51 protein-coding genes, 1 tRNA gene and 1 pseudogene (1 of these 53 running past the window's edge) are annotated in these 56744 nt (G+C 65.6%); 19 read left to right on the plus strand and 34 right to left on the minus strand.

Annotated elements, in window-relative coordinates; translation table 11 throughout:
* Positions 1 to 123: 123 nt before the first annotated feature.
* The 5 genes from AC3WOS_RS16510 to AC3WOS_RS16530 all read right to left on the minus strand — a co-directional run bounded on the left by AC3WOS_RS16510 (position 124) and on the right by AC3WOS_RS16530 (position 4603).
* Positions 124 to 1221 (minus strand): TIGR03118 family protein, encoded by a 1098-nt coding sequence (locus tag AC3WOS_RS16510; protein ID WP_492717109.1) that lies wholly within the window; start codon positions 1219 to 1221, stop codon positions 124 to 126.
* Between the two features lie 112 nt (positions 1222 to 1333).
* On the minus strand, positions 1334 to 2065 hold the full coding sequence (locus AC3WOS_RS16515) for a TorF family putative porin (RefSeq protein ID WP_492717110.1): 732 nt from the start codon (positions 2063 to 2065) through the stop codon (positions 1334 to 1336).
* The gene (locus tag AC3WOS_RS16520; RefSeq protein ID WP_492717111.1) at positions 2023 to 3357 is read right to left on the minus strand and encodes a S8 family peptidase; all 1335 of its coding nucleotides are present in this window, start codon (positions 3355 to 3357) and stop codon (positions 2023 to 2025) included. The genes AC3WOS_RS16515 and AC3WOS_RS16520 overlap by 43 nt, the downstream gene beginning before the upstream one ends.
* Positions 3354 to 4019 (minus strand): zf-HC2 domain-containing protein, encoded by a 666-nt coding sequence (locus AC3WOS_RS16525; protein WP_492717112.1) that lies wholly within the window; start codon positions 4017 to 4019, stop codon positions 3354 to 3356. The genes AC3WOS_RS16520 and AC3WOS_RS16525 overlap by 4 nt, the downstream gene beginning before the upstream one ends.
* Complete coding sequence (locus AC3WOS_RS16530; protein ID WP_492717113.1) at positions 4016 to 4603, minus strand: RNA polymerase sigma factor; 588 nt, start codon at positions 4601 to 4603, stop codon at positions 4016 to 4018. Before AC3WOS_RS16530 ends, AC3WOS_RS16525 begins: the two co-directional genes overlap by 4 nt.
* Before the next feature lie 236 nt (positions 4604 to 4839).
* Between AC3WOS_RS16530 and AC3WOS_RS16535 the strand changes: the two genes are divergently transcribed.
* Positions 4840 to 6789 (plus strand): sensor domain-containing diguanylate cyclase, encoded by a 1950-nt coding sequence (locus AC3WOS_RS16535; RefSeq protein WP_492717114.1) that lies wholly within the window; start codon positions 4840 to 4842, stop codon positions 6787 to 6789.
* Positions 6790 to 6882: 93 nt separating this feature from the next.
* Positions 6883 to 7728, plus strand: coding sequence for a hypothetical protein (locus tag AC3WOS_RS16540; protein ID WP_492717115.1), 846 nt, complete (start codon positions 6883 to 6885; stop codon positions 7726 to 7728).
* 29 nt (positions 7729 to 7757) lie between these two features.
* On the opposite strand, the gene AC3WOS_RS16545 is transcribed toward AC3WOS_RS16540, so the two are convergent.
* On the minus strand, positions 7758 to 8732 hold the full coding sequence (locus AC3WOS_RS16545) for a hypothetical protein (protein ID WP_492717116.1): 975 nt from the start codon (positions 8730 to 8732) through the stop codon (positions 7758 to 7760).
* A 578-nt stretch (positions 8733 to 9310) separates the two neighbouring features.
* Here AC3WOS_RS16545 and AC3WOS_RS16550 point away from each other — a divergent pair.
* Positions 9311 to 10360, plus strand: coding sequence for a LacI family DNA-binding transcriptional regulator (locus AC3WOS_RS16550; RefSeq protein WP_492717117.1), 1050 nt, complete (start codon positions 9311 to 9313; stop codon positions 10358 to 10360).
* A gap of 168 nt (positions 10361 to 10528) precedes the next feature.
* Positions 10529 to 11782, plus strand: coding sequence for a maltoporin (locus AC3WOS_RS16555; RefSeq protein ID WP_492717118.1), 1254 nt, complete (start codon positions 10529 to 10531; stop codon positions 11780 to 11782).
* Between the two features lie 190 nt (positions 11783 to 11972).
* On the opposite strand, the gene AC3WOS_RS16560 is transcribed toward AC3WOS_RS16555, so the two are convergent.
* The 17 genes from AC3WOS_RS16560 to pepN all read right to left on the minus strand — a co-directional run bounded on the left by AC3WOS_RS16560 (position 11973) and on the right by pepN (position 33270).
* Positions 11973 to 13223 carry a glycerate kinase type-2 family protein gene (locus AC3WOS_RS16560; protein ID WP_492717119.1) on the minus strand — a complete coding sequence of 417 codons (1251 nt, stop codon included), beginning with the start codon at positions 13221 to 13223 and terminating at the stop codon, positions 11973 to 11975.
* A gap of 48 nt (positions 13224 to 13271) precedes the next feature.
* Positions 13272 to 14570 (minus strand): ABC transporter substrate-binding protein, encoded by a 1299-nt coding sequence (locus AC3WOS_RS16565; RefSeq protein ID WP_492717120.1) that lies wholly within the window; start codon positions 14568 to 14570, stop codon positions 13272 to 13274.
* 10 nt (positions 14571 to 14580) lie between these two features.
* Positions 14581 to 15756 (minus strand): dihydrodipicolinate synthase family protein, encoded by a 1176-nt coding sequence (locus tag AC3WOS_RS16570; RefSeq protein WP_492717121.1) that lies wholly within the window; start codon positions 15754 to 15756, stop codon positions 14581 to 14583.
* A 13-nt stretch (positions 15757 to 15769) separates the two neighbouring features.
* The gene (locus tag AC3WOS_RS16575) at positions 15770 to 17359 is read right to left on the minus strand and encodes a GMC family oxidoreductase (RefSeq protein ID WP_492717122.1); all 1590 of its coding nucleotides are present in this window, start codon (positions 17357 to 17359) and stop codon (positions 15770 to 15772) included.
* Between the two features lie 11 nt (positions 17360 to 17370).
* A complete protein-coding gene (locus AC3WOS_RS16580; RefSeq protein WP_492717123.1) occupies positions 17371 to 18165 on the minus strand; it encodes a 3-ketoacyl-ACP reductase in 795 nt (264 codons plus the stop codon).
* 2 nt (positions 18166 to 18167) lie between these two features.
* Positions 18168 to 19676 carry a GMC oxidoreductase gene (locus AC3WOS_RS16585; RefSeq protein WP_492717124.1) on the minus strand — a complete coding sequence of 503 codons (1509 nt, stop codon included), beginning with the start codon at positions 19674 to 19676 and terminating at the stop codon, positions 18168 to 18170.
* Positions 19676 to 20788: an ABC transporter ATP-binding protein gene (locus tag AC3WOS_RS16590; protein ID WP_492717125.1), complete on the minus strand. Its 1113-nt coding sequence runs from the start codon at positions 20786 to 20788 to the stop codon at positions 19676 to 19678. The genes AC3WOS_RS16585 and AC3WOS_RS16590 overlap by 1 nt, the downstream gene beginning before the upstream one ends.
* 3 nt (positions 20789 to 20791) lie before the next feature.
* The gene (locus tag AC3WOS_RS16595) at positions 20792 to 21655 is read right to left on the minus strand and encodes a carbohydrate ABC transporter permease (protein WP_492717187.1); all 864 of its coding nucleotides are present in this window, start codon (positions 21653 to 21655) and stop codon (positions 20792 to 20794) included.
* 47 nt (positions 21656 to 21702) lie between these two features.
* Positions 21703 to 22623: a carbohydrate ABC transporter permease gene (locus AC3WOS_RS16600; protein ID WP_492717126.1), complete on the minus strand. Its 921-nt coding sequence runs from the start codon at positions 22621 to 22623 to the stop codon at positions 21703 to 21705.
* Positions 22624 to 22701: 78 nt separating this feature from the next.
* A complete protein-coding gene (locus tag AC3WOS_RS16605) occupies positions 22702 to 23958 on the minus strand; it encodes an ABC transporter substrate-binding protein (RefSeq protein ID WP_492717127.1) in 1257 nt (418 codons plus the stop codon).
* 129 nt (positions 23959 to 24087) lie between these two features.
* Positions 24088 to 25617, minus strand: a complete 1530-nt coding sequence (locus tag AC3WOS_RS16610) for an aldehyde dehydrogenase family protein (protein ID WP_492717128.1) — start codon at positions 25615 to 25617, stop codon at positions 24088 to 24090.
* Position 25618: 1 nt separating this feature from the next.
* Positions 25619 to 26401: an enoyl-CoA hydratase/isomerase family protein gene (locus AC3WOS_RS16615; protein ID WP_492717129.1), complete on the minus strand. Its 783-nt coding sequence runs from the start codon at positions 26399 to 26401 to the stop codon at positions 25619 to 25621.
* A complete protein-coding gene (locus AC3WOS_RS16620) occupies positions 26394 to 27983 on the minus strand; it encodes an acyl CoA:acetate/3-ketoacid CoA transferase (RefSeq protein ID WP_492717130.1) in 1590 nt (529 codons plus the stop codon). The genes AC3WOS_RS16615 and AC3WOS_RS16620 overlap by 8 nt, the downstream gene beginning before the upstream one ends.
* Before the next feature lie 8 nt (positions 27984 to 27991).
* Positions 27992 to 29008: a Gfo/Idh/MocA family protein gene (locus AC3WOS_RS16625; RefSeq protein ID WP_492717131.1), complete on the minus strand. Its 1017-nt coding sequence runs from the start codon at positions 29006 to 29008 to the stop codon at positions 27992 to 27994.
* A gap of 388 nt (positions 29009 to 29396) precedes the next feature.
* A tRNA-Thr gene (locus AC3WOS_RS16630) sits at positions 29397 to 29472 on the minus strand.
* A 113-nt stretch (positions 29473 to 29585) separates the two neighbouring features.
* The gene (locus AC3WOS_RS16635; protein WP_492717132.1) at positions 29586 to 30587 is read right to left on the minus strand and encodes a class 1 fructose-bisphosphatase; all 1002 of its coding nucleotides are present in this window, start codon (positions 30585 to 30587) and stop codon (positions 29586 to 29588) included.
* 25 nt (positions 30588 to 30612) lie between these two features.
* Complete coding sequence (pepN, locus tag AC3WOS_RS16640; protein ID WP_492717133.1) at positions 30613 to 33270, minus strand: aminopeptidase N; 2658 nt, start codon at positions 33268 to 33270, stop codon at positions 30613 to 30615.
* Between the two features lie 192 nt (positions 33271 to 33462).
* Here pepN and AC3WOS_RS16645 point away from each other — a divergent pair, with 192 nt between their 5' ends.
* Positions 33463 to 34164: a DUF4136 domain-containing protein gene (locus AC3WOS_RS16645; RefSeq protein ID WP_492717134.1), complete on the plus strand. Its 702-nt coding sequence runs from the start codon at positions 33463 to 33465 to the stop codon at positions 34162 to 34164.
* A gap of 110 nt (positions 34165 to 34274) precedes the next feature.
* Here AC3WOS_RS16645 and AC3WOS_RS16650 read toward each other — a convergent pair whose 3' ends face one another.
* From AC3WOS_RS16650 to AC3WOS_RS16670, 5 genes are all read right to left on the minus strand, one after another.
* Complete coding sequence (locus tag AC3WOS_RS16650; RefSeq protein WP_492717135.1) at positions 34275 to 34418, minus strand: hypothetical protein; 144 nt, start codon at positions 34416 to 34418, stop codon at positions 34275 to 34277.
* 5 nt (positions 34419 to 34423) lie between these two features.
* A complete protein-coding gene (locus tag AC3WOS_RS16655; protein WP_492717136.1) occupies positions 34424 to 35398 on the minus strand; it encodes a quinone oxidoreductase family protein in 975 nt (324 codons plus the stop codon).
* A 25-nt stretch (positions 35399 to 35423) separates the two neighbouring features.
* Positions 35424 to 35807 (minus strand): methylglyoxal synthase, encoded by a 384-nt coding sequence (locus AC3WOS_RS16660; protein WP_492717137.1) that lies wholly within the window; start codon positions 35805 to 35807, stop codon positions 35424 to 35426.
* Between the two features lie 37 nt (positions 35808 to 35844).
* Positions 35845 to 36759 (minus strand): DMT family transporter, encoded by a 915-nt coding sequence (locus AC3WOS_RS16665; RefSeq protein ID WP_492717138.1) that lies wholly within the window; start codon positions 36757 to 36759, stop codon positions 35845 to 35847.
* A gap of 301 nt (positions 36760 to 37060) precedes the next feature.
* Entirely contained in the window at positions 37061 to 39559 is a 2499-nt protein-coding gene (locus tag AC3WOS_RS16670) for an alkaline phosphatase D family protein (protein ID WP_492717139.1), read from the minus strand.
* 203 nt (positions 39560 to 39762) lie between these two features.
* Here AC3WOS_RS16670 and AC3WOS_RS16675 point away from each other — a divergent pair, with 203 nt between their 5' ends.
* The 8 genes from AC3WOS_RS16675 to rng all read left to right on the plus strand — a co-directional run bounded on the left by AC3WOS_RS16675 (position 39763) and on the right by rng (position 47385).
* Positions 39763 to 40488 (plus strand): YebC/PmpR family DNA-binding transcriptional regulator, encoded by a 726-nt coding sequence (locus AC3WOS_RS16675; protein WP_492717140.1) that lies wholly within the window; start codon positions 39763 to 39765, stop codon positions 40486 to 40488.
* 348 nt (positions 40489 to 40836) lie between these two features.
* On the plus strand, positions 40837 to 42105 hold the full coding sequence (gene purD / locus AC3WOS_RS16680) for a phosphoribosylamine--glycine ligase (protein WP_492717141.1): 1269 nt from the start codon (positions 40837 to 40839) through the stop codon (positions 42103 to 42105).
* A gap of 271 nt (positions 42106 to 42376) precedes the next feature.
* Positions 42377 to 43294 (plus strand): oxygen-dependent coproporphyrinogen oxidase, encoded by a 918-nt coding sequence (hemF, locus tag AC3WOS_RS16685; protein ID WP_492717142.1) that lies wholly within the window; start codon positions 42377 to 42379, stop codon positions 43292 to 43294.
* Complete coding sequence (locus tag AC3WOS_RS16690) at positions 43291 to 43944, plus strand: nicotinate-nucleotide adenylyltransferase (RefSeq protein ID WP_492717143.1); 654 nt, start codon at positions 43291 to 43293, stop codon at positions 43942 to 43944. Before hemF ends, AC3WOS_RS16690 begins: the two co-directional genes overlap by 4 nt.
* Complete coding sequence (gene rsfS / locus AC3WOS_RS16695) at positions 43945 to 44628, plus strand: ribosome silencing factor (RefSeq protein WP_492717144.1); 684 nt, start codon at positions 43945 to 43947, stop codon at positions 44626 to 44628.
* Between the two features lie 6 nt (positions 44629 to 44634).
* Positions 44635 to 45105 (plus strand): 23S rRNA (pseudouridine(1915)-N(3))-methyltransferase RlmH, encoded by a 471-nt coding sequence (gene rlmH / locus AC3WOS_RS16700; RefSeq protein WP_492717145.1) that lies wholly within the window; start codon positions 44635 to 44637, stop codon positions 45103 to 45105.
* An 18-nt stretch (positions 45106 to 45123) separates the two neighbouring features.
* On the plus strand, positions 45124 to 45744 hold the full coding sequence (locus tag AC3WOS_RS16705) for a Maf family protein (RefSeq protein WP_492717146.1): 621 nt from the start codon (positions 45124 to 45126) through the stop codon (positions 45742 to 45744).
* Positions 45745 to 45921: 177 nt separating this feature from the next.
* Positions 45922 to 47385, plus strand: a complete 1464-nt coding sequence (gene rng, locus AC3WOS_RS16710; RefSeq protein WP_492717147.1) for a ribonuclease G — start codon at positions 45922 to 45924, stop codon at positions 47383 to 47385.
* Between the two features lie 158 nt (positions 47386 to 47543).
* On the opposite strand, the gene AC3WOS_RS16715 is transcribed toward rng, so the two are convergent.
* The gene (locus AC3WOS_RS16715) at positions 47544 to 47834 is read right to left on the minus strand and encodes a type II toxin-antitoxin system Phd/YefM family antitoxin (RefSeq protein WP_492717148.1); all 291 of its coding nucleotides are present in this window, start codon (positions 47832 to 47834) and stop codon (positions 47544 to 47546) included.
* A gap of 226 nt (positions 47835 to 48060) precedes the next feature.
* On the opposite strand from AC3WOS_RS16715, the gene AC3WOS_RS16720 reads away from it, so the two are divergent.
* Positions 48061 to 48879 carry a hypothetical protein gene (locus tag AC3WOS_RS16720; RefSeq protein ID WP_492717149.1) on the plus strand — a complete coding sequence of 273 codons (819 nt, stop codon included), beginning with the start codon at positions 48061 to 48063 and terminating at the stop codon, positions 48877 to 48879.
* A 12-nt stretch (positions 48880 to 48891) separates the two neighbouring features.
* Positions 48892 to 49035 (plus strand): annotated as a pseudogene (locus AC3WOS_RS16725) (LuxR C-terminal-related transcriptional regulator); the annotation flags it as partial.
* A gap of 31 nt (positions 49036 to 49066) precedes the next feature.
* Here AC3WOS_RS16725 and AC3WOS_RS16730 read toward each other — a convergent pair.
* The gene (locus AC3WOS_RS16730) at positions 49067 to 49492 is read right to left on the minus strand and encodes a hypothetical protein (RefSeq protein WP_492717150.1); all 426 of its coding nucleotides are present in this window, start codon (positions 49490 to 49492) and stop codon (positions 49067 to 49069) included.
* A 162-nt stretch (positions 49493 to 49654) separates the two neighbouring features.
* On the opposite strand from AC3WOS_RS16730, the gene AC3WOS_RS16735 reads away from it, so the two are divergent.
* Positions 49655 to 50536 carry an SLATT domain-containing protein gene (locus tag AC3WOS_RS16735; RefSeq protein WP_492717151.1) on the plus strand — a complete coding sequence of 294 codons (882 nt, stop codon included), beginning with the start codon at positions 49655 to 49657 and terminating at the stop codon, positions 50534 to 50536.
* 114 nt (positions 50537 to 50650) lie between these two features.
* On the opposite strand, the gene AC3WOS_RS16740 is transcribed toward AC3WOS_RS16735, so the two are convergent.
* Positions 50651 to 51259 carry a PEP-CTERM sorting domain-containing protein gene (locus AC3WOS_RS16740; protein ID WP_492717152.1) on the minus strand — a complete coding sequence of 203 codons (609 nt, stop codon included), beginning with the start codon at positions 51257 to 51259 and terminating at the stop codon, positions 50651 to 50653.
* A 218-nt stretch (positions 51260 to 51477) separates the two neighbouring features.
* On the opposite strand from AC3WOS_RS16740, the gene AC3WOS_RS16745 reads away from it, so the two are divergent.
* Positions 51478 to 52203: an alpha/beta hydrolase gene (locus AC3WOS_RS16745; protein ID WP_492717153.1), complete on the plus strand. Its 726-nt coding sequence runs from the start codon at positions 51478 to 51480 to the stop codon at positions 52201 to 52203.
* Here AC3WOS_RS16745 and waaF read toward each other — a convergent pair.
* Complete coding sequence (waaF, locus tag AC3WOS_RS16750; protein WP_492717154.1) at positions 52181 to 53242, minus strand: lipopolysaccharide heptosyltransferase II; 1062 nt, start codon at positions 53240 to 53242, stop codon at positions 52181 to 52183. The genes AC3WOS_RS16745 and waaF overlap by 23 nt on opposite strands.
* Positions 53243 to 53270: 28 nt before the next feature.
* A complete protein-coding gene (locus AC3WOS_RS16755; RefSeq protein ID WP_492717155.1) occupies positions 53271 to 54548 on the minus strand; it encodes an O-antigen ligase family protein in 1278 nt (425 codons plus the stop codon).
* A 49-nt stretch (positions 54549 to 54597) separates the two neighbouring features.
* Here AC3WOS_RS16755 and AC3WOS_RS16760 point away from each other — a divergent pair, with 49 nt between their 5' ends.
* Positions 54598 to 55413 (plus strand): glycosyltransferase family 2 protein, encoded by an 816-nt coding sequence (locus AC3WOS_RS16760; RefSeq protein ID WP_492717156.1) that lies wholly within the window; start codon positions 54598 to 54600, stop codon positions 55411 to 55413.
* Positions 55410 to 56477: a glycosyltransferase family 2 protein gene (locus tag AC3WOS_RS16765; protein ID WP_492717157.1), complete on the plus strand. Its 1068-nt coding sequence runs from the start codon at positions 55410 to 55412 to the stop codon at positions 56475 to 56477. The genes AC3WOS_RS16760 and AC3WOS_RS16765 overlap by 4 nt, the downstream gene beginning before the upstream one ends.
* Positions 56478 to 56603: 126 nt before the next feature.
* Here the strand turns inward: AC3WOS_RS16765 and AC3WOS_RS16770 are convergent, their stop codons facing one another.
* Positions 56604 to 56744, minus strand: partial view of a response regulator transcription factor gene (locus AC3WOS_RS16770; protein ID WP_492717158.1) — the end only. Its footprint extends 471 nt past the window's final position; the window shows 141 of its 612 coding nt (coding positions 472–612); its start codon lies beyond the right edge, outside the window; it ends in the stop codon at positions 56604 to 56606.

The following is a 56744-nucleotide window of genomic DNA, read 5'->3' on the forward strand; positions in this document are numbered from 1 at the left end:
CGCCACTCCATCTTGCTCTCGATCGAGCTTTCATGCACGGGGGCGAGAAATCCTTCCTCATGAACGGTTACGTCCCCGATTTTTGCGCTCCCATTATTTCCGTTATGCCGTCCCGACCGGCGCCTACTTCAGGTCGATGCGGCCATACTGCCCGTGCGTTTCGTCCTTGGGCCCGGCCGCGAAGAACAGCGTGTTGGTGGGCTGGCTGTTGAGGCCGTTGCCGAAGGCGATGCCCCACAGGCCGTCGACCACCAGCGGCATGCCGTCCGCCCCGCTCAGCACGCCCTTGGCGGCGCCGTTGGCCGGGTCGTAGACGTTGATCTTGCCGTCGCCAAAGTTCCCCACCAGCAGCATGTTGCTGTTGCTGCCGAAATCGGCGGGCGCCATCGCGATGCCCCAGGGCGCATTGAGGGCGCCGCCGCTCACCAGCTGGCGCACCAGCACGCCGCCCGTGGTGTACACGTCCAGCACGCCCGCGCCGGGGCCGGCCTGCTCATCGTCGCCGCTGGCGGCCCGCTTGGCGTAGGCCACGTAGATGCGGTCACCGATGGCCTGGATGCCGAACGGCGCATAGCCGGCCGGCAGCCCCGGGTCGGTGAAATTGCCGGGCAGGCTGACCTTGGCGAAGCTGGTGTCGAACACGTCGACCCGCATGTTGTGGAAATCGGCCGCGTACAGGTAGTTGGTGCCGCCAAAGCTGCCGATGGCCAGTCCCTTGTAGACGGCGCCGGCGCCGCTGCCGTCAAACACCGTCATGGCCGTGGTGGCGTTGACGGACGGCGACCAGGCCGCGATCATGCCGCTCTCGGTGGCGAACAGGAAGGGGCTGCTGCCGGTGACGCCGCCGGAAGTCAGCTTGAAGTCCGTGCTGCCGTTGTAGACGATGCCGGTGGGTGCGTCGGGCGTGCTGACCACCAGCGATTGCGGCACGCCGTTGCCGTCGTACAGGGTGGATTTGGAGGTGCCGTTGTCGGCCACCCAGACAAACCCTTTCGGGTTGAAGGCCACGCCCCAGCCATTGACGAGGTTGGCATCCGTATGGGACGCCGGGATGACGGCGTCCGACACCAGGCTGGTGACGGCGTAGCTGCTGGTGACGGTGGGCGGCATGTAGCTGCCGCCCCCGCCGCCATAACCGCCGCCGCAGCCGGCAAGGGCCACGGCCAGGCCGGCGGCCAACCAGGCGCCGGCCAATTTGTGCATGCTGTGCGAGGTACTCATGGTGCTTCCTTTCAGCGAGGTGGGCGAGGTAACGCTGCCCGTTCATTCCCGCACGGGGCCGCAAGGTTTCTTGTCGCGTGAAAAAAAGCGCCGGCGCGCCGCAAGACTGCCGCTAGAAGGCGTAGGCCACGCTCAGCACCAGCGCCTGCCTGGATGGCGCCGCGTAGTAGGAAGATGAATAAGCGGCGCCGGTTCCCCCGCGCGACGAGGCGGCCACCCACGCCAGCTGCACGTCCCAGTCGCCCAGCGCCGCCGCCAGGCCCAGGCGGCCGTCGTAGCGGGCCGGCAGGCCGGCGCTGTCGCTATCGCGCGGCAGGTAGCGCAGCACGCCCCCGTGCGCCACCAGCCTGACCTTGTCGTGCAGGGGATAGAAGCCGTTCACCTCGGCGTAGGCCGTGCGCAGGTCGCGCCCGAAATAGCGGGGCGAATAATACAGCCGCAAGCCGGTCCGCTCCGACGCCAGGCCCGCATACCATTCCATGTAATCGCTGTCGTGGCTGCGGGTGTAGCCGGATGCACTGGCGCCCGCCTCCCAGCTCCAGCCCGAGGCCAGCCGTCGCGCCAGTCCGCCGTAGGCCGTCAGCTGCACCGTGTCGCGCTCGCGCAGGTTGGCGCCGGCCGCCTGCGCGCCCGCATACCAGCCACCGGGACTGTCATAGTTCAGGCCCAGCTGGGCCGAGGGATGGCCGTCGCTCAGCGACAGGCCGCGAAAACGGTAATCCGATATCAGCGCTACGCTGCCGCTGGCCTGCGCCGCCGCTCCGCCGGCGGCCAGCAGCAGCGCCAGCGCCAGCGCCCCGTTCAGGGCCGGCGGCTGGAGTGCAGGGTGACGGCGCCCGTGCATGAACAGGAACAGGCGCCCGTGGTGTGGGCGATGGTGGCACATGCGTCGATGGTAGCAGCATTTGAGCCCGTGCCTGGCACCAGCAGGCGTTCCAGTTGCGCGCCGTCGGCCCCGGGCCGCAATTCGGCCAGCAGCGCCAGCATGCCCGTCACATGGGCCGCCGCGTAGGAGTTGCCCGACACAAAATGCCAGCCCCCACCCGCCAGGCTGGCCGGCACATCCTGCCCCGGCGCCAGCACGGCGCCGCCCTGCGCTGACGGCGCGGACGGCATGGCCGCCTGCGACCCGTGCGGGCCCGGCGCGGCGCGGCCCTGCTGGGCCACGGCGATCACGCCCCGGTGCGAGGCGGGAAAGGCCGGCGCGCCGCCCTGCGGATCGATGGCGCCCACCACGCTGATGCCGCGCGCCAGCGCCACGTCCAGCAGCCGGTCCAGCAAGCGGTCCGGCGGCCCTGACAGGCTCAGGTTGATGATGCGCGCCTCGTGCAGGATGGCGAAATTGAGCGCCTTGCCCAAGGTAAAACTGCTGCAGCGCGCACCCTGCCCGGCCCGCTGCCAGCAGGCCCGCAAGCCCATCAGCCGGGCGCCGGGTGCCACGCCCAGGATGCCCTGCCGTCCGCCGCGCGCCGCGATGATGCCGGCCACCGCCGTGCCGTGGGTTTCCGGCACGTAGGCGCTGCCCTCGACAAAGTTTTCCGCCAGCGCCAGCTGGCCGTCCAGGTCGGGATGGCGGGCGTCGATCCCGCTGTCGACCACGGCCACGGACACGTTGCGGCCCGTGGCCGCCCGGTGCAGCTCGGCCACGTGCCAGTAGCGCGCGCTCGGCTGCACCGGGTACAGGGGAGGCGCGGCGCCATCCATGCCGGAGTAGATGGCGACCGGCTGCGCCCATTCCACACGGGGATCGTGCGACAGCAGGTCGGCGATGCGGGCCGGCTCGCTGCCGGAGGGCGACTCCATCACATAGCAATCGACGCCCAGCGTGGGCATGGGCCAGTCGCCGACCAGCTTCAAGCCATGCAGGCGGGCCAGTTCCTCTGCGATGCGGTGGCGCGCGCTGCGCCCGCCGTCGTCGAGATAGCGGCCGCCGTAGCCGGCGTCGGGCCGGAAATGGGGCGGCGGCAGGCGCAGCATGACCAGCAGCTGACGCTGCGGTGCTGCCGCGTCGCCGGACGGGACAGCCTCGTCCGGCGACGCGGGCGTGCCGGCCGGGTCATTGCCGCTGTGGGCGGCGGCCAGCTGGCAGGCCAGGGTCAGCGCGCCCGCCATCAGCGCGCGCAGCAGCGTGTTCACGGCGGCGTTCCTCCGTCCAGCGTCTCGGCCAGCGCCACGGCGGCCTCCCCGCGCAGGCGGGCGCGGGCCTGTTGCGGGTCGGGCACGCTGAGCAGGTAGGCATCCGTCACGGTGGGACCGTCCACCACGTGGGCGCCGTTGGCCTGCAGGATGCGGCGCAGTTCCCGTTCCGCCGTCTCCGGCTTGAACACGACCACCAGGTTGCCGCCGGCCGCCGCCGCGCCCAGTACGTGGTAATTGCCCTGGTCGGCCGCCGGCCGTACCAGCAGCACGGCCAGCCCCGCGATGACGGCGAACTGGGCCGCCACCGCCCAGCGCAGCCAGGACGCGTCGTTGGCGGCCAGCCGGCGCCACCAGGGCAGGAGCGGCCCGGACGGCGATGCGTCCAGCCGCGGCAGCAGGCGCGCCAGCGCTGCCTCCATGTCCGGCGCCGGCGCCACATCGCCGGCCGGCGACGCCGTGGGGCCACCGTCGGCCAGGGCGGCGGCGGCGTGCAGCCGGCGTTCGAATTCGAGCTCGCTACGGCATGCCTGGCAAGCGGCCAGGTGCGCTCGCACGGCGGCGCTGTCGGCCGCATCGAGCCGCTCGGCCGCGTACCAGGGCAACAGCGCCCGCGCGGCCTCATGTGCTGGATCCGCCAGCGCGACGGTATGGCCGTTCATTTGTACTCCTCCATCTGGCCCGCCAGCAATTCCTTCAATTTATGGCGCGCGTGAAACATGCGGGTCTTGACCGTGTTGACGGGGCAGTCGACGATTTCGGCGATATCGGCGTAGCCCATCTCGTGATAGTAGGTCAGCACCATCACCATGCGCTGCGGCAAGGGCAACAGGGCCAGGGCCTGGTCCAGCATTTGCCGCAACTGGCGCCCTGCCAGCCGCTGCTCCGGTTCCAGCTCGGGACCGGCCGGGTACAGCTCGGCGTCCGACTCGAGCGGCTCGTCGCTCAGCCGCAAGCCCTTCAAGGCCTTGCGGTAGGCGATGGCGAAGATCCAGGTCGACACCTTGCAACTGCCGTCGTAGCTGGCCGCCTTTTGCCACACCACCAGCATGGTGTCGTTGATGATCTCCTCGACCAGCGGCACACTGCGCACCATGCGTCCCAAAAACCGGCCCAGGCGGGGGAAATAGGCGCGGTACAGCTGTTCGAAGGCGTGCCTGTCGCCGGCCACGATACGGCCCAGCAACTGCGCCTCGCCGTCGCCGGCCCCGGCCGTCTTTCCGTCCGGATTCCGCCCTTCCCGCATACCCGTTCTCCTTTGATCGCCTGTTAATGCCTCAAGGCAGCAAAAAGGTTCTACGCCAGCTGCGCGCCAACCAGAAAGCCATGCTATCACCATGGCGCCGGCGTGACGCGCAGGCTAGCGTGGCGCGGGCCCACCGCGCACACAGTTCGTCGCGAAATGACAGTGACATACCGTCACTAATCTCGTACAGTGGAACCTTGGCACCAGGCTAGGCGCATACGACCACGAGATACCCCATGACCGTTCAGCAGACCGACGCTTCGTCCAACAAGCCCCTGTTCCATTACTATGCCGCCATGACGTGGCTGCTCGCCTTGCTGGCCTGCCTGTACATCGGCACCAGCGCGGTCCGGGTCTACCAGCACAAGCGCCAGCTGGAACAGCAGACCGCCCAGCAGCTGCAAAACGTGGCGCTCGGTACGCGGCGCGCGCTGGGGTTGCAGATGGGACAGCTGCTCGCCACCGAGAACATGGTCGCCAAGGAAGTGGGCGACCATTTCCCGCCCGACCTGGCCAGCGCCGACGCCGGCCAGGTGGCCGCCCTGCAGACCCTGCTGACGCGGGAAGCGGCCGGCAACGACGACATCGAGCTGCTGGGCGTGGCCAACCGCGCCGGACGGGTGCTGTACATGTCGAACAACGTGACCACGGTGCAGCAGGGCGACCAGATCGACGTATCCGCCCTGCAGGCCGATCCGGCGCGCGCCACGGCCATCACCGTCTACCACGGCGGGCCCCGCTCGGCCTGGCCCAGCGGCTTTGTCGTGGTGCGGCCCGTGCGGGGGCCGGACGGCAGCCCGCGCGCCTTCGTGTTCGCCCTGCAAAGTCACGACGCATTGCAGCACCGGTTGCGGGAACAGGAGCAGGCCGGCTTCTCGCTGGGCCGGCACAGCGTGGTGGCGATCGTGCAGACGGCCGGCAACCGGCTGGCGTTCCGCTATCCGATGGCCGGCGCCGTCATCGGCGCCACCATCCCGGCCATCGCGCGCACGCCGTTCCGCGACCAGCCCCAGCTGAGCTACTGGATCTCGCCGTACGATCACATCCGGCACCTGGTGTACGAACTGCCCATGCTCAACGGCGCCTACGCGCTGCGGGTGGAAGCGGCGGAACTCGATTACCTGGCGCCCTGGTATGCGGAACTGATTTTCAGCGGCCTGAGCGCCATGCTGCTGCTGACGGCCGTGGCGCTGCTGCTGCGCCTGGTGCGCCAGGGTGCGCGCCAGGCAGCCCAGCTGCATTTTGACAAGGAACAGCTCGACATCGGCGCGCGGGCCATGGCGCGCCTGATCGCCACCGCCCCCGTCGCCCTGGTCCAGGTGCGCCTGGACGATGGCTTGCTGCTGCGCGCCAATCCGGCCTTCGGCCACCTGTTCGGCGCCATGCCGGGCGAGCAGCTGCACCTGGCGGCGGCGCTGTTTGCCAATCCGGCCGTGTGGCGCGAACTGTGCGCCGGTGCCAGGCTGGCCGGCGCGGCCGAGGGCCGCAGCATGGAAGTGACACTCAACGTGGGCGGCGCCACCCGCCATGCCCAGGTGTCGGTGGCGCCGCTGCCGTCCAAGCAGCACGAGCCGCGCGAATTGCTGCTCAGTTTTACGGACACGGAAGCCCAGCACGTGCGCGAGCAAGCCTTGGCCGACATCGCCTATACCGATCCGCTGACCCAGCTGGCCAACCGGCGCGCCTTCTTCCAGCAGGCCGAGGCCGCGTTCGCCATCGCCAGCCGCTACCAGCGTCCGCTGGCGCTGCTGATGATAGACCTGGACCACTTCAAGCTGGTCAATGACAACCACGGCCACGCGGCCGGCGACGCCGTGCTGGTGCGCACGGCCAGCTGCCTGCGCCACAGCGTGCGCCATGCCGACCTGCCGGCGCGGCTGGGCGGCGAGGAATTCGTCGTGATGCTGCCGGAAACGACGCTGGCCGAGGCCCAGGAGACGGCAGAACGCATCCGCAAGACCATCGAACAGTCGCCGCCGGCCCAATACGAGGGGTGCACCATCGCCGTCACGGCCAGCGTGGGCGTGGCCATGATGCGCAGCGACAGCAAGGGCATAGAGGCCATCCTCAACGAAGCCGACATGGCACTGTATGCGGCCAAGCAAACGGGCCGCAACAAGGTGGCCATAGCCCCGGCGGAAACGGACCTGGCCGCACCGCAGGCGCAGGACGAGGCGGCGCAATAAGGCCACTGCCGGCGCCGTCGCGGTATGTGTCAGAATGGCGGCCACGAACACACAACCCCAGGCTGGCCATTGCGGTCGGCGTCGCCCAGGCAGATGCAGAAAATTACTTCAGAATTAACACGGCTCTATCTTCCCTCCAGTACGGTCCTGGCGTCCGCGCTGGCGCAACAACTGGCGGGACAGGCCGCGCCGGGCCTGCCCCTGACGACGGACGATGGATGCACGCGCGCGCTCGTCATCGCCTTCCGCAAGCAGGCCGGCGACGGGCCGGAACAACACTGGACGCGCCTGTGCGCCGTGGCCAACGCCCTGCAAACGCAGCTGGGCTTGCCGCCGCCAGCCGTGAGCATCACCGCCAGCGACGGCTACCGCCTGTGGCTGTCGCTGGAGACGCCGGCCCCGCTGGCCCAGGTGGCAACCTTTATGGCGCTGCTGCATGCGGTCTACCTGCCGGACGTGGCAAGCCAGCCCGGCGTTACCGCCGCCCCGGTGCAGCTGCCGGAACTGCCACCCAGCCTGCACCAGCCCAGCGGCAAGTGGGCCGCCTTCATCCACCCGGATCTGGGCGCGTCGTTCGCCGACGAGCCGGGGCTGGACATGGCGCCGCCGGCCGCCGCCCAGGCCGCCCTGCTGGAACGCTTGCACAGCATAGGCGCGCCGCAGTTCCAGGCCGCCCTGCATCAGCTCGAACAGATGCACGGGGCGGCAATACAGGAAATGGCGCCGGAGACGGCCGCCGCAGGGCCGGAGACGGCGACGCCGGCCACTGCGACACCCGCTACCGGGATCGCGGCGCCGGCCACGGCCACCGCGACGCTCGCTATCGGCGCCGCAGCGCCGGCAGGCTTGCTGCTGAAGGATGCGACTCTGGACGATATCGTGCGCTTCCTGCACGCGAAAAATATCGAACCGACCTTCCGTCACCTGCTGCCGAAATAACGGGCCGCCGCGCCTGGCGGCGCCACGCGCTAGCCGGTCATGCGCTCCCAGCCGGCCCGCACCGCCTCCTTGAATCTATCCCAGCGCGATTCCGGATGCTGCCTTTCCCACTCGCTCTGCAGTTGCGGCTCCACGTCCTCCCACGCGCCACCCTGGTAGGTCGCGCGGTTCGCCATCGAGGCGCCGTAGCGGTAGGCCGGGTCGTATTCCTGGTAGGTGCCGCCGATGTAGGAATAGGTGTCGAGCCAATGGGCACGGAAATACGTGTCCTCGCCGATGCCCAGTGCATCGCCGCGCTGGATGTTCAGGCTGCCCTGGTTGGGAGTGGGATAGATGCGGGCCGCCGCGCCCTGCTGCGCGTCGGCCGCGGCGCCGGGATCGCCCGGCCCCAGCGGCATGGCAGCCGGCGATGCGGCCCGTTGCATCGAGTCCGATGGCGGCGTCCCTTGCTGCGAAGCTGCCCCGCCAGCTGACGCGCCGGACTGCGCTGCCCCCATCTGCGCCCCGCCGCCCGATGCGGATGACGCCATATCGCGCTGCGGCGGCCCGCCTTGCTGCGAGCCCATGCCCGACTGTTGCATGGCCGCGCCGGCCGGCGCCGCCCCGCCGGCCTGCCATTGGTCGGCAGCCTCTCGCGCCCGCGGCCGTTCCATATCGAGCGGCCCGAAATTCTGGACGATGATGGCGGCCCGTTCGGCCTGATCATGGTTTGGGGCCCGCACGGTCAGGACGACATGGCCGCGCCGGATCGCCTCGGCGTACAGGCGGTGGTCGCGGTGTTCGCCGCCGAACAGCCGGCCAAAGAAATGGCGGATGCTGTCGACCAAGGTTTCGTCGGCCGCCCCCGGGGCGGCGCCAGTATCGAACTGCTGCGCCGCCCCGGTCGCGCTGGTGGCGTCGTTCAGCTGGATGGTGTTGCCGTCGAAGCCGGCGCTAACCAGCGCGTCGCGCGCGTAGTTGGCGTCGGCGCGGCTCTCGAATACGGCTGCCAAAGTGTGTGTCATGATGAACTCTCCCATATCGGACGGCGCCTGAGCATGGCATGGCGCCTGCCTTCCCCTGCCCGCTCAGTGTACGCCGGCGGCCAGCAAACCCGCGCCAGATTGGCACAGCAGCAAGCTCCAGCCTGACCGGCAATACCAATTTCATCAGCGAAAGCGCCCATTCGGCGCTACGCCAGGCCGCCCCGTACCGAAACCGGAACGGCCGATGGCTGGACGACCGGCGAGGGCGAGCGCGCCACAGTACTCAACTCGGCGATCGGCACGGCCGATTTCCTGTCGGGCGGCAGCCGCTACATGGGCCCCGCGACAAGCCGCTCCACCCTCATCGCGGCCAGCACCGTCGATCCCATCCTGGGCGCTCTGCTGGGGTCGACGGTCTATTCCGGCAACTACGCCTACCGCACCGAAGACAGCGCCATGGGCGATCAGCCTGATGGGCATCGGGCTGGTGCGGCGCAAACCCGAAACACTGCACAGGAATCAGGTCCCGGAGTCACCAGGCATTCCTTGAATTGCAACGTTCCAAAATACAGAAATCTGCTAATATCTGCTTACCTCCAATTTGCACGACCTGCCCCATGGCCGCAACACCTGCTCGAAAAAAATCAGCCCCAACAATCATCGATATTGCCAACCTGTCAGGTCTATCTAAGTCGACAGTGGCAATGGCGCTGAAACACAGTCCGCTGATCAAACAGGAAACTGCTACAAAGGTTTGGAAGGCAGCGCAGGAGCTAGGCTATGTTTACAACCGTAGCGCAGCCAACTTGCGACAGAAAACCAGCAACATCGTCGGTTTGGTGATCCATGACTTGGGCAACCCCTTCTTCGTCGAGATGTTGATCGGGGCGGAACGGATACTGCTCGAAGCCGGCTATTTAACCCTGATGGCGCACACGTCGGAACGGCTGGACATTCAAGCCAAAGTCCTTAACTCCATGCGCGAGCATAACGCGGCCGGCATCATCATCTGTCCCGCATTCGGCACTCCCGACAGCCTGGCAGCGGAACTGCAAGCCATTTCCATGCCACTCGTCGTGGTCATGCGACCGCTCAACGATGCTCATTCCGACACGGTAGGCTGCGACAACATCAACGGTATGCAGGCGGCGACACGCCACCTGATCGACCTGGGACACCGGCGCATTGGTTTCATCGGCCGCAAGAGCGGCAACAATGTGTCGGAGCAGCGTGCGTTGGGTTACCTGCAGGCGATGCGGGCTGCGGGATTACCGGTGCAGGACAACTGGATCATGGATGTACCTATTACAGCGGCGGGCGGGCGCCAGGCGATCGCCCTGCTGGGTACCATTTCCCCACAACCGACCGCCGTTGTTTGCTATAACGACGCCGTCGCACTTGGTGTCCTCAATGAACTGGACGTTCAGGGCAAGCGCGCAGGACGCGATCTTGCAGTAGTCGGGTTCGATGATATCGCTGCCGCCGCGCATTCCTCTCCGCCGCTGACGACCATGTCGGTAGGACCGGCCCAATTGGGCGAAATTGCCAGCCGAATTTTGCTCAGCCGCATTACCGGTCAGGACGTTACGCCCGAACCTAAACGCTACTACGCCAATCCCAAGCTGGTGGTACGCGAATCGAGCGGCCCTCCGCTCGCAAAAAACTAAACTCGCCCCACGCGTACCTTCCAAGCAACAACTGATTGACGCCCAGTTCATTTCTCCCTACTATTGGAACGTTCCAATTCAACGTGGAACGGCGCTGACGGAATCCAACCACGGCCCAAATACTCGCGCATTCAGCGTGGGATTTTTGATTTACATAGAGGAGACAAAATGAATAAATTAATGACGCGCGCTCTGCCGCTCGCAGCTGTCCTGGCCTTGGCCTACTGCCCTGCACAGGCAGATGAGGAAGGTTTTCACGGCTACTTCCGGGTCGGCGCAGGCACGTCCACCAGCGGCTCGCATGGCCCGCAAAGCTGCTACGGCTTGGGCGGCAATACCATGAAGTACCGGCTGGGAAATGAATGCGACGCTTACTTCGAAGGCGGCTACACCAAGGAACTGGCCCAGTCCGACGGTGTGCGCTATGTCGGTACGCTGTGGGTCAACGAGTACAGCCCGAAATCGGACTTCGGCGATGCCAAGCTCGGTATCGTCAAAGCCTATGTGGAAGCGAAGGGGCTCGATTTCCTCAACGGCGGTACGGCGTGGATAGGCAAGCGTTACTATTTCCGGCCAGACATTCACATGCTCGACCTGCAGTACATCAACTTCAACGGTACCGGCGCCGGTCTGGATCAAGTGAAGGTGGGGCCAGGCAAGTTCGCTTACGGCTTCTTCAAGGACAACGACGCCACTTCGACGGACGCAGCGGGCAAGGTCACCACCACGGCTGCCACGCGGCAGAACTTCATCTACCAGGACATCCCGCTCAACGACAATGGCACCGTCGACCTGGCCACCTCCATCATCACCGCACAGGGCGACTCCAAGATAGCGGCCCCTTTGCATAATGGTTGGCAGGTGTCCCTGTTCCACAAGCAAGACAAAGTCTACGGCGGCGCCAACACGTTCGGCGTCCAGTATGGCGTTGGCCCCGGGGTTGGCGTGGGCAATGACCGGATTGGCGCCGCCGGCAGCACCCTGCTTGGTTCAGACGTGACGCGGCTCCGTATTTTCGACGACGTCTGGGTCCAGCCGAGCTGGAACTTCGGCATGGAAATGGTCGCCCTGATGCAAAAGGACAAATCCGACGCCAACGGTTCGTCCACCTGGACCTCCTTCGGCCTGCGTCCCGTCTATGCGCTGAACAAGAATCTCAAGCTGGTAATGGAGCTTGGCACCGATCGTGTGACATCGGCAACCGGCGGCCCGGCACAGCGTCTGACCAAAGTGACATTCGCGCCAACCATTTCCGCCGGTCCCGGCTTGTGGGCGCGGCCGGAGTTGCGCGCCTTCGTCACCTACGGCAAATGGAACGACGCCGCGACGGCTGTCGTCAACGCTGCCAACAATTCGGGACCAGTCTACAACAACGGCACAAGCGGCGCCTCGTTCGGCTTCCAGGTAGAGGCCTGGTTCTGAACAGGTAATTTCGCCTGATACGAACCAAGGGGAGGCACCGCAAAGCGGAGCCTCCCCTGTTTTCCCCATACAAAATGCTGCTTGACGGGTTCTTGCGCGGACCTGGCTTAACGAAGCAGCACAGCATGTCGGCACTGCCGTTCGGCAGCACATTTTTTCGCCTCTCCTGCAGCCAGATACCCGCAACAGTTCACTCAATCAAAATAGCGCGAAAATCATTGACGTTGGTCTGGGTCGGACCGCAAACAACGAGGTCGCCCATGGCGGCGAAGGCACTGTAAGCGTCATGGTGCTGGAGAAAATTGCCCAGCTCTATGCCGGCGTCACGTGCCCGATGCGCACTGTCGGCCAGCCATATGGCGCCCGCATTGTCCTCGCTGCCATCGACACCGTCCGTATCGCACGCCAGCGCATGTATGCCCGAAGTGCCGCGCAGCGCCAGGCCCAGCGCCAACAAGAACTCCGTGTTGCGGCCGCCGCGCCCTGGTGTTTCGGCACCGAACGTCACCTTGGTCTCCCCCCCGGACAGCAGGACCGCTGGCCCCTTCACCGGCAGGCCGAAGCGCTGGGCCGACAACGCCATTCCGGCATGCATGACCGCCACCTCGCGTGCTTCGCCCTCGATACAGTCGCTCAGGATCAGCGGCGTCAAGCCCAGTTTCCTGGCACGCTCGGCGGCAGCGCGCAAACTCTGCATGGGCGTCGCGATCAGCTCAGTTCGACAATGGGAATAATCCCCGGGTCGGGACGTGGCAGCCGCCTCCAATGCCGAACGCATGGCGGGCGTCAAGGAGACGCCCAGCCGCAGAGCGATAGCAAGTGGCGCTTCCTGGCCCGATACCGGCGGCACGGTCGGTCCCGAAGCGACCAGGGAAGCATCGTCGCCAGGCACGTCCGAAATCACCAGCGTCAATACCCGTGCCGGCCACGCCGCCAGCGCCAGTTTGCCGCCCTTGATCGTCGACAGGGCCTGGCGGATCAAGTTCAATTCCCGTATCGTCGCGCCGGCCTGGAACAAGGCGCGCGTCAGTTGCTGCTTGTCGGCCAGCGTCACGCCAGGGACCGGATCAACGAGCACCGCCGAACCGCCACCGGACATGAGGCTGATCACAAGGTCGTCCTCGTTCAATCCGGACACGGCCTGGCGCAGCGCCAGGGCGGCCGCCACGCCATTCTGATCCGGAAACGGGTGCGCCGCTTCAAGGACACGAATCTGCCGGCACGGCACGGCATGGCCATAGCGCGTCACCACCACGCCCTCGAGTGGCCCAGGCCACAGGAGTTCGAGTTGCGCCGCCATCTCGGCTGCGGCCTTGCCCGCGCCGATGACGACGGTTCTCCCCTTTGGCGGGGACGGTAAAAAAGCGTGCATGCGCTTGGACACTTGCGCAGCGGCGACAGCTATTTCAAACAAATCTAGCAGGATGGCACGGGGATTCATATCGATTGATTAGTAGTTAGGTAGGGAAACAGGAACAACGCGCGCAGCTCAGGCTATGCGCTTGGCGGCCGCTATCTGGTCAGCCAACAGACGTATGGCGCTTGCCTCACTCATGAGCGAGTGGAAATGGGCATGTACCACTGCGAGCACAGCATCCTTTACAGCATCGGTCGTCGCGTGCTGATAAGTCAGCGACCCCAGCATGGTGCCGTTCGCGATGGCCTCCCGCCGATCCTGGATAGCGGCTTGCGCGCATGTATCGAAGCCGGCGCCGCTGATATCCAGGCGGGCCGGAATGGAGCCTTTCGCCAGGTTGAATCGGAGCTGTACTTGCTTGCTCATCACTGTGTCGACCAGCGCGGCCAAGGTATCCCGGCCGGACGCTGCGCGCAGTTGCAAGATGCCGAAGAAGTCGGATAAAAAAAGATAGCTGCCTTGCGTACCGGGCGCGGGCAGGCACAGGAAATCACGCTGCGGCGCCATGCCAGCCGACAGGAATTCGTCTTTGACCCATTCACCCATGATCTGCATGGCGGCGGCGCCGCGCGTGACCAGCGCGGTGGTGGCGGACCAGCTACGCTGATCGTAGGCCGGATCGACCATACCGCTGAGTAAGCGCATCTGCTTGAATACGGCGAGCATGACTTCACTGTCCAGGGCCGCCGCATCGTTCCCGATCAGCGCGGCACGATAGAACGCCGGACCGCCGATACCCAGTGCGACGCTCTCGAACAGCGTCGCCTCCTGCCAATCCTGCCCGCCCAAAGCCAACGGGATCACATCCATCGACTGCAATTTTCCTGCCGCCTCGTTGAATTCTTCCCAACTGGCGGGCGGATCGATGCCGGCCCGCTCAAACACCGCTGCATTGGCCCATGACCAGTTCGAGCGATGCATGCCGAGCGGGACGCCGTGCAGCTGGCCACCATTGATCATGAATGGCCGCAGCACCTCCGGCAATGCTGCCTGCCATCCGCTGGCGTCGACTATGCCGCCGAGGTCCGCCAAAGCGCCGGACTGTCCCCAAGCACGCAGTTCCTCGCCATGCATCTTCATGGCAAGTAACTTGCGATCAGCGGCCTGGGTCCGCTGCAATAGCGGCTGCCGATCGGTATCGTCAATCAATTGACTCTGTAGCCGCAACCCCTGTGCCGCCAGTGCCTCGACGATGGCGCCGAGCGCCGTCAATTCGGCCCGGCCACTCCAGCGATGGTGGAAGACAACATCCTGGTCGGGATCAGGTACCAAGCTCGCTGGCGTATCGGACGCCCTGGTGGCCGTCTTCGTGACCTCGGCGCTCATGTCGGCATGGGACTGCGACACACGTTCACCTGCTGATCGTTCCATGGTTCGCCTGTCAGTCGCGGTGTGTGATGCCGGCCAACACACGCATCAAGTCGCGCATGCGGGTCGTTGCCAGTTCGGGACGAATCAGCACGCCGCTGGCGTCGGCCAGCCGGAATACCTGCGCATAGTGTTGCGCACAACGTGCCGACTGCAGGCCAGCCACCATGGAAAAATGCTCCTGATGTCCGTTGAGCCACGCCAGGAACACCACGCCCGCCTTGTAGTGCCGCGTCGGCGCGCGGAATATCTCGCGCGACAGTGCTACGGTGGGCGCCATCCTGGCCAGGTAGCCCGCCTCGTCGCCGCCGGCCAGTGCCTGCAACGCGCTGGCCGCCACCGGCGCGATCGGATCGAAGATTCCCAGTAGCGCGTGGGAGTGGTGCACACCGTCGCCGGCAATCAATTCACCGTAATTGAAATCATCGCCCGTATACATCAACACCCCTGCCGGCAAACGGGCGCGCAGCGCGGTCTCCCAGCGCGTCTCGAGCAGCGAGATCTTGATGCCCTCGATCTTGCCCGCGTGACGACGAATGATCTCCAGCACAGTCTCCATGGCCACGGACACGTCCTCTGCGCCCCAGTAACCTGCCAGCGCCGGATCAAACATCGCGCCCAGCCAATGCAGCACAACCGGCCCGCGCACTTCACTCAATATACGGTCATAGACATAGAAATAATCGTCGGCGCTGCGTGCCAATGCGCAGAGCGCGCGGCTGGCCATCATGATCGCGCGCCCCCCTTCGCCTTCCACGGCCTCGAACTGCTCGCGGTAGGCCGCCACGACATCGTCCAGGGTGCTTGTCGTCGTCAATTCCATCTGGTCGGTACCGGCGCCGCAGGCCAGGTCGGCACCGGGGATGGCACGCGCATGACGCAGACTACGCTGGATCAATTCCCGCGCCTGGGGCCACGCCAGGCCCATTCCCCGCTGGGCCGTATCCATCGCCTCCGCCACTTTGAAGCCCATGCCGTACAGGTAGGCGCGAAAGCCGAGGGTGGCGTCCCAGTCGATGGCGGGTACGCCATCCCATGGATCGCTTGCCCGGCAAGGGTCGATCACAACGTGCGCCGCCGCATAAGCGACACGATTGAAAGGCAGCGCCGGCACGGCGGGTGCCGGGTCATTATTTTGTAGCTGGTAACGCTGTAACGAGCCATCCTGCGCAGGTAAGATCAGGTTCATGTTGTGGTCCCTTTCAGATTTTTCCGAGTATATGATCTGCACCCTTTTCGGCGATCATGATGGTGGGCGCATTCGTGTTACTGCTGTTGAGGCGAGGCATGACGGACGCATCGATCACCCTCAGGCCTGCCACGCCGCGAACGCGCAGCGCGGTATCGACCACCGCATCGGCATCGCTGCCCATACGGCAGCTACCGGCCGGATGATGATCGGTCTTGGCATGGGCGCAGGCATAGTCGAACAAAGCGGCGTCGGACATGACGGAGGAGCCGGGCAACACTTCCTTCAACACAAAGCGTTTCAATGCGGCTTGCCCCAGTACCTCGCGCGCCAGCTTCAGCCCGCGCAGCGACATGGCGCGGTCGTAGGGGTCGGCCCAGTAATTGGGGTCGATCAATGGCGCTGCCTTGGGATCGGAACTGGCGAGGCGCACCGTGCCGCGCGAGCGGGGCCGCAGGAATGCCGAGTTGAGCGTCACGCCGGCATGCTTCATTTTCGACACGCCAGCCTCGATGCCGGAACCCAGGCCGAGGTGGAACTGGATGTCCGGCGAGCGTGCCCCTTCGTCGGCATACCAGAAGCCGCCTGTCTCGAACAGACTCGATGCGACCGGCCCCTGTTTCAACAGCAGATACTGCAGTCCGGCCAGGGCCGCGTTCCAGGGCCTGGCGTACTTGTCGTAGGTATGGTCGCCGGTGCACTCTGAAATCGCGAACAGGTCAAGGTGATCCTGCAGATCCGATCCCACGCCAGGCAGGTCGTGCAGCACGGGCACGCCCACGGCCCGCAGATGGTCGGCCGGGCCTATCCCGGACTGCATCAACAACTTGGGCGAGCCGATGGCACCGCAGCTGACGATCACCTCGCGCTCGGCCCGCAAGGTCTGCGGCAGGCCGGCACGATCGAGCATGACCTGCACGCCAACGGCGCGGCCATGCTCAAGCACCAGGCGCAAGGTCTGCACATGCATGCGTACCGTCAGATTCTTGCGCCCGAGCGCGGGGCGCAGGTAGGCCGTGGCGGTCGAAGAGCGGCGGCCGTGCAGCTGCGTCAACTGGTAGTAGCCGAGGCCATCCTGACGCTCGCCGTTAAAATCAGGATTGAACGGCATCCCCATTTCCTGTCCCGCCTGGAAGAACGCCTCGCAGATGGGCAGTGGACTGATGGGATTTGACACACCGAGTGGTCCCTCGTAGCCGTGAAAACGGTCGGCGTAGCGCTGATTGTGCTCCGCACGTTTGAAGTAGGGAAGCACGTCCTGGTAAGCCCAGCCGTTGGCACCGTGCAAGCCGGCCCACTCGTCATAGTCGGCGGCGGCCCCGCGCGTGTAGATCTGCGCATTGATCGACGATCCCCCGCCGATCACTCTGGCCTGGGTATAGTTCAGCACCCGCCCGTTCATGTGGCGTTGGGGTACGGTGGACCAGCCCCAGGCGCCTATCCCCTTGGTCATCTTCGCAAACCCTGCGGGCATGGAAAAGAAGGGGTGGCGGTCATTGCCACCGGCCTCGAGCAGCAATACGCGCACCGACGGGTCGGCGCTCAAGCGCGCAGCCAGGACGCAACCGGCCGAGCCGCCTCCGACGATGATGTAATCGTACATGTTGACTCTCCCTACAGACGTGCTATGGACAGGCCGCCGTCGGCCTGGATCACGGTGCCGGTGGCGAAACCGAACTGGCCGCCAGCCAGGCAGGCCACCATATGACCAATGTCATCGGGCTCGCCCCAGCGGCGCATGGGCACCAGGCCGTCGGCGAACCGCTGTTCGTATTTGCTGGCCACGCCGGCCGTCATGTCGGTCCGGATGACGCCCGGCCGGACTTCAAACACGGCGATGCCCAATTCAGCCAGGCGCAGGGCGTACAGGTTGGTCATCATGCTCAGGCCAGCCTTGGACATGCAGTATTCGCCCCGCTCGGGCGACGCCATGGTCGCGCTAACGGAGGAAATCGTGATGATGCTGCGCGCGCAGCCTGCCTTGGGGACGGACGCGGCCATCGCCTTCGCCACGGCCTGGGTCAGGAAGAAGGTACCGCGCAGGTTGGTGGCGATGACCACGTCAAATGCGGACGGGCCCAGCTCCAGCAGATCGCCACGTTGGGGAGAGCCTATGCCGGCATTGTTCACCAGGCAGTCAATGCCGTTCCCCCAGGAGCCGACCTGCTCTACCAGCCGTGCGCTGGCGTCGATGTCTTTCAGGTCGGCGCCGACGAACAGGGCGCGCGCGCCGGCCGCCTCGATCGCCGCCAGGACGGCATCCGTCGCCCCGTCTTGCGTGATGCCGCTGATGGCCACGTCGTAGCCGGCATGCGCCAGCGCGAGCGCAATCGCGGCGCCGATACCGCGCCTCCCGCCGGTGACCAAGGCCGTTGCCCTGGCGTGCTTCGTCTTCGTGTTATGTTCCATGATTAAATAGTTGCCAGATTGGAGTTGATATGGGCACCGACGCGCAGCGCCTGGGCCGCGATGGTCAATGCCGGATTGAGTGCGGCGGATGACGGAAAGAAGCCGGCGTCAACCACGTAGAGGTTGTCGTGCTGCCAGCTCCTGCAATAGGGATCCAGGACGGACGTGGCGGGATCGTCGCCAAACCGTACCGTGCCGCATTGGTGCGACGGCGTATCCATGCCGAATCGTCGCCCCAGCACCAGCGGAAATCCCGCCTTCCTGAGCATGCGTTTGGCGCGTTCGACCAGGCGTTGATGCGTGCCCAGGTTAGTCCGATGCCAGTGCAGCTGTACTTGTCCGGAATTGGTCAGTTGCACGCGGCTGTCCGGGTGCGGCAAGTCCTCTGACATGGCGTACAAATCGACGCTGTGGCGCGCCAGATACGATAGTGCCGCCTCGGGCACCCACGGCAAGGCGCCCCGCAGCATGACCGGCTGAATCTTGCCCAGCATCTGGATGTTCCCCAAGGCCGCGCCGCCCTCGCCGTCACCCTCATAAAAATCGTTCAGCACGACGGTCTTGGGGAAACGGGTGGCATTGACGTGGCGCGGATCGATCGCCATCAGCGCCGTGCAATTGTGGTTCATGAAATTGCGGCCCACCTGGCCGGACTGGTTCGCCAAGCCGGCCGGGTGGCTGGCACTGGCCGAACGCAACAGCAATACCGCGCTGTTAATCGCCCCGGCAGCCAGTACGAACAGCCGGGCCGTTACCCGGACTTCCAGGCCATTGCGCCGCACCACCGCGGTGGAGATGCGCCGCCCGTCGGACTCGGTTTCCAGCCGCAGCACTTCACTGCCTGTCCACAGCGTGACATTCGAATGCGCCAGCGCGGGGCGCAGCAGGCGCGTCTCGGCATCGCCCTTCGCGTCTATCGGGCAGGGATAGGCATCGCAACTGGCGCAGCGCACACAACCACCGCCGGCATGCAATCCGATCGACGAAGGCATATGAAAAGGACGTAAGCCCTGTGCCAGCAAGCGCCCCGACAGGCGATCCATCACCGGCTCATGCGGAACCGGCCCGTGCGGGAATGGACTGCTGCGCGGCGGTTCACAAGGGTCTTCGCCCGCCGCGCCATGCACCTGAAACAGGCGCTCGGCCAGGCCATACCATGGCTCCAGCTCCGCATAGGAGACCGGCCACGCCGGCGACATGCCATCCTCCTGCATCGTCGCCATGAAGTCCCGCTCACGAAAGCGGAACATCGCGGTGCCGAAAAACTTGGTGTGGCCGCCGACGAAGTAGTACTGTCCGGGCCGAAACGGCCTGCCCCTGCCGTCAAGCCAGGTTTCGTTGGCGCGATAGCGCAGCTGACCGAAATTGGCTTCCGGATCGGCGTTTTCCGGTTCCCGGGGGAGGTGTTCGCCTCGCTCCAGGATCAACACCCGTAGTCCCGAGCTGGCGAGAGACCAGGCGACAGCCGAGCCTCCCAAGCCGGAACCGATGATGACGATGTCGGCGTCCATTAGCGTATCCTTTGCTCCGTATCGCCATCAAACAGCACCAGCTTGGCCAGGTCGATGGTGAAATCGGCCTGCTGGCCGGGCCGGTATTGGGCATCGGCTGCGAGCCGCGCCGTGACCTCGTGACCGGCCATGCGCAGCACCGTCAGCGTGTCCGGACCGGTCGGCTCGGTCACCTCCACCAGCGCCGTTACTTCCCGTGTGGCGTGACTCTTGACCAGGTTGCCATTACCGATGGCCTCAGGCCGCAGGCCGGCAATAACCTGGCGTCCGGCATAGCGCTGCACCGCGGCACTTTGCGGCGGTAACGTCATCCGCATGGCAGGCACGCCCTCCTTGCCGTCGAACACCAGAGCCAGGTCGGCGCCCGCTTGCTCGATGCGGGCCGGAATCAGGTTCATCGACGGCGAACCGATGAAGGTCGCCACGAACATGGTATCGGGCGTGTTGTAGACCTCGGACGGGGTCCCCAGCTGCTGCAGCTCGCCGCCCTTCATTACCGCGATGCGGGTGGCCAGCGTCATGGCTTCGATCTGGTCATGGGTGACATACACAATGGTGGCGCCAAGGCGTTGATGCAGCTTCTTGATTTCGGTGCGCATGTCGACCCTCAACTTGGCATCCAGGTTAGAGAGCGGCTCGTCGAACAGGAATATCTTGGGCTTGCGTACCAGTGCCCGGCCCATCGCGACGCGCTGCCGTTGACCACCGGAGAGCTGGCCGGGGCGGCGCGTCAGCAAGGTTTCCATCTGCAGCATGCGTGCCACTTCCTTGACGGCGCGACTGCGCTCTTCCTTGGCCACGCCGCGCATCTCCATGCCGAAGCTGATGTTCTGCTCGACTGTCATGTTCGGGTACAGCGCATAGGACTGAAACACCATCGCAATGTCGCGCTTACTGGGGTGTAATTCGTTGACGCATTGCGTGCCGATCCGGATCTCGCCACCGCTCACGGAATCCAGTCCCGCGATCATGCTCAGCAAGGTGGACTTGCCGCAACCGGAAGGGCCGACCAGGACCAGGAACTCGCCATGCTCGATTTCGATATTGATTTTCTTGAGGATCTCGGTGGAACCGTACTGCTTGCAGACGTCCAGGATTTGCAGGGAAGACATGATTTAACCTTTCACAGAGCCGGCCATCAGGCCGCGCACAAAGTAGCGCCCGCCAAAGATGTAGACCAGCAGGGTTGGTAATGCGGCTATCATGGCCGTGGCCATGTGGACGTTGTATTCCTTCTCGCCGGTCGAGGTGTTGACCACGTTGTTGAGCGCCACCGTGATCGGCGCGCTGGCGCCGTTGGTGAACGATGCGCCAAACAGGAAGTCATTCCAGATATTGGTGAACTGCCAGATCACCGTCACCACGATAATGGGACCGGAACACGGCAACAGGATGCGGAAGAAAATGCGGAAGAAGCGGGCGCCGTCGATCATGGCTGCCTTCACCAGTTCGTCAGGGAAGGCAATGTAGTAATTGCGGAAGTACAGCGTGGTAAAGCAAATGCCGTACACCACGTGCACGAACACCAGGCCAGTGGTGGACGATGCCAGCCCCACTTTCCCCAGGAACGCCGCCATCGGGATCAGCACGATCTGGAATGGAATGAAGCAGCCGAACAGGATCAGGCCGAACAGCAGGTTCGAGCCGCGAAAGCGCCACTTGGTCAGCACGTAGCCGTTGAAGGCGCCGATCAGCGTGGACAGGGCGACCGCCGTGAATGCCATCTTGGTCGAGTTCCAGAAATAGCCTTTGATGCCATTGCACTCGAGACCGACACAGGCCTCGCCCCAGGCCTTGGTCCAGGCCGCCCCGGTCCAATGTTGGGGCAGCATCAGAATATTGCCGTCATAGATTTCAGTCAGCGGTTTGAACGACGTCAGCAACATCACGATCAGCGGCATCAGGTAGACCGCCGCCATGAACAGCAACATGCCGTAGATCAAAACCCGCGACACCCGGCCGCGCCGCCCCTGCACCATCAAGGGACTTTGCAAATGAGATTTGGACATAACGATACTCCTTGAGATCAGTGGGCCTTGGCGCCGCCGGAACGGGCTTCGGAATACAGATAAGGCACCATGATTGCAGCCACAGTGAGCAACATCATCACCGAGCTTGCAGCGCCCATGCCGAGCTGGTTGCGGGTGAAGGTATGGGCGTACATAAAGGTCGACGGCAGTTCCGTCGCGTAGCCTGGCCCGGTGCCGGTCAGGGCGACCACCAGTTCATAGCTCTTGATGGCAAGGTGCGACAGGATCACAAAGCTCGACAGGAATACCGGTCGCAACTGGGGAATAATGATGCGCCAATAAATACGGGGCAGCGTGGCGCCGTCGATCGATGCGGCCTTGATCATGTCCTGGTCGATACCGCGCAAGCCGGCCAGGAACATCGCCATGATGAATCCCGACGCCTGCCATACGCCGGCGATGACGATGGTGTAGATCGCCATGTCCTCCTGGATGATCCAGTCGAAGCGAAAAGCCGTGTAGCCCCAATCGTGCACCAGCTTCTCTATGCCCAGGCCAGGGTTGAGCATCCACTTCCAGGCGGTGCCCGTGACGATGAATGACAATGCCATCGGATAGAGGAAGATCGCGCGCAGGCTGCCTTCCTGGCGGATGCGCTGGTCGATGAGGATGGCCAGCAACAGGCCGATCACCAGGCAGATGGTGATATACAGCGAACCGAAAACCAGCAGATTATGGACCGCAACCTGCCAGCGGTCGTGGGTCAGTACGCGGGTGTACTGCAGCAAGCCGGCCCAGTCGAAGCGGGCATAGGACTTCGAGAGTGTGAACGACAGTATGGAGGTCCAGGCGATGAAGCCGTAGACGAAAACGAGGGTCACCAGGACGCTAGGGCCCAACACCAGCTTGGGCAGCTGTTGCTCCAGCCAGTCGGCGCAACTGCGCCCTGGCGTGGCATTGTGGGTGGATGCAGACATCGTATTACCTATCAAGAAAAGGGGAAAGCCAGACAGGCGCGGCACGACCGCGCCTGTCCGATGCAACGACCGCCTGTCTTACTTGCTGTTGGCGATGGCGGATACCAGTTGCTTGGTGGCTTCTGCCGGCGACTTACCCGAATTGAAGAACTTGGTAATGACGTCGATCGCCGCCGCCTTGGCGGCATCGGGCATCGCGTGGCCGTGCGCAAAGCTGCCCAGCATGGTGTTGTCCTTGATGGCCTGCTTCATATCGACCATCGACTTCTTGCCGCATTCGTCGAAGTTGTCCATCGGTACATCGGTGCGGGCCGGAATCGAGCCTTTGACGATGTTGAATTTCTCCTGGAATCCTTTGTCGAGCACGGCGCTGGCAAACACGGCCTGGCCGGCCAGCTGCTTGTCGCCCACCTTGAAGATGCCGAACTGATCCGAATTGAAGATGAAACTGCCTTCGGTGCCCGGATACTGGAAGCACAGGAAATCGACGTTGGGCTTCATGTGGCCCTTTTCGAACTCGCCCTTGGCCCAGTCACCCATGATTTGCATGGCGGCCTTCTTGTGATAGACCATCGAGGTGGCCAGGTTCCAGTCGCGCCCCGGGAAGTTCGGGTCGACCATGGTGCGCAGCTTCTGCATCTGCTCGAAGGCCTTCTCCATGGTCTTGCTGCCGAGCGCCTTGGGGTCAAGGTCAATCAAGGCTTGCTTGTAGAATTTCGGACCGCCGGCCGACAGCACCGCACTGTCAAAGATGGTCGCTTCCTGCCACGCCTGGCCACCGTGTGCCAGCGGGATGTAGCCGGCCTTGCGGATCTTGTCGGCGATCGCCACCATCTCGTCGAACGTCTTCGGCGGCGTCAGCTTCAGCTCGTCGAAGATCGCCTTGTTGGCCCAAATCCAGTTGGTCCGGTGAATATTGACCGGCACGGCCACCCAATGGCCTTTGTATTTCGAAAATTTCTGGACCGGGGCCGGCACCAGCTTGTCCCAGCCCTCCTTGTTGGCCACGGCGTCGATGTTGCCCAACAAGCCCTCCTCGGCGTAGTCGGTCACGGCAAAGCCCAGCATCTGCATCGCGTCGGGAGGATTACCGGCCGCCACGCGGGCCCGCAGCACGGTGCGGGCCTGGTCGCCGCCACCGCCGGCCACCGCGCTGTCCTTCCAGCTGTAGCCACGCTTGACCACATCCTCTTTCAGCACCTTCAGGGCGGCCGCTTCCCCACCCGAGGTCCACCAATGCACCACTTCGACCGTCTTCTCTTGCGCATGCGCGCCCATCGCCGCCGTCGCCAGTGCCAATGCCGCAGCCATTACCGTCAGGGTGTTCCGTTTCATCTTCGTCTCCAAAAAATGTCGAATTTGCTTCCGCGCCGAAGCCGGGAATTGGATGCGGTCTGTGCCGCATCGATCCACTAGTTAGTTGTTACGCGCCCTACAAAAATCTGCCGCTTGCATCCGTTCAAATCAGCGTGGCAGCCACCAGCCGGTACGAGGCCCCATGTGCAGCTGCACGCTCTTGGTTTCGGTATAGTCCTCGACCGCCTGCCGTCCCAGCTCGCGCCCGACGCCGCTGGCCTTGAAGCCGCCGAACGGCAGTTCCGGGTAACCGTCGAGGAAGGAATTGACCCATACCGTGCCGGCATCGATGCGGCGCGCCGCGCCCAGGCAAGTATCGATATCCCGGCTCCAGACGGCCGCCGACAGGCCGTACAAGGTATCGTTTGCCAACTCAATCGCGTGATCGAGATCGCGGAAACTGAGCACGGCAAGCACGGGACCGAACACTTCTTCACGGGCGACGGTCATGTCCGGGGTCACGCCACACAGGACGGTCGGCTGGAGGTAGTAGCCACTGCTGCCTGCATAGCGTTCGCCTCCCAGCGCCACTTGCGCACCGGCCTGGCGCGCCGCCTCTATGCTGTGCAGTACCCCCTCCAATTGCTGGCCGCTGACCATCGCGCCCACCTTGACCTCAGGGTGCAGCGGATCGCCCACCGGCACGGACCGGGCGCGCTCGATCACTGCCTGCGAGAAGCGTTCGACGATGGACTCGTGAACCAGGATGCGGCTGCCGCTATTGCAGCACTCGCCGGCGTTGAAATAGACGCCGAACACGACTGCGTCAACCGCCGCTTCCCAGTCGCAGTCGGGGAAGATGATCTGCGGATTCTTGCCGCCCAGCTCCAGCGCCACCTTCTTGAGCTGGCGGCCGGCGATGGCGCCGATCTCGCGTCCCACCCGTGTGGAACCGGTAAAGGAGATCATGTCCACCTCGGTATGCTCCACCAACGGCTGGCCCGCATCCGGTCCCAGTCCCGTGACGATGTTGACGACGCCCGCCGGCAGGCCCGCTGCGAGCAATATCTCGCCCAGCATCAGCGTGGTGCCCGATGTCAGCTCGCTCGGCTTGACCACGGCCGTGCAACCGGCGGCCAGGGCGAACGGCAGTTTCTGGCACAGTATCCAGAGCGGGAAATTCCACGGCGTGATCATGCCGACCACCCCAACCGGCTGGCGCAACACCACGCCCAGCATGTCCTCCCCGAGGCTGTTATAGCTCTCGCCGCAGAGGGTGCGCGCCAGCGCCGCCGCGTAGCGCCACAAACCGGCGCATCCTGCCACTTCGCCCCGGGCCTGGCTCAAGGGCTTGCCGGACTCCATCGTCTCCTGCATCGCCAGCTGCTCCAGACGCGCCTCGATGCCGTCGGCAACGCGCAACAGCAGACCGGCACGCTCGGCCCCCTTCATCGCCGGCCAAGCCCCCTTGCGCAAGGCATTCCTGGCGGCACCTACCGCCAGCGCCACATCGGCCGGGGTGGCGGCGGCATAACTGGCTACTGCCACCCCATGGGCCGGACTGGAACGATCCAATCGCTGGCCGCCAAGTGCCTCGCGCCACTCGCCGGCAATCAGCAAGCGGCCAACATAGGGCGGTGCAGGCGATGCCGGCGGCGCCATGGTGTAGAGCTGTTGCGCCGAAGTTGTTTGCGTCATTTCATTCTCCTTGATAGTGGGCGGGGCGTTTTTCGCGGAAGCTGGCCAGCCCCTCTCCCGCATCGCGCGTTGCCGCGGCAACGGCGCCGGCCATCGCTTCCAGCGTGGCGGCCAGGCCCTCGCCGTTGGCGGCGTCGATTAATTGTTTGGTCAGCTGCAACGAAATGGGGGCCAGACGGCTGATCTCGCGGGCAAGTTCCTGGGCCTGCACCAGCGCGCCAGCCTCGCCGGCGATTTCATGCACCAGTCCAAGGCGCCAGGCCTCCGTTGCGCTGATGCGCTTGCCGGTCAAGGCCAGGTATTTGACGCGGCTGGCGCCAATCAGCTTGCTCAGGCGTTGGGTGCCGGACCAGCCGGGACAGGTCGCGATGGATGCTTCGGGCAAGCCGAATGTGGCACGCGGGTCGGCGATACGGATGTCCGCGACTGCGGCCAGTTCAAGGCCGCCGCCCAGCGCATGGCCGTTCAATGCCGCGATCACGGGCGGACGCAACCTGGCCCACAGGTCGAACGCGTGGTGACCGCGCCGGGTCCACAGACGCCACATATCGAGCGGCGCCAGTTCGGCCCAGATCGTAATATCGGCGCCGACGCAGAAGGCGCGCTCGCCTTCACCGGTCAGGATGACGCAGCGCACGTCATTGCGGGCATCGAGCGCCAACGCCACTTGCGCCAGTTGCTCCAACATGGCCGGCGTCAAGGCGTTAAGCTTGGCGGCACGCGCCAGGCTCACGGTGACGATGCCGTCGGCTTCGCCGACAGTGATGGCCCCCTGGTCATTCATTTGGCTCCCCTTTCAGGCGCAAGCCCATCGGCGCATCGACAAACAGAGCGGCGTCCATCAGGCGCAGCTGTGGACTGACCCGCAGCGGGAAGTCGGCCAGGTCCAATATGTCGCGCCGCAGCTCGACGCCTGGGGCGATCTCGATCACTTCCAGCCCGTCCGGCATTAACTGCATGACACACCGTTCCGTCACATAGAGCACGTGCTGGCCGCGCTGACGCGCCATCTTGCCGCTGAAGGTGATGTGATCAACGGCGTCGACCAATTTGCGCATCTTGCCTTCGCGTTCAATATGCAGCTCGCCGTCCGCGGCGTGGACGACAGCCCCGGCCGTGAAGAAGCCGGAAAACACCAGGCGCCGGGCATGGGTAGTGATATCGACAAAGCCGCCGCAGCCGGCGGTCAGGTAGGGCTTGGCTGGCAGACGCGAGACATTGACGCTGCCGTCCGCACCGATCTGCAGGAACGACAGTAAGGACACGTCGAAGCCGCCGCCCTGGAAGTAGGTGAATTGCGCCGATGAAGGCATGATGGCGTCGGCATTCGCTGAACAACCGAAGGCGAATCCCAGCAGGGGAACGCCGCCCACGGCTCCTTGTTCAATCACCCACGTCACCTCGCCGTGCCGGCCCTCTTCCAACACGATGCGAGGGACGTTGGCGGAGATGCCAAAGCCGAGATTGACGGCGTTGCCGCTGCCGAGCTCCTGCGCGGCGCGGCGCGCGATGACTTTTTCGGGCCCCCATGGCGTATAGTCGAATTCCGCCAGGGGACGGCTGACCTCGCCACTGATGGCGGGATCGTAAGGCGTCTGCGTTGTCTGCGCCTGTTCCGGCGCGGCCACAATATAGTCCACCAGGTTGCAAGGAATGTGTACCCGCTGCGGCGCGATCGAACCCGCTTTGACGACGCGCTTGACCTGGGCGATGACGATGCCGCCGTTGTTACGGGCTGCCAACGCCTGATCCAGCCCGCCCAGATATGCCCCTTCATGTTCGTAGGACAGATTGCCGCGCTCGTCGGCCGTGGTGGCGCGCACAATGGTCACGCGTGGCACGATGGCACGGAAGTACAACCATTGGTCCCCATCGAACGATACTTTTTCCACGACGGGCGTGGCCGCCGCCAGCGCGTTCATCGCGCCGCCCAGCTGCTCCGGATCGACAAAGGTGCCCAGTCCGACCTTGGTCAATACGCCGGGGCGCTTGGCAGCCGCGTCGCGGTGCATGTCGAACATGACGCCACTCGGTATATTGTAGGCACGAATCTCGTTCCCCGCGATCATGCGCCAGATCGCGGGCATGGGCAGCGACGAAGGGCCGCTGGGGTAGGAGCCCGCCAGGATGGTGTCGATCAGGCCGGCCTGTGCCAGGTGGTCGATGCCTGGGATGCCGTACATGTCGCCGGCGGCGATCGGATGCAACATGGTCAACGCCCGCGGATGACGCTCTTCCTGGAACCGGTTGCCGATGGCTGCCAGCACGGCATCCGGACATCCAAGACCACTGGACGAACTGACGCTCACGACATCGTTATCGTTGATCAGGCGCGCGGCGGCGGCCGCCGTTATCACTTTTGACATAGGTTTCATTATTTTTCCCAATCCACCGAGACGCGTTTTCCATGGCGGCAAGCCTGTTCTATGGCCAGTGCCGTCGCCAGCGAGCGCACACCATCCTCCCCGCCCGCCGAAGGCTGGCCGGCGCCGCGCATGGCTGCGTGGAAGGCCCGCACCGAACTCACATAAAGGTTTTCGTGCTCGACCGGCACCTGCACTTCGCCGTCGGCATTCCGCAGGAACACCTCGCCGATGGCGCGCTGCGTCATGACGTCGCGCGCCACGATGGAGCCGGCGCTGCCATGCACTTCCAACCCTGTGGGTGCATATGGCACGTCGAACGCGTCATGAATCTGAGCCAGTACCCCCTTGCTGAACTGAATCGTGGCCATCACGCCAACTTCCAGTGCAGCGCCGCCACCACCTGCCGCGCCAACGCTCCCCTGGGCCGCAACACTGACCGGTTCGTCGTCCAAAATGAAACGCAAGGTATCCGCGTCGTGCACGCTGATATCCAGAATGACGCCGCCGCCCGCTTGCGGCGAATGCAGGCGCCAGCCTTGCAGGTGGGGCGGCAGATGCACGGCATGAAATACGCGTGCGTACAGCGGCCGGCCGATGGCGCCTTCCTGTATCAGGCTACGGAGACGACGGTGCGTCGCCGCGTTGCGCAAGTGATGGTTGGTCCCCAGGACGACCCCGGCGGCGGCGCAAGCGGCCACCATGTGGCGCGCATCGGCCACGGTAAGGGCCAGCGGCTTTTCGCACAGGACGTGCTTGCCGGCCGCCGCCGCCGCCAATACTTGCGGCAGATGCTGTTCGTTCGTGGTGCTGATGTAGACCGCGTCTACCCCGGGCTGGGCGAGCGCCTGCGCGAGATCGGTGAAACTGGCCGGGATGCCATGCTCGGCCGCGAATTGCGTCCCGCGCCCGGCATCGCTACTGACCACGGCGACGATGTCACCCTCGCCCTGTTCACGAATGGCAGAGATCATCCATTCCCGTGCAATCGTGCTTGCCCCTACTAATACCCAGCCTAGCTTTTTCATCTCAAATTCCTCGAAAAAATTGCCTGAACGCTCGAATTGGAACGTTCCAATAGATAGTAGGCAAATTGGGAGGCCATGTCAAGGTGAGCCATGAAAAATTGGAGAGGTCGATGCAAACGTGTCCCTGGCCGCCACATCGGCGGGATCAGGGGGGGGCGAGGCAAGATATCAGTGGATGGGCAATCGGTTAACGCAAAGATGCGTGTTGGCACCGATGGTTTTTTGATCCGGGGCAGGCCAGGCGGCGAGGGAGCGCAGCGGCCGCCGCCCCTTCTCTCACTGTGGCCAGCTGGCGACGGGACTTGCACCCATAGGAGTGCGCCCTTGCCGGGCGCACCAACAAAAAACCCGCGCCTCTTGCGAGAACGCGGGTTGTTTGTTGAATCCTTGGTGCCGCTTGCCGGAATCGAACTGGCGACCTTTTCATTACGAATGAACTGCTCTACCAACTGAGCTAAAGCGGCGAAGTCCCGCATTCTAACAAATAATTCTTGGACTCCGCTAGTCCCCGATGCAAAATTTTTTGAGACATTGAAAAATTGTCATTGTATCGGGCACCAATTGGACTATGTCCGCATCAACCCTGGTGGTAACCGGTCACCACGGCCACCTCGTCGCGCGAGCCGAGGAACACCGGCACGCGCTGGTGCAGCTTGTGCGGTGCGATGTCGAGGATGCGCTGCTGGCCGTCGGTGGCCGCGCCGCCGGCCTGCTCGACGATGAAGGCCATCGGATTCGCTTCGTACATCAAACGCAGCTTGCCGGGCATGGACGTGTCGCGCAGGTCGGCCGGGTACATGAAGATGCCGCCGCGGTTCAGGATGCGGTGCACGTCGGCCACCATGGAGGCGATCCAGCGCATGTTGAAGTTGGTGCCGCGCGGGCCCGTGTCGCCGGCCAGCAGCTCGTCCACGTAGCGCTTGACGGGAGGATGCCAGTGACGCATGTTGGACATGTTGATGGCGAATTCCTTGGTCTTGGCCGGGATCTGCATGTCGCGCTGGGTCAGCACCCAGGAACCCATCTCGCGGTCGAGCGTGAAGCAGTTCACGCCGTGGCCGGTGGTCAGCACCAGCATGGTCTGCGGGCCGTACACGGCGTAGCCGGCGGCCACCTGCTTGCTGCCGGCCTGCATGAAGTCGGCCTCGGTCGGTTCGCCCATGCCTTCCGGCGCCTTCAGCACGGAGAAGATGGTGCCGATCGAGACGTTGACGTCGATGTTGGAGGAGCCGTCCAGCGGATCGAACAGCAGCATGTATTCGCCCTTGGGATAGCGGTTCGGGATCGGGTGGATCGATTCCATCTCTTCCGACGCCATGGCCGCCAGGTGGCCGCCCCATTCGTTCGCTTCCAGCAGGATTTCGTTGGAGATGATGTCGAGCTTCTTCTGCACTTCGCCCTGGATGTTTTCCGTCTCGGCCGTGCCTAGCACTTCGCCCAGCGCGCCCTTGCCCACCGAGTGGCTGATGGTCTTGCAGGCGCGCGCGACCACTTCGATCAACAGGCGCAGTTCGGCCGGGATCGTGTTGTTGAGTCGCTGTTCTTCGACCAGGTATTGGGTGAGGCTGATGCGTTTCATGTATTCCCTTGGTTGGTGAAAATAATTAGTTGGACAGGGCTTTGCTGATCACTTCCAGCACGTCGTTCGACAGCTTGGAACGCGAGGCGACGCGCTCGAGCGCGTGGCGCATGTGCACCTGCAGCGCCGGCACGTAACGGCGCCAGCGGTCCATGCTGCGCGCCAGGCGGGCCGCCACCTGCGGGTTGATCTTGTCGAGCGCGATCACCTGCTCGGCCCAGAAGTCGTAGCCGCTGCCGTCGGCCGCGTGGAACTGGGGCGGATTGCCGTTGGCGAAATTGAACAGCAGGCTGCGGGCCCGGTTCGGGTTTTTCAGCGTGAAAGCCGGATGCTGCATCAGCTTGCGCACGGCCGCCACGTCGGTGCCGGGGGCGGCGGCCTGCATGGCGAACCATTTGTCGATCACCAGCGCGTCCTGCTCGAAGTCGGCGTAGAAGCTGTGCAGGCTGGCGCTGGCGTCGGTGCCGCTGTGGATCAGGGCCGCCAGCGCGGCGGCGCGGTCCGTCATGTTGGACGCCTGCGCAAACTGTTCCTGCGCCAGCGCCAGTTCCTGCTCGCGCGGCGCCGTCAGCAGATAGGACAGGGCCAGGTTCTTCAGCGCCCGCTTGCCGGCCGAGATGGCGTCCGGGCTGTAGGCGCCGGGGGTCTGGTTGGCGTGGTACTGGGCCAGCAGTTCCGGCCGCAGCGCGGCGCCGATGGTACGGCGCATGAACTGGCGCGCAGCATGGATCGCTTGCGGATCGACCACGGGCACCTGCTCGGCGATGATGGTTTCCGACGGCAGGATCAGGGCCAGCTCGCGGAAGGCCGGGTCCAGCGCGGCATCGGTCAGCACGTTGCGGAAGGCGGCGATGAAGGTGTCGTCCAGCGCCAGCGAGTCGCCGGCGGCGACGGCGCTGGTCAGCACCAGCAGCCGTTCCATGGCCAGGCGCTGGCCCGCTTCCCAGCGGTTGACGGGATCGCTGTCGTGGCTGAACAGGTGCAGCAGTTCGGCGTCCGTGTAGTCGTATTCCAGCACCACGGGCGCGGAGAAGCCGCGCAGCAGCGACGGCGTGGGCTTCTCGTCGATGCCCTTGAAGCGGAAGGTCTGCGTTGCCTCCGTCAGTTCCAGCACCACGGTGGTGGGGGCGCGCTTGGCCGACGGCGCGCCGTCCAGCCGCAGCGGCAAGTCCTTGCCGTCCGCGCCCAGCAGGCCCACGGCCACGGGGATGTGGAACGGCAGCTTGTCCTGCTGGCCGGCCGTGGCCGGGCAGTGCTGGCTGAGCGTGATTTCGTAGCTGCGGGAGAAGGCGTCGTAATGGGTGCTGGCCGTCACCACGGGGGTGCCGGCCTGGCTGTACCAGCGCTCGAACTGGGTCAGGTCGCGGCGGTTGGCGTCGGCCATGGCGGCGCGGAAGTCGTCGCATTCCACGGCCTGGCCGTCGTGCCGTGCGAAGTACAGGTCCATGCCCTTGCGGAAGCCGTCGCGGCCCAGCAAGGTCTGGTACATGCGCACCACTTCGGCGCCTTTTTCATACACGGTCACGGTGTAGAAGTTGTTGATCTCGACGAAGGAGTCGGGCCGCACCGGGTGCGCCATGGGGCCAGCGTCTTCCGGGAACTGGGCCTGGCGCAGCGTGCGCACCTGGTCGATGCGGGTGACGGCGCGGCCGGTGTCGGTGCCTATCATGTCGGCCGAGAATTCCTGGTCGCGGAACACGGTCAGGCCTTCCTTCAGCGACAGCTGGAACCAGTCGCGGCACGTGACGCGGTTGCCGGTCCAGTTGTGGAAGTACTCGTGGCCCACCACGGCTTCGATGCCGGCGTAGTCGATGTCGGTCGCCACGCGCGGGTTGGCCAGCACGAACTTGGTGTTGAAGATGTTCAGGCCCTTGTTCTCCATGGCGCCCATGTTGAAGTCGCCCACGGCGACGATCATGAAGCGGTCCAGGTCCAGCTCCAGCCCGAAGCGTTCCTCGTCCCAGCGGATGGAGTTCTTCAGCGACTGCATGGCGTAGTCGGTCTTGTCGAGGTTGCCCTCCTCCACCCATACCTGCAGCAGCACTTCGCGCCCGGACTTGAGCGTGTAGCGCTCTTCCTGGCACACGAGGCGGGCCGCCACCAGGGCGAACAGGTAGGACGGCTTCTTGAACGGGTCTTCCCACTTGGCGTAGTGGCGCCCGTCGCCCAAGTCGCCCTCTTCGATCAGGTTACCGTTCGACAGCAGCACCGGATAGAGCTGCTTGTCGGCCCGCAGCATGACCGTGTATTTGGCCATCACGTCCGGGCGGTCGGGGAAATAGGTGATGCGGCGGAAGCCTTCGGCCTCGCACTGGGTGAAGAAATTACCGTTCGAGACGTACAGGCCCGACAGCGTCGTGTTCTGCACGGGCGCGCACAGGGTTTCGATCTCCAGCACCGCCTCGGCCGGGGCCTTGGGAATGGTCAGCGAGGACGGCGTCAGGTGGTACTGGCTGGCCGTCAGCAGTTTGCCGTTCAGGCGCAGCTGTACCAGCTCGATCTCCTCGCCGTGCAGCACGATGTCGCGGCTCTTGCTGGCCGGATTGCGGTGCATGGTGATGCGGTTGGCGACGATGGTGCGGGCCGGGTCAAGGTCGAAGCCCAGTTCGACCGTATCGACCAGATAGGCCGGCGGGGTGTAATCCTTGCGGAAGATGGTCTGGGGGCTGCTGTCTGTGCGCATGGGAGCTCTGCTGGTAGGCGGGATCAAGGGCCTATTTTACCAATACCAGACCCGCCGCGATGGGTTTTGGGCTGTGGAACGCAGATTAGTTGCAGGTTTCCCGCTGGCCGTAACATTCTGTAATAATCATGCGCTAACGACAACTTCGTCGTAGACTAAAACATGGAACATTCATTGTGGAAGGGCAATGCCATGAAATCATTCGCCATCGTGGCGGCTGCCGCCACCCTGCTGTTGAGCGGTTGCGCGACGACGATACGCAGCGACGTGACCGCCTTCAACGACTGGCCGGCGGACTTGCAGGACAAGGCTTACGTGTTCGCCGCGCCGCCGGCCAACGAGGACACACTGGAATACCGCAGCTATCAGGTGTTGGTGCGCAACGAGCTGGGCAAGCTGGGCTTTCACCAGGCGGCCGAGCCGGCCCACGCCAAGTTATTGGTCGGGATGCACTTCAAGACCGTGGACCAGCCGATCCGCGTGCTGACGGCCACCGACCCGTTCTGGCCCGGACCGTACTGGGGACCGGGCTGGGGCCGCTACCCCTACTACCGCTACGGCTACCGTCCGTTCTTCTATGACCCCTTGTTCTACGGCACCATGGAAATGGAAGAATCGGTGCGTCACCAGTACGAGCGCCAGCTCAACATCACCATCAATTCCAACACGGGGCACAAGCTGTACGACGTCACGGTGCATAACGTGAGCCGCGTGCAGGCCACGCCGCACGTGATGCCGGCGCTGGTGCACAGCGCGTTCGCCGGCTTCCCCGGCCAGAGCGGCGTGCCGCACCAGGTCGAGATGAAGATCGACGCGAAGATGGACGAGGATGAAGCGCCGGCCGTGAAGGCGCCGGCACCGGCGGCCAGGGAAACGGCGCCGGCCGTCAAATAAGGGCTGCGCGCTGCAAGGCTATGCGCCCCTACCCGTGGCGCACTGCCGCAGGCTGGCCTACTCACTGCGGGGAAATGCAGGCGGTGCCTGCATTCCCCCTTCCCCGCCGTTCAGGAATAGTAGGCCTCGGCCGCCAGCGTGATGGCGCCGATCAGCATCACGGCCAGCACCAGCACGATCAGCAGGCGGCCGAACTTGGGAGAGCCGTCGCCGGCGGCGGAAACAGGTACTGGCTGGTCGGTATGGTCAGGCATGGCGCTCACGGTAGCAGGATGGAAGAACCCGTCGTCTTGCGCGACTCCAGGTCGATATGGGCTTGCGCCACATCGGCCAGATTATAGCGCTGGCGCACCGGCACCTTCACTTCGCCGCTGCCCACCACGCCGAACAGCGAGGCGGCCGACGCTTCCAGGTCCTCGCGCCTGGCCATGTAGTTCATCAGCGAAGGGCGCGTGATGAACAGCGAACCGCGCGAGGCCAGCTCGCCCAGGCTGAACGGCGGCACCGGGCCGGAGGCATTGCCGAAGCTGACCATCATGCCCAGCGGCGCCAGGCAATCGAGCGACCCCGTAAAGGTATCCTTGCCGATCGAATCGTAGACCACGGAGACGCCCTTGCCACCCGTGATCTCGCGCACCCGCTCGACAAAGTTCTCCGTGTTGTAGTTGATGACGTGGGCCGCGCCGTTGGCCCGCGCCAGCGCCGCTTTCTGCTCCGAGCCCACGGTGCCGATCAGGTTCACGCCCAGCACCTTGGCCCACTGGCAGGCGATCAGGCCCACGCCGCCCGCGGCCGCGTGGAACAGGATGGTGTCGCCCGCCTTGAGCGCCACCGTACGATGGAACAGGTACTGCACCGTCAAGCCCTGCAGCATCATGGCGGCCGCCGTCTCGAAGCCGATGTGCTCGGGCAGCACCAGCAGCGCCGCCGCCGGCATGTTGCGGGCCTGGGCGTAGGCGCCGTTGGGCCGGCCCGCGTAGGCCACCCGGTCGCCTACCTTGACCTCGGTGACGCCGGGGCCGATGGCTTCCACCACGCCCGCCCCTTCCATGCCCAGCCCGGCCGGCAGCGGCTGCGGATACAGGCCGGTGCGGAAATACACGTCGATGAAATTGACGCCGATCGCCTCGTGGCGCACCTGTGCCTCGCCGGGGCCGGGCGGCGCCAGCGTCACGTCGATCAGCTCCATCACTTCCGGCCCGCCGGTGCGGGACATCTGGATTACCTTGCTCATGCCGGCCTCCGCTCAACGATAAGGATCAAGGCTGCGCGCGCAGCTGCAACTGCGACAGTACCAGATGTGCCGACGCCATGTTGGTGGCGCACGGCGTATTGTGCACGTCGCAGGCGCGCACCAGGGCGTTGATGTCCGGCTCGTGCGGCTGCGGCGTCATCGGGTCGCGCAGGAAGATCACGCAATCGATCATGCCCTCCACCAGCAGGGAACCGATCTGCAAGTCGCCGCCGAACGGGCCCGAATGCTTGCGGTCCACCTGCAGCCCCACCTCGTTGACGAGGCGGCCGCCCGTGGTGCCGGTGGCCACCAGCGAGCAACCGGCCAGGAAGGCGCGGTATTCGGTGGCCAGCGCGATCATGTCGTCTTTTTTCTTGTCGTGGGCAATCAGGGCGATGCGGGTTTTCATGGCGTGATCCGTAATAAAGGTGAAGGACAAGGTGGTGCTACTTCTTCGACAGCTGATATATCCCCGCCAGCACCAGCGTGGTGCCGGCCAGCTGCCAGGGGGTGATCGGCTCGCCCAGGAGCAGCGCGCCGAGGAACAGGGTGGAAACGGGGCCTATCATACCGGCTTGCGACGCCGTGCTGGCGCCGATGCGGGCCACGGCGGTCATAGTCATGAACACCGGCATGACGGTGCACAGCAAGCCGTTGACGAGCGACAGCCAGTACACGGGCGCCGGCTGGATCAGCAGCGCGGCCGGGCGCAGGATAAAGAACTGGGCGATGCAGGCCACGCTGGACACGCACATGGCATACGACACCAGGCGCAAGGAGCCGAGGCGCTTGACCATCTCGCCGGAAAACAGCAGGTAGACGGCGTAGGACGTGGCCGAACCGAGCACCAGCCCCGCCCCCAGCGCCACGTTGCCGCCGCCGCGCAAGTCATGCAGGAACACCAGCACGATGCCGGCATAGGACGTGATCAATGCCAGCCACTGGCCGCGGCGGATGTGCTGGCGCAGGAAGATGGTGGTCATCAGCAGCACGAAGGTGGGCGTGAGGAACAGGATCAGCCGTTCCAGGCCGACGGAAATGTACTGCAGGCCGAGGAAATCGAGGAAGCTGGACAGGTAATAGCCAAGCAAGCCCAGCCCCACCAGGCGCCAGCGGTCGGCGCCCGACAGCGGCGGCCCGCTGCGCATCTGCCAGACGGCGATGACGGCGAACACGGGCAGCGAGAACAGCATGCGGAACGCGATCAGGGTAACGGCGTCGATGTGGTAGCGGTACAGCAGCTTGGCCACCACGGCCTTGGTGGAAAACAGCACGGCGCCGCCGATGGCCAAACCCAGCCCGCCAAGAAAGGCGGCGCGCACGCCGGGTGCGGGGGAAGAGTCCGTCAAGCTATTATCCATGCGGGAATTGTAAAGGCAAACCAGCAACACCGCTCGCCCCGCCATCTTTGCCAGCTCCCCCACGTAAAAAAATGGGGACGTACCCCATTTTAAAAAAACGGGGAGGCGGCCCGGTAGACAACTGGGGGAAGTGGCCCGCCGGGCATGAATTTATCATTTCGCGCCAAATTGTGTTTACGTCCCCATTCAAGAAAAAATGGGGTGCGTCCCCATTTTTCCGTCGCTGGTTTTCTGTCGCCGAAAAAAAACGGGCCCGGCTGCATAACCGCCGGGCCCGCTTTGGTTGCGCTGTCGCGATCGCTTAGCTGATGGCGACGGCGGCGCTACCGGCCGTGACGGTGGCCGTGGTCACGCGCGCGACCACCGTGCCTGGGGCGTTGCTGCCCACCAGCTTGTTCGCTTGCTTGAACTGCGCCGTCAGCTTGCCCGGGGTCAGGGTGACCACGGTGTAGCCCTGGGCGTCCGTATTCACATGCTTGAGCCATGGGTTGTTGCCCAGCGCGGACAGTTGCTGCGCCAGCGCCAGCAGGTTGACGCTGAAGGCGCTGCTGGCCTTCAGGCCGGCCAGCACGGCGGCCACCGTCGGGTCCAGTTGCGCTTCCGGCAAGCCCTTGGCCGCCAGCGCGCCGCGCAGTTGCACGCGCAGCTGTTCCAGCATGCTGTCGACCGTCGGCGCTGCCTTGCCCATGGTGTAGTCCAGCAGGTCGAAGTCCAGGCTCAGCGTGCCCACGCCCGGCACGGGGATGGCAACCGGGTAGCTCACCAGGGTGCTGATGTCGCCCAGCGCCGCCGCTGCCGCCTTCAGGTAGGTGAAGAAGGAGTCGGAGCTGATGCCGGCCGTGACCAGGTCCACCATCACCGGCGTGCCGCCGTTGGCCGCGTCATAGTCGTCGCTGACGGTGCCGGCGAAGAAGGCGTGGATGTCGCCCGTCAGCGCCACCACGTTGCTCACGTTGTTGCTCTTCAGGTGGGCCATCAGCGCCTTGCGCTCGCTGTTGTAGCCGTCCCACTGGTCGCAGTTGACCAGGAAGCGGGTGAAGAACGGGGCCAGCGCGGCTTTCTTGCCGGAGGCGGCCACGAACACGGAATCGGCCTTGTTGGCCTGGATGTCTGGCTTGATCCAGCCGAAGGCGATCACTTGCGCGGCGGCGCCAGCCTGGGCAGCGGCACCGGCCGGCGCGGCGGCCACGGCAGCGTCATAGGCGGCCACGGTGATGCCGGCCTGGGCCGTCGTCAAGCCGGCGCCGACGGCGGCGGCACCCTGGGCGGCGGCACTGCTGCCGGCGCCGGCGATGGCCATGGCGGCGGCCTGGGCGGTCGCGGCGCTGGCGCCGGCCGTCGAGGCGGCCACGATGGCGGCGGCCACGGGCACGTTGCCGCCCACGGCGGCGGCCGTCGAGCCGATGGCCGAAGCCAGGGTCGGGATCGCGTTCAGGGCCAGCAGGGCCGCGATGGCGTCCACGCCGTTCAGGCCCATGCGCAGCAGCGACACTTCATTGCCCCACAGCTTCCAGGTCGCGGTGGACGACTTCATCTTGTCCATCCACCACTGGCGCTGGGTGGTGCCCAGCATGCCGACCACGGCCAGCGGATCGAGGCCGATCTGGGTGCCGCCGGCCATCTTTTGCGCTTCCACGCTGTTGAACACGTCCTGCGGCACCAGGTAGCGGGCGCCGATGCTGCCCACGGCCGCGCCGGTGGCCGGGTTGATGGCCGCTTCCGGAATGACGTGGTCGGCACGGTACAGGCGTTCGTCCGTCATCACCAGTTGCATCAGCTTGCCGAACTGGAAGTCGCGGTAGATCTTGATGTTCTGGAAGCTGGTCGAGGCCGTATCGAGGCTGACGTCGGCCGGCATGTATTCGAACCAGGCCTGGTTGGCGTTGCGGCGGCGGCCAGGCTGGTGCAGGTCGCTGCCGTCGGCGTTGAACGTGCCTTCGTAGGTTTCCGCATCCTGCCAGCAATCGTCCGAGAACTCGTGGTCGTCCCAGATGGCGATGAAGGCGAAGCGCTCGTGCAGGGCCTGCAGGCGGCTGTCGGTGCGGTATTTCTTGTACAGGTAGCGGTAGTCGGCCAGGGTGGTGGCGTACTTGGCGCCCGAGGTGCCGCTCTTGTAGGCGCCATCGGGCAGCACCAGCTGGTCGTGGCGCGTCTCGACGGCGCCGACCTGGAACGTTTCACCGACCGTTTCGTAGATGTAGTCGCCCAGATGGACGATGAAGTCGAGGTTTTCGGTGGCGATGTTGCTCATCGCGCCCCAGTGGTTGATGCTCCAGTCCTGGCACGTCATGTAGGCGAACTGCAGCTGGCTGACATCGGCGTCGGCGGCCGGGGCGGTCTTGCAGCGGCCCACGTTGGAGCGCACGTCGCCGGCCACGAACTGGTAGAAATAGGTGGTGCCGGCCGTCAGCCCGGTGACCTTGTGGCGCACCGTATTGTCGAACTGGGCTTGCAGCGGCAGTTGCTCGTCCACCAGCAGGGAACCGGACAGGGCCGCGTTGCTGCCCAACAGGGCGCTGTTGTCGGCGGCGGTCAGCACCAGGCGGATCGCCACGTCGTTGCCGGCCGCGGCGGCGGCCACGCTGTCGGCGCCGGCCGGCAGGGCGCGCGTCCACAGCATGATGCTGTCGGGACGGGGATCGCCCGAGGCGACGCTTTGCGGGAACTTCCAGCCGCTGCCGGTGGCTGGCGGCAAGTTGGCGGCGGCCGGGGCGCTGCTGCCACCGCAACCGACCAGGCCGGTGCTGGCCACGGAAACGGTGATGAAGCCGCTAAACTTGAGAAACTGCCTTCTGTCCATGTGTCCCCTCTTGTTTGAAAATTACTGGAACTTAAAATCGTAGCATGGCCTCGTGACGAGATGCCTACAAGAAACCGAGAGTACCCTCTATTTCCTGCGCGACACCCAGCCGGGGCGGCCGCGGGCCTGGACGGGCGGTTTTGGCGGACGGCGGTATGCTAAAATGTCGCCCTCACGGACTCACCGCCTAAGGAAGACTGAACATGGCTGGACACAGCAAATGGGCCAATATCAAGCACAAAAAAGCCGCGACGGACGCTAAGCGCGGCAAGATCTGGACCCGACTGATCAAGGAAATCACGGTTGCCGCGCGCATGGGCGGCGGCGACGTCACCGCCAACCCGCGCCTGCGCCTGGCCATCGACAAGGCGGCCGACGCCAACATGCCCAAGGATAACGTGGCGCGCGCGATCAGCCGCGGCACCGGCGGCGATGACGGCGCCAACTACGAGGAAGTGCGCTACGAAGGCTACGGCATCGGCGGCGCCGCCATCATCGTGGACTGCATGACCGACAACCGCGTGCGCACGGTGGCTGAAGTGCGCCACGCGTTCAGCAAGTTCGGCGGCAACATGGGCACGGAAAACTCGGTGTCCTTCATGTTCAAGCACTGCGGCCAGTTCCTGTTCGCGCCCGGCACCAACGAGGACGCGCTGATGGAAGTGGCGCTGGAAGCGGGCGCCGAGGACGTGGTGGCCGACGAGGAAGGCGGCTTTGAAGTGCTGTGCGCGCCGCACGACTTCGCCACCGTCAAGGACGCGCTGGAAGCGGCCGGTTTCAAGGCCGAAGTGGCCGAGATCATCATGAAGCCGGCCACCGAGACCGTCTTCACGGGCGACGACGCGGTCAAGATGCAAAAACTGCTGGACGCGCTGGAAAACCTGGACGACGTGCAGGAAGTCTATTCCAACGCCCTGATCGAAGACTGATCGGCGTTTCCGGCGGCCACCTGGCCGCCGTTTTCCGTTCTACGTTTTGACGTCCTCCCGGTGCCAAAGCAAAGGGATTCCCACTACCGGCCTCTCACGTCCGAGAGGGGAAGCTGCAGCTGTCAGCTTCCTTATTCAGTGCTACGGGATATCTTTCGACCTCGCCAGTGGCGACCGCAGACTGGAACAATCAATGTTGCTGCAAGCGCCCCGGCGTCTTACGACAGTCCTGAAACGCATACAGCTTAGAATGTTCGACATGCAGAAAAGTTCAATTGTATTGACGGCTCCACGGAGACTGTCTTGTTATCGCCCCGCCCTGAACGGCGGGGCTTCTTGGAGGCACTGATGAAAATTTTGGTAGTCGGCTCCGGCGGCCGTGAGCACGCGCTGGCATGGAAATTGGCACAATCGGAACGCATCCAGATGGTGTATGTCGCCCCCGGCAACGGCGGCACGGCGCGCGATGCGCGCCTGGTCAACGTCAACATCACGGACCTGCATGAACTGGCCAATTTCGTCGAGCAGGAGCACATCGGCCTGACCGTGGTCGGCCCCGAAACCCCGCTGGCCGGCGGCATCGTCAACCTGTTCCGCGCGCGCGGCCTGAAGATCTTCGGCCCGACGAAAGAAGCGGCGCAGCTCGAGTCGTCCAAGGACTTCGCCAAGGCCTTCATGCACCGCCATGGCATCCCGACGGCCGCCTACCAGACCTTCTCCGACGTGGCCCCGGCCCACGCCTACATCGACGCCATGGGTGCACCCATCGTCATCAAGGCCGACGGCCTGGCCGCCGGCAAGGGCGTGGTGGTCGCCATGACGCTGGAAGAAGCGCACCGCGCGGTGGACGACATGCTGGCCGATAACCGCTTCGGCGACGCCGGCGCCCGCATCGTGATCGAGGAATTCCTGGCCGGCGAAGAGGCCAGCTTCATCGTCATGTGCGACGGCAAGAACGTGCTGCCGCTGGCCACCAGCCAGGACCACAAGCGCCTCAAGGACAACGACGAAGGCCCCAACACGGGCGGCATGGGGGCCTACTCGCCGGCCCCCATCGTGACCCCGGCCATGCATGCGCGCGTGATGCGCGAAATCATCAACCCCACCATCGCCGGCATGGCCAAGGACGGCATCCAGTTTACCGGCTTCCTGTACGCGGGCCTGATGATCGACGCGGCCGGCAATCCCAAGACGCTGGAATTCAACTGCCGCATGGGCGATCCGGAAACCCAGCCCATCATGTCGCGCCTGAAGACCGACCTGCTGGGCGTGATGGAACACGCCGTCAACGGCACGCTGGACGCCGTCGAACTGGAGTGGGACCGCCGCACGGCCGTGGGCGTGGTGCTGGCCGCGGCCGGCTATCCGGACACCCCGGTCAAGGGCGCCGTGATCGACGGCATCCCGGCCGAGACGGCCGAATCGGTCACCTTCCACGCCGGCACGGCCGAAGTGGGCGGCCAGCTGGTGGTCACGGGCGGCCGCGTGCTGTGCGTGGTGGGCCTGGGCGACAGCATCAAGATGGCGCAGAAGCAAGCCTACGACGCCGTCGATCATATCCATTTCGACGGCATGCAATGCCGGCGCGACATCGGCTGGCGCGGCCTGAAGCACTAACACCTAAAACCGGGGTCAGTTCCGGCATTCAGACACAAACTCTTCCGTAGAAGTTGCTACGGCTAAGCCCGTGTCCATTTGCCGGAACTGACCCTCAAAAAAGGGGTACGTCCCCATTTTTGAAGCCGGCTTAGAGCTCCTTTGACTTTCTACGGCTAAGCCCGTGTCCATTTGCCGGAACTGACCCCGATTTTCACGGTCCGGTTTTTGCTATCACAAAGACGCGCAAACGGGTACAATCGACCCTTACTTTTTTTCTCCGCACCGCGCCATGTCGCTTTCTCCCAACCCTACGGCCGTCAAGGCTTACCTGCTCGAGCTGCAAGACCGCATCGTGCAGGCGCTCGAGACGCTGGACGGGGCGCCGTTCCGGCGCGACGCCTGGGACCGCCCCGAGGGCGGCAGCGGCATCACGCGCGTGATCGAGGAAGGCCATGTCTTCGAACGGGGCGGCTGTAACTTCTCGCACGTCAAGGGCGCCAAACTGCCGCCGTCCGCTTCGGCCCACCGCCCCGACCTGGGCGGCCAGCCATGGGAGGCGATGGGGGTGTCGCTGGTGCTCCATCCGCGCAATCCGTATGCGCCCACGGTGCACATGAACGTGCGCTTTTTCGCCACCAGCGCGGCCGACGGCACGCCCGTCTGGTGGTTCGGCGGCGGCATGGACCTGACGCCCTATTACGGCTTCCAGGAAGACGCACGCCATTTCCACCAGAGCTGCGCCGACGCGCTGGCGCCTTACGGCGCCGACCTGCATCCGCGCTTCAAGCAGTGGTGCGACGAGTATTTCTACCTCAAGCACCGGCGCGAGGCGCGCGGCGTGGGCGGCATCTTCTTTGACGACGTCAACGCGGGCGGTTTCGAACACTGCTTCGCCATGACGCGCAGCGTGGGCGACGCCTTCCTGACGGCCTACCTGCCGCTGCTGGAGCGGCGCAAGGACCTGCCCTACGGCGAGCGCGAACGCGATTTCCAGACTTACCGGCGCGGCCGCTACGTGGAATTCAACCTGGTGTTCGACCGCGGCACGCTGTTCGGCCTGCAGTCGGGCGCCGGCCGCACGGAATCGATGATGATGTCGATGCCGCCGCTGGCCAAGTGGCGCTACGACTGGCAGCCGGAAGCGGGCACGCCGGAAGCGGCGCTGTACACGGACTTCCTGCCGCCCCGGGACTGGCTGACGACGTGACGCGCCGTGTCGCACTGCTGGGAGGCAGTTACGATCCGGTCCATGTCGGTCATGTCGCGCTCGGCGCCCATTTCGCCCAACTGCTGCAAACGGACCAGCTGCGTGTGATCCCGGCCGGCAGCCCGTGGCAGAAAACCAATCTGCAGGCCACCCCGCGCCAGCGGGCCGAGATGGTGCAGCTGGCCTTCGCCGGCCAGCCGTTCCCGGTGGTGGTGGACTTGCAGGAAATCGAACGCAGCGAGCGGGGCCAGCCGACCTACACCGTCGACACCCTGCGCCAGGTGCGCCAGGAACTGGGACCGCAGGCGTCGGTCGCCTTCCTGATGGGCGCCGACCAGTTGCAGAATTTCGGCACCTGGCGCGATTGGCGCCAGCTGTTCGACTACGCCCACTTCTGTGTGGCGGCCCGCCCCGGCTTTGCGCTCGACAGCGTGGCGCCGGAGGTGGCACAGGAATTTAAACGCCGGCTGGGAAGCCCTGAACAAATCCGCAACACGCCGCACGGTCTGACTTATCTGGCACAGGACTTTGCGGTGGATATCTCCGCCACCCAAATACGTGCGGCATTACAACGGGGGGAACAGGCAAATTCGCTTATCGCCCCGCGAGTGCTAGACTATATTGAACAACATAATTTATACAAAAGCTAAATGGACATCAAAAAACTGCAATCCCTCGTCGTTGACGCCCTGGAAGACGTCAAGGCCCAAGACATCGTCCTGTTCGACACCACCCACCTGACCAGCCTGTTCGACCGCATCGCCATCGCCTCCGGTACCTCCAACCGGCAGACCAAGGCGCTGGCCGCGTCCGTGCGCGACAAGGTCAAGGATGCCGGCGGCAGCGTCTACGGCATGGAAGGCGAGGACACCGGCGAATGGGTGCTGGTCGACCTGGGCGACATGATCGTCCACATCATGCAGGCCCCGATCCGCGCCTACTACCGCCTGGAAGAGATCTGGGGCGACAAGCCCGTCAAGCTGGGCGCGGCCAAGCGCGCCAAGAAGAGCGACGCCGAGGCGGCGCCAAAGAAAACCAGCGGCCACCTGGCTGCCTCCAAGGCCGCCGTGGAAGCGACGCCCGTGGTAGAGAAGAAAGCCCCGGCCAGGAAAGCCGCTGCCGCCAAGCCGGCCGCCGCCGCCAAGAAACCGGCCGCCAAGAAGGTCGCCGCCCCGGTCGGCAAAGTGGTCAAGGTTGCCGCCACCAAGAGCGCCACGGCCGCCGCCGCCGCCCTGAAGGCCCTGCCGCCCAAGCCGAAGGCGCCGAAAGCGGTCGCCGACAAGGAAGCGCCGGCCAAGACCGTCATCAAGCGCATCAAGAAAGTGGCCGAGTAAGGGCCGATGCAGCTGATTATCGCTGCGGTCGGCCACAAGATGCCGGCCTGGATAGAAACGGGCTTCGCCGAATACGCGAAGCGCATGCCGCCGGAACTGCGCATCGTGCTCAAGGAAATCAAGCCGGTCGACCGTTCCGGCAGCAAGACCGCCGCCACCGCCATGGCGCTCGAACGCGAGCGCATCGAGGCGGCCCTGCCCAAGTCGGTGCGCATCATCGCGCTCGACGAGCGCGGCAAGGACCTCACCTCCGTCGGCCTGTCCCAGCAGCTGGAAAGCTGGCAGCAGGACGGGCGCGACACGGCCTTCCTGATCGGCGGCGCCGACGGCCTCGATCCGGCCTTGAAGGCCCGCGCCGAAGGGCTGATCCGCATTTCCAGCATGACCCTGCCGCATGGCATGGTGCGCGTGATGCTGGCCGAGCAGCTGTACCGGGCCTGGTCGATCACGCAGAACCACCCTTACCATCGCGTCTGACCCTACTATAATAAAACGATGAAACCGGTCGACAAGAAGATCTATCTCGCCTCGAAAAGCCCGCGCCGGCGCGAACTGCTGCGCCAGATCGGGATCGACTTCGAACTGCTGCTGCTGCGCAGCGACGGCCCGCGCGGCGCCGACGTGACCGAGGACGTGATACCGGGCGAGACCCCGGCCGTCTACGTGGCCCGCGTGGCGCGCGAGAAGGCGGCCTTCGCCTACACGCTGGTGCACCGGCGCCACCTGACGCCGCGCGCCGTGCTCAGCGCCGACACCACCGTCACCCTCGACGGCGACATCCTGGGCAAGCCGGCCAATCCCAACGAAGCCAAGGCCATGCTGCGGCGCCTGTCCGGCCGCACCCACCAGGTCCTGACCTCGGTGGCCGTGCACCATGCCGATTTCGCCGGCCAGATCACGCAAGTGTCGGACGTGCGCTTCTGCACCCTGAGCCAGGGCGCCATCGACGCCTACTGCGCCACCCAGGAGCCGTACGACAAGGCCGGCGGCTACGGCATCCAGGGCCTGGCGGCCCAGTTCATCGAGCATATCGAAGGCAGCCATTCCGGCATCATGGGCCTGCCCCTGTTCGAGACGGCGCAGCTGCTGCGCCAGGCCGGCCTGCCCCTGCCCTGAACGGCCGCCGCGGCCAGCCGCGGCTGCGCCACGAGCGCCGCGCTGCGCGCAAGGACGCCAGCAGGGGCGCGCGGCCTGCCACGCGGCCTGCCCCACTGTGGCGTCGCTGCCATGTTGCAACGATGGCGAACCGTGTATGATCCCCATTCGCGCCCACCAACCACAGGCCCTAGCCGCATGAACGAAGACATCCTGATCAACATCACCCCGCAGGAAACGCGGGTCGCCCTGATCGTACAAGGCGCCGTGCAGGAACTGCACATCGAGCGCACGCTCACGCGCGGCCTGGCCGGCAACGTCTATTCCGGCAAGGTGGTGCGGGTGCTGCCGGGGATGCAGTCGGCCTTCATCGACATCGGCCTGGAACGGGCCGCCTTCCTGCACGTGGCCGACATCTGGGAAGCGCGTCCGCACGACGGCCAGAACGCGGCCCCCACCCCGATCGAAAAAATCCTGTTCGACGGCCAGGTGCTGACGGTGCAGGTGATCAAGGACCCCATCGGCACCAAGGGCGCGCGCCTGTCGACCCAGATTTCCATCGCCGGGCGCATGCTGGTCTACCTGCCGCAGGATACCCACATCGGCATCTCGCAGAAGATCGAAAAGGAAGCGGACCGCGAAGCGCTGCGCGCGCGCCTGCAAGGGCTGCTGCCGGCCGACGAAAAGGGCGGCTACATCGTGCGTACCCAGGCCGAGGACGCGACCGACGCCGACATCGGCGCCGATGTCGAATACCTGCGCAAGACCTGGGCCTCCATCACCAACGGCGCCCGCACCAAGCCCGCCACCACGCTGCTGCACCAGGACCTGAGCCTGGCCCAGCGCGTGCTGCGCGACTTCGTGCACGAGGAAACGGCCACCATCCAGGTCGACTCGCGCGAGAACTACATCGCCCTGTCGGCATTCGCCCAGACCTACACCCCCAGCGTGCTGCCGCGCCTGCAGCACTACACGGGCGAGCGCCCGCTGTTCGACCTGTACGGGGTGGAAGAGGAAATCCTGCGCGCGCTGGGCCGGCGGGTGGACCTCAAGTCGGGCGGCTACCTGATCGTCGACCAGACCGAGGCCATGACCACCATCGACGTCAACACGGGCGGCTTCGTGGGCGGGCGCAATTTCGCCGACACCATCTTCAAGACCAACCTGGAGGCGGCGCACGCCATCGCCCGCCAGCTGCGGCTGCGCAACCTGGGCGGCATCATCATCCTCGACTTCATCGACATGGAGAACAACGAGCACCGCAACGCCGTGCTGGCCGAGCTGAAAAAGACGCTGGCGCGCGACCGCACCAAGGTGTCCGTGTCGGGCTTCTCGGCGCTGGGCCTGGTGGAGATGACGCGCAAGCGCACCCGCGAATCGCTGGCCCACATCCTGTGCGAACCGTGCCCGGCCTGCGCCGGCAAGGGCCAGGTCAAGACTTCGCGCACCATCTGCTACGAAATCCTGCGCGAACTGCTGCGCGAAGCCAAGCAGTTCAACCCGCGCGAATTCCGCATCCTCGCCTCGCAGGAAGTGGTGGACCTGTTCCTGGAAGAGGAATCGCAGCACCTGGCCATGCTGGGCGACTTCATCGGCAAGAAGATCTCGCTGCAGGTGGAAACGGCCTATCACCAGGAACAGTACGACGTGATCCTGATGTAGGAAAGCGCACGGAATGCCCCAACGCTAGCGTGGTAGCCCGCTCCAATGGGCCGCGAAATCGAACGAGACTTGCCGCTGATGCCGGATTGCCAGCAGATACAAGACCCCGTTGAGCTGCGCATACAGCTCCAGGTTTTCACGGGACAAGTCCAGCCGTCTTATACCCCGCGACGGCGCTTGAGTGCCTGAAGCGCGCCACGTGCATCTTGCACCTCGCCCGCAGCGACGTCATCAAGGCCTCTGGAGGCTTCGTCAATGAGCAGCAGGTGTATGCGCTCGCGCTCCAGCCGGTGGTAATAGTCCAGCCGGTTCGCGTCGACCAGGGCGACGTAACTCTCACCATTCTTGGTGATAATCTTCTCGGCACCCGCCTTGACCTCCTCGGCCAATTCGGAAAAGTTGGCGCGGGCTTGCGAGAGCGAAATGATGTCGCTCGCGGAAATTGCCATGACTGCCTCCTGTTTCACACATAACGTGCAATATTCTGTACATTATACGGTACCGGTCACGCCGCTTCGCCACTGGGCCCGATGGCGCGCCAGCTTGCAAGGCAATTGCCGATAGACGCTGCGGGCATGCGGGGTCGCGTCGTTGCCGCGCAATTGGCGGCGCAGCGTCTACACTGAACGAGGTTATCTTATCTCCAACCTCAGCGCCGACCCCGGCCAACCTGCCATGGAACACGACGGCACCCTGCTGCTGGCACTGTACCGCGCCGCGCGCACGCTGCCGGCCGGTGAGTTTCCCGATGTGGCGCTGGGGCTGGTACAGGCCGTGCTGCCGTTCGACTCGGCGCGCCTGATGCAGGTGGAATTTTCCGGCGACGCCGCCCTGGTCCACGCCAGCCTCACCTACCACGAACCGGTGGACAGTGTGCTGGACTGGGCAAGCATCAATCGTCATGACCCGGTCATGGCCACGCTGCGCGCACAGTCCGGCCGCGCCGTCAGCTTTCACACGCCCACTCTGTTCCGGGCCCCGCAGCGCGCTATCCTGCGCGACTATGCCGAACGGTACCGGCACCAGGACGGCCTGTCCATGTTGCTGCCCGATACGGACAGCGGCTACGTTGATGCGCTATCGTTTTTCCGCGCGCGCGACGACGCCCATTTCCTGCCACGCGAACAGCGCCTGATGCGCGCACTGATGCCGCATCTGCTGGAAGCGCTCAAGCTCAATCGCCAGCTGGCCGCCGGGGCGGCGCCGGACGGGCACGGGGAACTGATCATCGCGCGGCTGGACGGCACCATGCAGTATTGCGCGCCCCAGTGCAGCCGGCTGCTGGCGCTGGAATGGCAGGACTGGCGCGCCGCCCGCCTGCCGCCCGCCCTGCTGGCCGCGCTGGCCAGGCCCGGCGCCAGCGGCTACGCCGGCGCGCACGTGGTGGTGATGGCCAGCCGTGTCGGCCAGCTGCTGTTCCTGCGCGTGTGCCGGCAATCGCCGCTGGCGCAACTGAGCCCGCGCGAAGGGCAAGTGGCGGTCCATTACGGCTAGGGTCTATCGTGCAAGGAAATCGCCGCCCGGCTGGGCCTGGCGCCGGCGACGGTACGCAACCTGGTGCAGCGCATTTATCTGAAACTGGAGGTGGGCGACAAGGCGGCGCTGGCCAGCCTGCTGGCCGGCTGGCCGGCCGCCCCGTCGCCCCATTGAACATGCCCGCCTGGGCATCGGCGCCAACGGTTCAGTGGAAGGACGCCACCAGCAGCCGCTCGCCCGCGCCGCCACCGGCCAGGGGCGCGGCCGGCACCACCATCACCAGTTCGCCGCCCACGCTATCGTTCGGCCCCAGGTCGATGCGCACCTTCAGCTGGCGGTCCATGGCAACGAAGGAGTTGGCGGAGGCGGCCACCAGCCGGTGGCGCCGTTCGTTGTCCACCTGGGCATACATGGCGTAGCCCCGGCTGGACAGGCGCAAGGTCTGCCCGTTGGACAGTTCATACGTGCCCTGGTAATCGTAGAAGTCGCCCTCGCTCATGTGGTAGGGATGTTCGGGCAGCACGATGCGCTCGGCCGCCGCCGGAATGTGTACCGTGTCCGCTGCCGGCTGCTGCGCCGCTACGCCGCGGGCCAGTACGCTCAATAGTGCAATCAGGATTAGCTTGTGCATGATGGTTCCTATCGCTGGGTGGAGGATGCGGCACCGGCGGCGCCGTCATCCAGACCATCTTTTCATGCGCCGGCTTGTGCGAACAGGATGCAAATGCATTACAGTTTGATGGACGCACCATGTCCGCCCTCTTTTCCATTGACCGCCTTGCTTGCCACCCACATGACCGCTACCGACGTCAGCCACACCAATCTCCTGCCCTGGAACCAGTACCAGGACCAGCAACCCGCCGCTGCGCTCAAGACCATCTACGAGCACGCCAATGCCACCTGTGCCGCCATCCGCGGCTGGTACTGGTCCAGCATCGCCGTCAAGCGCCGCATTTCGTGGTGGGTGCGCGGCGCCACTTTCCTGCTGCTGATCGTCGGCTCGCTGCTGCCGGTGGCGGCCGGCTTCAGCGACGCCAGCGCGCTGCGCCTGCAGTGCACGCAAAGCGGCGTGGTGGCGCTGGCCCTGGCCGGACTGCTGCAGGGCGCCGACCGCATCTTCGGCTGGTCCAGCGGCTGGCTGCGCTACATCACGACCGTGGTCGCCATCGAGAACCGCAGCCGCCGCTTCGAACTGGAGTGGGCCGGCTACCTGCTGGCCCGCCATGGTGCGCTGGACGACGCCGACGTCCGTAACCTGTTCGAACTGGCCCGCCAGTATGAGGACGACACGGTGCGCCTGCAGGCGGAGGAGACGAGCAAATGGGCCGCCGAATTCAGCACCAGCATGGCGGCGCTGGGCGACGCCATCCGTGCCCAGCGCGACGCGAGCGACAAGTCGCTGGAAACGGTGCGGCTGTCGGTGGCGGCGGGCCGCGCCAGCGGCGCCATCGAACTCTCGCTCAGCCACAAGGATGGCCAGGTGCAGACGGTCGACATCGGGCTGGACGACGAGGCGCCGCAGCCGTTCACGGGCACCATCTGGTCTTGCGTGAACGTGGCGCCGGGCCACCACCGGCTGCGCCTGGCCACGCGCGGCACGCCGTCGCTGTCGCTCGACAAGGCCGTCAGCGTGCAGTCCGACGCCATCACGACAGTGACCATGTCGCTGGCCTAGCCACGGTGGCCGCGACGGCGGCGGCAAAACGCACAACGGCCCGGGCGCTGACGCGGCCGGGCCGTTGATTTCGCCCGCCCCCCGAAACGGGCGCCGGCGCGCGATGCGCGATCTTTACTTGGCCGCTTTGCGACGCGCCCGGAAACCGACCAGGCCCAGGCCTGCCAGCAGCATGGCGTAGCTTTCCGGTTCCGGCACGGCCGACGTCAGCGAGACATTGTCGATCGAGGTGCCCAGGCTGTCGCTGGTGCCGACGGCCACGAAGCTCAGCTTGGTGCCGCCCTTGTTGCCGGTCACGTCGAAAGTCTTGGTGGTCCACTGGCTGGCATTGTTGAACACGCCCAGGCTTTGCTCGCCCCAGAACACTTGCACGCCCTGCGAGGACGAGGCCACGCCGGCGCGGTCGGCAAACGCGAAGCTCAGCGTGTAGTGCTGGCCGGCCACGTCGTTGATTTCCTGCCACATGGCGCTGTTGGCGGTGGTGTCCAGCTCGACGAAATTCTTGCCGTCGAAAGCGGTGCCGGCCACATTGTCGCGCAGCTCGATGCCGGTCTTGTTGGCGCCGTGCCAGCCATTCAGGTTGTTGTAGATGTCCCAGGTGCCGGATGCTTGCAGGTTCTGTTCGAAGCTGCCGTTGCTGATCAGTTCAGTGGCGGCATGGCTGCTGGCGGCCGCAAACAGGGCGGTGACGGCGAACGACTTGAGGAGGGTGGCAAATTTCATGTAGGGTTTCCTGTCTATTTTCTGTTGTTAATTATTGTTTCCTAAAAGACAGTGTCATTATAACAGTAACAATTTTGTTTGCCACAAAAAATAGCAAAACCGAGCGCGCCCTCTAATTTCTGCCGCCACTGTCGCCGCCACGCAGCGCCGGCGCCCCCCGCGTGCGGCAAAAGGAGTAAGCTGCTGTTATTGTCCATTGCGCGCACAGGCAAGCTGCCATGGCTCCCACTTCCGCCGTCCCGGACGGCGCCTACAGCGAAGGACGGCTGTACGCGCGGCCCCAGCCCCCCTCGGCCGCGCCCACCATCGCGCCCGGCCTGCACACGCTGCTCTTTCCCAACGGACGTGAAACCGTGTTCTACGCCCCCGGCCACGCCAATGCGCAGGGCGCGCCGCTGCTGTTGCTGCTGCATGGCGCCGGTCGCCGCGACGGCGGCGCCGAAGCGACGGCCCTCGGCCACGCCATGCTGCACGGCGCCTTCCTGCTGGCGCCGCGCGCCCTGGACAGCAGCTGGGACTTGCTGCGCGGCGGCTACGGCCCGGACCTGGCCTTCATCGACCTGTTGTTAAGCTGGACCATGCAGCACTACGCCATCGCGCCCCATGGGCTGGCCATCGGCGGCTTTTCCGACGGCGCCTCGTACGCGCTGTCGGTCGGCCTGGCCAATGGCGACCTGTTCGGCGACGTGCTGGCATTCTCGCCCGGCTTCGCCCGGCCGCTGCGCATCACGGGCCGGCCCCGCGTGTTCATTGCCCATGGCGCGGCCGACGCCGTGCTGCCCGTGCAACGGGGCCAGGATATCGCGCGCCACCTGACGGCGGCCGGCTACGACGTGGAATTCCAGCAGTTCGATGGCGCGCACACGGTGCCGCCCCAGGTCGCCATCGGCGCGCTGGGGCGCCTGGGCGGCGCCGCGCCCCTCAGCGAGGGTGCGCCAGCATAGGCTGCAGGCTGCGCCAGGCCATGTCCGGCAGCAGCTTGCGCATGCAATCCTGGTGCCCCAGCGGGCACTCGCGCTGCCGGCAGGGCGCGCACGCGAGCCGCAGCGACAGCGCGGCGGCCAGGTCGGAGAACGGCGGCGCGTGGTCGGGATCGGTGGGCCCGTACAGGGCCAGCACGGGCCGGTTCAGGGCCGAGGCGATGTGCAGCAAGCCCGAATCGTTGGCCACCACGGCCGCCGCGCGCGCGATCAGGGCCACGGCCTCGGCCAGGCTGGTGGCGCCGGCCAGGTTGACGATGGCGTCCGTGCCGCCGGCTGCGGCCCGCACCGCCTCGCACACTTCACTGTCCTTGGGCGAACCGAACAGCGCAATCTGGGCTTGCGGATGGGCCGCCAGCACGGCCTGGGCCAGGGCCGCGAAGTGTTCGGCCGGCCAGCGCTTGGCGCCGCCGAATTCGGCCCCGGGGGCGAACGCCAGCAGCGGACGGGCCGGATCGAGCCCGGCACGGGCATTGGCGGCCGCGATCTGGCCGGCCGACGCGGTCAGCGCGGGACGGCCCAGCGCGGCGCGCCAGGCCGGCGTCAACGTCGCCTGCGGCGCGTCGGCCAGCGCCGCGTAGAACGCCACCATGGGCCGGGGCGGCTGCTCGTCGTGGTGCATCACGTTGATCAAGCCGTAACGGCTCTCGCCCTTGTAGCCGACCCGGCGCGCGATGCCGGCCAGCCACGGCAACAGCGCGAACTTGAGCGTGTTGGGCAACACATAGGCATCCGCGTAGCCGCGCCGGCGCAGCACGCGCGCGTAGCGCCACCGTTCGCGCAGCTGCAGCGCGCCATGGCGGAACGGCGTTTCCAGCACCTCGTCCACCTCCGCCATCTGGCGCCACACGGGCGCCACCGAAGGCGGCGCCAGCACGTCGATGGGCCGCTCCGGATGGGCCGCCCGCAGGCGCCGCAGCAGCGGCTGCGCCATCACGGCGTCGCCTATCCAGTTGGGGGAAATGACCAGGGTGCGGGCCTGCGCCGCCGGGGATGGACTCATCGTGCTTCCTTGTAGTGGGTCATGGTGGTCAGCCCGGCGCCGCGCAGGCGGGCGGCGCCGGCGCGGCGGGCGCCGCGTTCAGGCACAGGCCGGCCAGCAGGAACACCATCACGGCATAGAACACGGCGGCATGGCCGGTCCAGAAGATCACTTCGGTCAAGCCGAAGCCAAAGTAGCCCAGCACCAGCAACATGCCGGCCAGGGCCGGCGCGGCCAGCGCCGGCTGTCCCTGGCGGCTGCGCCGCAGGCAGCGCCGGAAGTACAGGAACGGCAGCAGCAGCGTGCCGGCCCAGGCCAGCAGGCCGGCCACGCCGCCAAACACGGTGGCGTGCAGCGCATCGTTATGGAAATGGTCGTACTGCATGACGAACTCGGGCAGCACGCCCTGCGTCACCAGTTCCTGCTTTTCGCGCTTGACCTGGGCCACGCTGGCGCCCAGCCACGGATGCCTGGTCACCAGCAACGCGCCGCCGCGCCACAGCTCGAGGCGCACGCCGACGTTGGTGTTGGCGTTGCTGGCGCCGCCGGCCAGATACTGCTGCACGTCGGCGATGCCCTGCTCGACACGCTCGCGCGCCCCCGTCTGCGGAATGAAATAGGTACTGACGAACAGGGCCAGCGCCAGCCAGCCCACGCCCTGGCGCAGGCGGCCCGCGAGCACCCGGCCGTAACGGGCCAGCAGGATCACCGCCAGCACGATGGCGACCCAGCCGCCGCGGGTACCGGTGGCCACCGAACCGAGCAGCCCGGCCAGCGCGCCCAGCGCCGGCCACAGCGCGCTGCGGCCCGTGAAATCGAGCGAGGCGGCCAGGCACAGCATGCCCATGCACAGCGACAGGTCGCCGAAGGTGATGGCGTTGATCAGGCCGCCGGGCCGGTCCATGTGCAGCCCCCAGCGCTGATAGGCGATGAATACGGCGCCGGCGGCGGTGCCGGCGATCAGCCCCCACCACAGGGCCTTGCGGTTGGGCCGCAGCGCCAGCACGATCAGCATGGCGCTGGCGGCGGCCAGCATGCGCACTGGTTTTTCCAGGTCGCGCAGGCGTACTTCATGGTCGAGCAGGTAGGCGCCCAGCATCAGCGCCAGGTTCAGGCCGAACGCCAGCAGCAAGCCGCGCACCTGGCCCAGCTGCGGACGCAGGGCGGCCCACCCGGCCGGCCAGCACCACAGGCCCACGGCCAGCAGCACCAGGCTGGCCAGGCCGGAACCGGAATTGGTGATCAGGAGCAGGAAGGGAACGCTGAACAGGAGGCTGTGGATAAAAACAGTGCGAAGGGGATACGTCGATAAGGTACTATTCATCATTCTATTGTCTTAGTGCATCTGCCCTCAACCAGCGGGCCTGTCCGTTTCCATGCAACAACCCTATACCATTTCCATCATCGTTTCGACCTACAACCGGCCAGACGCACTGCAGGCCGTGCTGCTGGGCTGCTTCGCCCAGGACGACCGCCATTTCGAAATCATTATCGCCGATGACGGCTCGACCCACAATACGGCCCAGTGTATCGAACAGTTACGGGCGCAAAGTCCGGTGCCGCTGCAGCATGTGTGGCAGGAAGACCTGGGCTTCCGGCTGGCGCGGGTACGCAACCTGGGCATCCAGGCCGCGCGCGGCAGCTATCTGCTGTTCCTGGACGGCGACTGCGTGCCGCAGCCGGACTTCGTGCGCCAGCACCGCAAGCTGGCCCAGCGCGGCTATATGGTGACGGGCAGCCGCATCCTGCTGAGCGAGGCGCTGACGGCGCGCGCCGTGGCCGGCCAGCTCGACCTGAACCGTTTGAGCCTGTCGCTGCAGCTGGCCCTGCGCCTGCGTGGCGACCTGAGCAAGATCGTCCAGCTGCACGCGCGCTGGCCGGACTTGGGCCGGCGCCGCCACCGCTTCAGCTTCCGCCGCATCAAGGGCTGCAACCTGGGCATCTGGCGCGACGACCTGGAGCGTATCAACGGTTTCGACGAAAGCTTCCAGGGCTGGGGTTACGAGGATTCGGACGCCGTGCTGCGCCTGTTCAACGCGGGCGTGATGCGCAAGGACGGCGCCTTCGCCACCGAAGTGATGCACCTGTGGCACCGGGAAAGCCCGCGCGACCAGACCAGCAGCAACTACAGCCGGGTATTGCAGCGCGTGGATGACAAGACCGTGCGCGCGGCCCAGGGCTTGCACGCGTGAGCGCGCCGGCGCCCGTCATCAGCATCCTGGTGGCGGCCTACAACGCCCAGGACACCATCGCCGACAGCCTGCAGCACATCGTGACGCAGATGGGGCCGCAACATGAACTGATCGTGCTCGACGACGGCTCCACCGACGCCACGGCCGCGCGCGTGGAGCGGGTGCGGCAGGACTACCCGCAACTGCGCATCGTGCTGCAGCGGCAAGCGAACGCCGGCATCGCCGACGCCCGCAACGCGGCCCTGGCCCTGGCCGGCGGCGACTACATCGCCTTCGTCGACAGCGACGACCGCCTGCTGCCGGGCGCGCTCGACGAACTGGGCCGCGTGATCGCGGCCTGCCGCCCGGACGCCATCTGCACCGCCTTCCGCCTGTGGCATCCGGACGCGCCGCAGCAGGACCGCGACATCGTCATGCACTATCCGCCCGGGCAGCCGGTGACGGGGCTCGATGCCATCCTCACTCCCCTGTTCGACGACCGCCAGCTGCACCTGTGGACCAAGGTGGTGCGGCGCGACATCTATCTGCAGCTGGCGCAGCCCGTGTTCCCGTCCGGGCGCCTGTTCGAGGACATGTCGGTGGTGCCGCTGCTGCTGGCGCGCTGCCGCCAGCTGGTGTACACCCCGTTCGTGCTGCTGGCCTACCGCCAGCATCCGGCCAGCATCACGCGCACGGTCAGCGCCACCTGGTGCGTGGACTTCGTGCGGGCCCTGGCCAGCGTCAAGCCGGGGCTGGCGCAGGCCGGCATCGGGCCGGCGCTGCAGGGGCGCTTCGACGCGGCCGTGTGCAATTTCTACCTGAGCGCGCTCAAGAGTTCCTACCAGCTGGCCGGCGCCGGCCACGCGGCGCTGCTGGACCGGCTGCGCCAGCTGTTCCTGTCCAGCCTGTTCGGCCAGCCCGAGCAGGTGCTGGCCGCGCTGGCCGCCGGCAGCGCCGACGACCGCCACAACGCCCGCCAGCTGCGCCAGGTGCTGACCGGCAGCCGGCTGCTGCACCTGCGCCTGACGCTCAGCCGCCGCTTGCGCGCCTGGCGCGCCCGGCGCCGCGCGGGCCGGACGGACTAGGCTTCCCCATCCGGGCCAGGCGCCGCGCAGGCCAGGCCCACCTGCCAAGACAGCGTCGCCGCGCAGGCCAACCGCACCGCACGGGACGGGATCGCCGTCCTGGCCGGGCGCACCGGCCCGCCCCCGCTAGCCCGGCCCGCCGGACATGGTCAGCCGCACCAGGTCGGCCACATTGTCCACCCCCAGCTTGCTCATCAGGCGCGCCTTGTGCACTTCCACCGTGCGCACGCTGATGCCCAGCGCCGGCCCGATGTCGCGGTTGTGCTG

It is taken from the genome of Rugamonas sp. FW305-51 (genome assembly GCF_058786935.1).

Coding starts and splice junctions, on each gene's coding strand:
- AC3WOS_RS16510 (WP_492717109.1), bottom strand. CDS start 1,221: ATGAGTACCTCGCACAGCATGCACAAATTGGCCGGCGCCTGGTTGGCC.
- AC3WOS_RS16515 (WP_492717110.1), bottom strand. CDS start 2,065: ATGCACGGGCGCCGTCACCCTGCACTCCAGCCGCCGGCCCTGAACGGG.
- AC3WOS_RS16525 (WP_492717112.1), bottom strand. CDS start 4,019: ATGAACGGCCATACCGTCGCGCTGGCGGATCCAGCACATGAGGCCGCG.
- AC3WOS_RS16530 (WP_492717113.1), bottom strand. CDS start 4,603: ATGCGGGAAGGGCGGAATCCGGACGGAAAGACGGCCGGGGCCGGCGAC.
- AC3WOS_RS16535 (WP_492717114.1), top strand. CDS start 4,840: ATGACCGTTCAGCAGACCGACGCTTCGTCCAACAAGCCCCTGTTCCAT.
- AC3WOS_RS16540 (WP_492717115.1), top strand. CDS start 6,883: ATGCAGAAAATTACTTCAGAATTAACACGGCTCTATCTTCCCTCCAGT.
- AC3WOS_RS16545 (WP_492717116.1), bottom strand. CDS start 8,732: ATGACACACACTTTGGCAGCCGTATTCGAGAGCCGCGCCGACGCCAAC.
- AC3WOS_RS16550 (WP_492717117.1), top strand. CDS start 9,311: ATGGCCGCAACACCTGCTCGAAAAAAATCAGCCCCAACAATCATCGAT.
- AC3WOS_RS16555 (WP_492717118.1), top strand. CDS start 10,529: ATGAATAAATTAATGACGCGCGCTCTGCCGCTCGCAGCTGTCCTGGCC.
- AC3WOS_RS16560 (WP_492717119.1), bottom strand. CDS start 13,223: ATGAATCCCCGTGCCATCCTGCTAGATTTGTTTGAAATAGCTGTCGCC.
- AC3WOS_RS16565 (WP_492717120.1), bottom strand. CDS start 14,570: ATGGAACGATCAGCAGGTGAACGTGTGTCGCAGTCCCATGCCGACATG.
- AC3WOS_RS16570 (WP_492717121.1), bottom strand. CDS start 15,756: ATGAACCTGATCTTACCTGCGCAGGATGGCTCGTTACAGCGTTACCAG.
- AC3WOS_RS16575 (WP_492717122.1), bottom strand. CDS start 17,359: ATGTACGATTACATCATCGTCGGAGGCGGCTCGGCCGGTTGCGTCCTG.
- AC3WOS_RS16580 (WP_492717123.1), bottom strand. CDS start 18,165: ATGGAACATAACACGAAGACGAAGCACGCCAGGGCAACGGCCTTGGTC.
- AC3WOS_RS16585 (WP_492717124.1), bottom strand. CDS start 19,676: ATGGACGCCGACATCGTCATCATCGGTTCCGGCTTGGGAGGCTCGGCT.
- AC3WOS_RS16590 (WP_492717125.1), bottom strand. CDS start 20,788: ATGTCTTCCCTGCAAATCCTGGACGTCTGCAAGCAGTACGGTTCCACC.
- AC3WOS_RS16595 (WP_492717187.1), bottom strand. CDS start 21,655: ATGGTGCAGGGGCGGCGCGGCCGGGTGTCGCGGGTTTTGATCTACGGC.
- AC3WOS_RS16600 (WP_492717126.1), bottom strand. CDS start 22,623: ATGTCTGCATCCACCCACAATGCCACGCCAGGGCGCAGTTGCGCCGAC.
- AC3WOS_RS16605 (WP_492717127.1), bottom strand. CDS start 23,958: ATGAAACGGAACACCCTGACGGTAATGGCTGCGGCATTGGCACTGGCG.
- AC3WOS_RS16610 (WP_492717128.1), bottom strand. CDS start 25,617: ATGACGCAAACAACTTCGGCGCAACAGCTCTACACCATGGCGCCGCCG.
- AC3WOS_RS16615 (WP_492717129.1), bottom strand. CDS start 26,401: ATGAATGACCAGGGGGCCATCACTGTCGGCGAAGCCGACGGCATCGTC.
- AC3WOS_RS16620 (WP_492717130.1), bottom strand. CDS start 27,983: ATGTCAAAAGTGATAACGGCGGCCGCCGCCGCGCGCCTGATCAACGAT.
- AC3WOS_RS16625 (WP_492717131.1), bottom strand. CDS start 29,008: ATGAAAAAGCTAGGCTGGGTATTAGTAGGGGCAAGCACGATTGCACGG.
- AC3WOS_RS16635 (WP_492717132.1), bottom strand. CDS start 30,587: ATGAAACGCATCAGCCTCACCCAATACCTGGTCGAAGAACAGCGACTC.
- pepN (WP_492717133.1), bottom strand. CDS start 33,270: ATGCGCACAGACAGCAGCCCCCAGACCATCTTCCGCAAGGATTACACC.
- AC3WOS_RS16645 (WP_492717134.1), top strand. CDS start 33,463: ATGAAATCATTCGCCATCGTGGCGGCTGCCGCCACCCTGCTGTTGAGC.
- AC3WOS_RS16650 (WP_492717135.1), bottom strand. CDS start 34,418: ATGCCTGACCATACCGACCAGCCAGTACCTGTTTCCGCCGCCGGCGAC.
- AC3WOS_RS16655 (WP_492717136.1), bottom strand. CDS start 35,398: ATGAGCAAGGTAATCCAGATGTCCCGCACCGGCGGGCCGGAAGTGATG.
- AC3WOS_RS16660 (WP_492717137.1), bottom strand. CDS start 35,807: ATGAAAACCCGCATCGCCCTGATTGCCCACGACAAGAAAAAAGACGAC.
- AC3WOS_RS16665 (WP_492717138.1), bottom strand. CDS start 36,759: ATGGATAATAGCTTGACGGACTCTTCCCCCGCACCCGGCGTGCGCGCC.
- AC3WOS_RS16670 (WP_492717139.1), bottom strand. CDS start 39,559: ATGGACAGAAGGCAGTTTCTCAAGTTTAGCGGCTTCATCACCGTTTCC.
- AC3WOS_RS16675 (WP_492717140.1), top strand. CDS start 39,763: ATGGCTGGACACAGCAAATGGGCCAATATCAAGCACAAAAAAGCCGCG.
- purD (WP_492717141.1), top strand. CDS start 40,837: ATGAAAATTTTGGTAGTCGGCTCCGGCGGCCGTGAGCACGCGCTGGCA.
- hemF (WP_492717142.1), top strand. CDS start 42,377: ATGTCGCTTTCTCCCAACCCTACGGCCGTCAAGGCTTACCTGCTCGAG.
- rsfS (WP_492717144.1), top strand. CDS start 43,945: ATGGACATCAAAAAACTGCAATCCCTCGTCGTTGACGCCCTGGAAGAC.
- rlmH (WP_492717145.1), top strand. CDS start 44,635: ATGCAGCTGATTATCGCTGCGGTCGGCCACAAGATGCCGGCCTGGATA.
- AC3WOS_RS16705 (WP_492717146.1), top strand. CDS start 45,124: ATGAAACCGGTCGACAAGAAGATCTATCTCGCCTCGAAAAGCCCGCGC.
- rng (WP_492717147.1), top strand. CDS start 45,922: ATGAACGAAGACATCCTGATCAACATCACCCCGCAGGAAACGCGGGTC.
- AC3WOS_RS16715 (WP_492717148.1), bottom strand. CDS start 47,834: ATGGCAATTTCCGCGAGCGACATCATTTCGCTCTCGCAAGCCCGCGCC.
- AC3WOS_RS16720 (WP_492717149.1), top strand. CDS start 48,061: ATGGAACACGACGGCACCCTGCTGCTGGCACTGTACCGCGCCGCGCGC.
- AC3WOS_RS16730 (WP_492717150.1), bottom strand. CDS start 49,492: ATGCACAAGCTAATCCTGATTGCACTATTGAGCGTACTGGCCCGCGGC.
- AC3WOS_RS16735 (WP_492717151.1), top strand. CDS start 49,655: ATGACCGCTACCGACGTCAGCCACACCAATCTCCTGCCCTGGAACCAG.
- AC3WOS_RS16740 (WP_492717152.1), bottom strand. CDS start 51,259: ATGAAATTTGCCACCCTCCTCAAGTCGTTCGCCGTCACCGCCCTGTTT.
- AC3WOS_RS16745 (WP_492717153.1), top strand. CDS start 51,478: ATGGCTCCCACTTCCGCCGTCCCGGACGGCGCCTACAGCGAAGGACGG.
- waaF (WP_492717154.1), bottom strand. CDS start 53,242: ATGAGTCCATCCCCGGCGGCGCAGGCCCGCACCCTGGTCATTTCCCCC.
- AC3WOS_RS16755 (WP_492717155.1), bottom strand. CDS start 54,548: ATGATGAATAGTACCTTATCGACGTATCCCCTTCGCACTGTTTTTATC.
- AC3WOS_RS16760 (WP_492717156.1), top strand. CDS start 54,598: ATGCAACAACCCTATACCATTTCCATCATCGTTTCGACCTACAACCGG.